This window comes from Photorhabdus thracensis (assembly GCF_001010285.1).
Classification (GTDB): domain Bacteria; phylum Pseudomonadota; class Gammaproteobacteria; order Enterobacterales; family Enterobacteriaceae; genus Photorhabdus; species Photorhabdus temperata.
In genome coordinates, this window is sequence record NZ_CP011104.1 from 3,917,394 (window position 1) to 3,975,064 (window position 57,671).

The 57,671-nt window shown below is 42.7% G+C and carries 50 protein-coding genes, 1 tRNA gene and 4 pseudogenes (2 of these 55 cut by a window edge); 36 read left to right on the forward strand and 19 right to left on the reverse strand.

Going from position 1 to position 57,671, the window contains the following annotated elements:
• Positions 1-276 carry the end of a phage tail protein gene (locus VY86_RS16905; protein WP_046975810.1) on the forward strand. Its footprint begins 474 nt before the window's first position, so the window shows 276 of its 750 coding nt (coding positions 475-750); its start codon lies off the left edge, out of view; its stop codon occupies positions 274-276.
• Between the two features lie 229 nt (positions 277-505).
• On the opposite strand, the gene VY86_RS16910 is transcribed toward VY86_RS16905, so the two are convergent.
• From VY86_RS16910 to VY86_RS16920, 3 genes are all read right to left on the reverse strand, one after another.
• Positions 506-582 (reverse strand) — tRNA-Pro (locus tag VY86_RS16910).
• Between the two features lie 75 nt (positions 583-657).
• A complete protein-coding gene (gene yejM / locus VY86_RS16915) occupies positions 658-2,397 on the reverse strand; it encodes an LPS biosynthesis-modulating metalloenzyme YejM (RefSeq protein WP_046975811.1) in 1,740 nt (579 codons plus the stop codon).
• 32 nt (positions 2,398-2,429) lie between these two features.
• Positions 2,430-2,657, reverse strand: a complete 228-nt coding sequence (locus tag VY86_RS16920; protein WP_046975812.1) for a YejL family protein — start codon at positions 2,655-2,657, stop codon at positions 2,430-2,432.
• A gap of 273 nt (positions 2,658-2,930) precedes the next feature.
• On the opposite strand from VY86_RS16920, the gene yejK reads away from it, so the two are divergent.
• A complete protein-coding gene (yejK, locus tag VY86_RS16925) occupies positions 2,931-3,935 on the forward strand; it encodes a nucleoid-associated protein YejK (protein ID WP_046975813.1) in 1,005 nt (334 codons plus the stop codon).
• A gap of 71 nt (positions 3,936-4,006) precedes the next feature.
• On the opposite strand, the gene rplY is transcribed toward yejK, so the two are convergent.
• Together rplY and radD are read right to left on the reverse strand one after the other, a co-directional pair.
• Positions 4,007-4,291, reverse strand: a complete 285-nt coding sequence (gene rplY, locus VY86_RS16930) for a 50S ribosomal protein L25 (protein WP_021324543.1) — start codon at positions 4,289-4,291, stop codon at positions 4,007-4,009.
• 147 nt (positions 4,292-4,438) lie between these two features.
• A complete protein-coding gene (gene radD / locus VY86_RS16935; protein WP_046975814.1) occupies positions 4,439-6,196 on the reverse strand; it encodes a DNA repair helicase RadD in 1,758 nt (585 codons plus the stop codon).
• Between the two features lie 276 nt (positions 6,197-6,472).
• Here radD and rsuA point away from each other — a divergent pair, with 276 nt between their 5' ends.
• The 3 genes from rsuA (at position 6,473) to VY86_RS16950 (ending at position 9,772) form a co-directional block, all read left to right on the forward strand.
• The gene (gene rsuA, locus VY86_RS16940; protein WP_046975815.1) at positions 6,473-7,180 is read left to right on the forward strand and encodes a 16S rRNA pseudouridine(516) synthase RsuA; all 708 of its coding nucleotides are present in this window, start codon (positions 6,473-6,475) and stop codon (positions 7,178-7,180) included.
• Between the two features lie 176 nt (positions 7,181-7,356).
• On the forward strand, positions 7,357-8,550 hold the full coding sequence (locus VY86_RS16945) for a Bcr/CflA family multidrug efflux MFS transporter (RefSeq protein ID WP_046975816.1): 1,194 nt from the start codon (positions 7,357-7,359) through the stop codon (positions 8,548-8,550).
• Between the two features lie 877 nt (positions 8,551-9,427).
• Positions 9,428-9,772 carry a YejG family protein gene (locus VY86_RS16950; protein ID WP_046975817.1) on the forward strand — a complete coding sequence of 115 codons (345 nt, stop codon included), beginning with the start codon at positions 9,428-9,430 and terminating at the stop codon, positions 9,770-9,772.
• 62 nt (positions 9,773-9,834) lie between these two features.
• Here VY86_RS16950 and mepS read toward each other — a convergent pair whose 3' ends face one another.
• Positions 9,835-10,428: a bifunctional murein DD-endopeptidase/murein LD-carboxypeptidase gene (gene mepS, locus VY86_RS16955; RefSeq protein ID WP_046975818.1), complete on the reverse strand. Its 594-nt coding sequence runs from the start codon at positions 10,426-10,428 to the stop codon at positions 9,835-9,837.
• Between the two features lie 357 nt (positions 10,429-10,785).
• A pseudogene (locus VY86_RS16960) lies at positions 10,786-11,316 on the reverse strand (phosphatase PAP2 family protein).
• 440 nt (positions 11,317-11,756) lie between these two features.
• Between VY86_RS16960 and VY86_RS16965 the strand changes: the two are divergent.
• Complete coding sequence (locus VY86_RS16965; RefSeq protein ID WP_228939745.1) at positions 11,757-12,074, forward strand: hypothetical protein; 318 nt, start codon at positions 11,757-11,759, stop codon at positions 12,072-12,074.
• Between the two features lie 231 nt (positions 12,075-12,305).
• Here VY86_RS16965 and yeiP read toward each other — a convergent pair whose 3' ends face one another.
• The 3 genes from yeiP to VY86_RS16980 form a co-directional block, all read right to left on the reverse strand.
• Positions 12,306-12,878 carry an elongation factor P-like protein YeiP gene (gene yeiP, locus VY86_RS16970; protein ID WP_046975819.1) on the reverse strand — a complete coding sequence of 191 codons (573 nt, stop codon included), beginning with the start codon at positions 12,876-12,878 and terminating at the stop codon, positions 12,306-12,308.
• Positions 12,879-13,011: 133 nt separating this feature from the next.
• Positions 13,012-14,271: a tryptophan permease gene (gene mtr / locus VY86_RS16975; RefSeq protein WP_046975820.1), complete on the reverse strand. Its 1,260-nt coding sequence runs from the start codon at positions 14,269-14,271 to the stop codon at positions 13,012-13,014.
• Between the two features lie 115 nt (positions 14,272-14,386).
• Complete coding sequence (locus VY86_RS16980; protein WP_046975821.1) at positions 14,387-14,806, reverse strand: nucleotide triphosphate diphosphatase NUDT15; 420 nt, start codon at positions 14,804-14,806, stop codon at positions 14,387-14,389.
• A gap of 201 nt (positions 14,807-15,007) precedes the next feature.
• Between VY86_RS16980 and fruK the strand changes: the two genes are divergently transcribed.
• On the forward strand, positions 15,008-15,946 hold the full coding sequence (gene fruK, locus VY86_RS16985) for a 1-phosphofructokinase (RefSeq protein WP_046975822.1): 939 nt from the start codon (positions 15,008-15,010) through the stop codon (positions 15,944-15,946).
• A 10-nt stretch (positions 15,947-15,956) separates the two neighbouring features.
• Here the strand turns inward: fruK and nfo are convergent, their stop codons facing one another.
• Together nfo and VY86_RS16995 are read right to left on the reverse strand one after the other, a co-directional pair.
• The gene (gene nfo, locus VY86_RS16990; protein WP_046975823.1) at positions 15,957-16,799 is read right to left on the reverse strand and encodes a deoxyribonuclease IV; all 843 of its coding nucleotides are present in this window, start codon (positions 16,797-16,799) and stop codon (positions 15,957-15,959) included.
• Positions 16,800-16,909: 110 nt separating this feature from the next.
• The gene (locus VY86_RS16995; RefSeq protein WP_046975824.1) at positions 16,910-17,992 is read right to left on the reverse strand and encodes a YeiH family protein; all 1,083 of its coding nucleotides are present in this window, start codon (positions 17,990-17,992) and stop codon (positions 16,910-16,912) included.
• A gap of 189 nt (positions 17,993-18,181) precedes the next feature.
• Between VY86_RS16995 and yieE the strand changes: the two genes are divergently transcribed.
• The 8 genes from yieE to dld all read left to right on the forward strand — a co-directional run bounded on the left by yieE (position 18,182) and on the right by dld (position 30,211).
• Complete coding sequence (gene yieE / locus VY86_RS17000) at positions 18,182-19,045, forward strand: DNA-binding transcriptional regulator YeiE (RefSeq protein WP_046975825.1); 864 nt, start codon at positions 18,182-18,184, stop codon at positions 19,043-19,045.
• Positions 19,046-19,199: 154 nt separating this feature from the next.
• Positions 19,200-20,681: an amino acid permease gene (locus tag VY86_RS17005; RefSeq protein WP_046975826.1), complete on the forward strand. Its 1,482-nt coding sequence runs from the start codon at positions 19,200-19,202 to the stop codon at positions 20,679-20,681.
• Between the two features lie 309 nt (positions 20,682-20,990).
• Positions 20,991-22,058 carry an ABC transporter substrate-binding protein gene (locus VY86_RS17010; RefSeq protein ID WP_267481456.1) on the forward strand — a complete coding sequence of 356 codons (1,068 nt, stop codon included), beginning with the start codon at positions 20,991-20,993 and terminating at the stop codon, positions 22,056-22,058.
• Positions 22,059-22,082: 24 nt separating this feature from the next.
• Positions 22,083-23,168, forward strand: a complete 1,086-nt coding sequence (locus VY86_RS17015; RefSeq protein WP_046975828.1) for a FecCD family ABC transporter permease — start codon at positions 22,083-22,085, stop codon at positions 23,166-23,168.
• Entirely contained in the window at positions 23,165-23,953 is a 789-nt protein-coding gene (locus VY86_RS17020) for an ABC transporter ATP-binding protein (RefSeq protein ID WP_046975829.1), read from the forward strand. The genes VY86_RS17015 and VY86_RS17020 overlap by 4 nt, the downstream gene beginning before the upstream one ends.
• A gap of 399 nt (positions 23,954-24,352) precedes the next feature.
• Positions 24,353-26,326, forward strand: coding sequence for a ligand-gated channel protein (locus VY86_RS17025; protein ID WP_046975830.1), 1,974 nt, complete (start codon positions 24,353-24,355; stop codon positions 26,324-26,326).
• Between the two features lie 592 nt (positions 26,327-26,918).
• Entirely contained in the window at positions 26,919-28,301 is a 1,383-nt protein-coding gene (locus VY86_RS17030; protein ID WP_046975831.1) for an APC family permease, read from the forward strand.
• A 194-nt stretch (positions 28,302-28,495) separates the two neighbouring features.
• Entirely contained in the window at positions 28,496-30,211 is a 1,716-nt protein-coding gene (gene dld, locus VY86_RS17035; RefSeq protein WP_046975832.1) for a D-lactate dehydrogenase, read from the forward strand.
• Between the two features lie 139 nt (positions 30,212-30,350).
• Here the strand turns inward: dld and sbcB are convergent, their stop codons facing one another.
• The gene (gene sbcB / locus VY86_RS17040) at positions 30,351-31,781 is read right to left on the reverse strand and encodes an exodeoxyribonuclease I (protein WP_046975833.1); all 1,431 of its coding nucleotides are present in this window, start codon (positions 31,779-31,781) and stop codon (positions 30,351-30,353) included.
• Between the two features lie 292 nt (positions 31,782-32,073).
• Between sbcB and tssD the strand changes: the two genes are divergently transcribed.
• Positions 32,074-32,445 (forward strand): type VI secretion system tube protein TssD, encoded by a 372-nt coding sequence (gene tssD / locus VY86_RS17045; RefSeq protein WP_082111255.1) that lies wholly within the window; start codon positions 32,074-32,076, stop codon positions 32,443-32,445.
• Positions 32,446-32,838: 393 nt separating this feature from the next.
• Here tssD and VY86_RS24235 read toward each other — a convergent pair.
• Both VY86_RS24235 and VY86_RS17070 read right to left on the reverse strand, forming a co-directional pair.
• Positions 32,839-33,644: pseudogene (locus tag VY86_RS24235) on the reverse strand (IS5 family transposase).
• 855 nt (positions 33,645-34,499) lie between these two features.
• Positions 34,500-34,730 carry a hypothetical protein gene (locus VY86_RS17070; protein WP_046975835.1) on the reverse strand — a complete coding sequence of 77 codons (231 nt, stop codon included), beginning with the start codon at positions 34,728-34,730 and terminating at the stop codon, positions 34,500-34,502.
• Positions 34,731-35,709: 979 nt separating this feature from the next.
• On the opposite strand from VY86_RS17070, the gene VY86_RS17075 reads away from it, so the two are divergent.
• Entirely contained in the window at positions 35,710-37,092 is a 1,383-nt protein-coding gene (locus tag VY86_RS17075; RefSeq protein ID WP_046975836.1) for an IS4 family transposase, read from the forward strand.
• Positions 37,093-37,117: 25 nt separating this feature from the next.
• On the opposite strand, the pseudogene tnpA reads toward VY86_RS17075, so the two are convergent.
• Positions 37,118-37,543, reverse strand: a pseudogene (gene tnpA, locus VY86_RS17080) (IS200/IS605 family transposase).
• A gap of 57 nt (positions 37,544-37,600) precedes the next feature.
• On the opposite strand from tnpA, the pseudogene VY86_RS17085 reads away from it, so the two are divergent.
• Together VY86_RS17085 and tmaR are read left to right on the forward strand one after the other, a co-directional pair.
• A pseudogene (locus tag VY86_RS17085) lies at positions 37,601-38,753 on the forward strand (RNA-guided endonuclease TnpB family protein).
• Positions 38,754-38,852: 99 nt separating this feature from the next.
• On the forward strand, positions 38,853-39,170 hold the full coding sequence (gene tmaR / locus VY86_RS17095) for a PTS system regulator TmaR (protein WP_046976943.1): 318 nt from the start codon (positions 38,853-38,855) through the stop codon (positions 39,168-39,170).
• A gap of 44 nt (positions 39,171-39,214) precedes the next feature.
• Here tmaR and VY86_RS17100 read toward each other — a convergent pair whose 3' ends face one another.
• Positions 39,215-39,847 carry an SDR family oxidoreductase gene (locus tag VY86_RS17100; RefSeq protein WP_046975837.1) on the reverse strand — a complete coding sequence of 211 codons (633 nt, stop codon included), beginning with the start codon at positions 39,845-39,847 and terminating at the stop codon, positions 39,215-39,217.
• A 166-nt stretch (positions 39,848-40,013) separates the two neighbouring features.
• Positions 40,014-43,058 carry a ribonuclease E gene (gene rne / locus VY86_RS17105; protein WP_046975838.1) on the reverse strand — a complete coding sequence of 1,015 codons (3,045 nt, stop codon included), beginning with the start codon at positions 43,056-43,058 and terminating at the stop codon, positions 40,014-40,016.
• Between the two features lie 558 nt (positions 43,059-43,616).
• On the opposite strand from rne, the gene rluC reads away from it, so the two are divergent.
• Complete coding sequence (rluC, locus tag VY86_RS17110; protein ID WP_046976944.1) at positions 43,617-44,576, forward strand: 23S rRNA pseudouridine(955/2504/2580) synthase RluC; 960 nt, start codon at positions 43,617-43,619, stop codon at positions 44,574-44,576.
• On the opposite strand, the gene VY86_RS17115 is transcribed toward rluC, so the two are convergent.
• Positions 44,573-45,163, reverse strand: a complete 591-nt coding sequence (locus VY86_RS17115; RefSeq protein WP_046975839.1) for a Maf family protein — start codon at positions 45,161-45,163, stop codon at positions 44,573-44,575. The two genes, rluC and VY86_RS17115, sit on opposite strands and share 4 nt — an antisense overlap.
• Positions 45,164-45,305: 142 nt before the next feature.
• Between VY86_RS17115 and yceD the strand changes: the two genes are divergently transcribed.
• The 16 genes from yceD to thiK all read left to right on the forward strand — a co-directional run.
• A complete protein-coding gene (yceD, locus tag VY86_RS17120) occupies positions 45,306-45,827 on the forward strand; it encodes a 23S rRNA accumulation protein YceD (protein WP_046975840.1) in 522 nt (173 codons plus the stop codon).
• A 12-nt stretch (positions 45,828-45,839) separates the two neighbouring features.
• Entirely contained in the window at positions 45,840-46,010 is a 171-nt protein-coding gene (rpmF, locus tag VY86_RS17125) for a 50S ribosomal protein L32 (protein WP_011147057.1), read from the forward strand.
• Between the two features lie 29 nt (positions 46,011-46,039).
• A complete protein-coding gene (gene plsX / locus VY86_RS17130) occupies positions 46,040-47,077 on the forward strand; it encodes a phosphate acyltransferase PlsX (RefSeq protein WP_071881043.1) in 1,038 nt (345 codons plus the stop codon).
• Positions 47,078-47,083: 6 nt separating this feature from the next.
• Entirely contained in the window at positions 47,084-48,037 is a 954-nt protein-coding gene (locus VY86_RS17135) for a beta-ketoacyl-ACP synthase III (RefSeq protein WP_046975842.1), read from the forward strand.
• An 18-nt stretch (positions 48,038-48,055) separates the two neighbouring features.
• On the forward strand, positions 48,056-48,988 hold the full coding sequence (fabD, locus tag VY86_RS17140; RefSeq protein ID WP_046975843.1) for an ACP S-malonyltransferase: 933 nt from the start codon (positions 48,056-48,058) through the stop codon (positions 48,986-48,988).
• A 9-nt stretch (positions 48,989-48,997) separates the two neighbouring features.
• Positions 48,998-49,732, forward strand: a complete 735-nt coding sequence (gene fabG / locus VY86_RS17145) for a 3-oxoacyl-ACP reductase FabG (RefSeq protein WP_046975844.1) — start codon at positions 48,998-49,000, stop codon at positions 49,730-49,732.
• Positions 49,733-49,886: 154 nt separating this feature from the next.
• Positions 49,887-50,123, forward strand: a complete 237-nt coding sequence (acpP, locus tag VY86_RS17150; RefSeq protein ID WP_011147052.1) for an acyl carrier protein — start codon at positions 49,887-49,889, stop codon at positions 50,121-50,123.
• Between the two features lie 73 nt (positions 50,124-50,196).
• Positions 50,197-51,438, forward strand: a complete 1,242-nt coding sequence (gene fabF / locus VY86_RS17155; RefSeq protein ID WP_046975845.1) for a beta-ketoacyl-ACP synthase II — start codon at positions 50,197-50,199, stop codon at positions 51,436-51,438.
• 183 nt (positions 51,439-51,621) lie between these two features.
• Positions 51,622-52,446, forward strand: a complete 825-nt coding sequence (gene pabC, locus VY86_RS17160; RefSeq protein ID WP_046975846.1) for an aminodeoxychorismate lyase — start codon at positions 51,622-51,624, stop codon at positions 52,444-52,446.
• Positions 52,447-52,473: 27 nt separating this feature from the next.
• Positions 52,474-53,499: an endolytic transglycosylase MltG gene (gene mltG / locus VY86_RS17165; protein ID WP_046975847.1), complete on the forward strand. Its 1,026-nt coding sequence runs from the start codon at positions 52,474-52,476 to the stop codon at positions 53,497-53,499.
• Positions 53,496-54,134 carry a dTMP kinase gene (gene tmk / locus VY86_RS17170; RefSeq protein WP_046975848.1) on the forward strand — a complete coding sequence of 213 codons (639 nt, stop codon included), beginning with the start codon at positions 53,496-53,498 and terminating at the stop codon, positions 54,132-54,134. Before mltG ends, tmk begins: the two co-directional genes overlap by 4 nt.
• Positions 54,134-55,123 (forward strand): DNA polymerase III subunit delta', encoded by a 990-nt coding sequence (gene holB, locus VY86_RS17175; protein WP_046975849.1) that lies wholly within the window; start codon positions 54,134-54,136, stop codon positions 55,121-55,123. The genes tmk and holB overlap by 1 nt, the downstream gene beginning before the upstream one ends.
• Before the next feature lie 24 nt (positions 55,124-55,147).
• On the forward strand, positions 55,148-55,933 hold the full coding sequence (locus tag VY86_RS17180) for a metal-dependent hydrolase (protein WP_046975850.1): 786 nt from the start codon (positions 55,148-55,150) through the stop codon (positions 55,931-55,933).
• 70 nt (positions 55,934-56,003) lie between these two features.
• Positions 56,004-56,354 (forward strand): purine nucleoside phosphoramidase, encoded by a 351-nt coding sequence (gene hinT / locus VY86_RS17185; RefSeq protein WP_021324609.1) that lies wholly within the window; start codon positions 56,004-56,006, stop codon positions 56,352-56,354.
• A gap of 196 nt (positions 56,355-56,550) precedes the next feature.
• Positions 56,551-57,117 carry a penicillin-binding protein activator LpoB gene (lpoB, locus tag VY86_RS17190; protein WP_046975851.1) on the forward strand — a complete coding sequence of 189 codons (567 nt, stop codon included), beginning with the start codon at positions 56,551-56,553 and terminating at the stop codon, positions 57,115-57,117.
• On the forward strand, positions 57,104-57,671 hold the 5' portion of the coding sequence (gene thiK / locus VY86_RS17195; RefSeq protein WP_046975852.1) for a thiamine kinase. It continues 296 nt past the right edge of the window; only the first 568 of its 864 coding nucleotides appear in the window; the start codon lies at positions 57,104-57,106; its stop codon lies off the right edge, out of view. The genes lpoB and thiK overlap by 14 nt, the downstream gene beginning before the upstream one ends.

Genomic DNA, 57,671 nt, shown 5'->3' on the forward strand with positions numbered 1-57,671 from the left:
GGCCGTAGAATTCTAACTCCTCAGGGCGATGCCATCAGAAATATCCAAGGTTCGTTTGCTGGCACGATAGCATCAAACTATCATTTGGCAATAAGAGGGGCTTTTTATGCTAGTCAAGTTCTTGGAATAGCGACAGATGGCAGTTTTAAATCGGTAAATAATGTTAACACGGATACTCCATACGGCTTTGGGTTCAACACGGCAAGGGTTGTTCCTGTAGCCTCAGAGAATCGCCCCCGCAATATAGCATTTAACTACATAGTGAGAGCAGCATAATGATCCCCATGTGTGTGGGCTCCTGATGTTGAGTGGCCGGGGTGCTGAAGTGATGGACAGTAATAATTAGATAATTTTATATTTTTAGGTAAGAAAGGCGGGTTTGTGAATGGCTATAAATGCCAGGTTTGAAGTCGGGGTTTTGCCCCAGTTTTTCCCTAATTTTTCCCCAGCCAACCCCCAGGCATAAAAAAACCAACCCTAACAGGTTGGTTTTTCTAGGGAAATTTGGTCGGCATGATAGGATTTGAACCTACGACCCCCGACACCCCATGACGGTGCGCTACCAAGCTGCGCTACATGCCGATAACTTTTATTATACTACTGATTTTATGAATTAAAGCAAGCGCTAAATTTAATGACCGATTGATTTTTAAGCATTTAATTAGCTATAAAATGTTTAACCTCTGTGAGTATCTGTAACAGTTGTGCCAGATTGGGTTTAGCATCTTTGACTTCGTTGCCTTCAAGGTCATATAAGGAATAATCACCGTTTTTATCCAGAAACAGGGTGTTCTCACTGGTTGTGATGATCAGAGAGCCATTATCACCGGTAATAATCCATGGGCTATTACGTTGCGCTGTGAACAGATCTTCGCCTTGAGAGTAATCATCAGGAGAGTTGCTGACATGTAACAAACGCTGCATTAATGTTGTCATGACATCCTGGTGACTTGTCAGCTTATCAATAGTCTGTGATGGTGTTCCTGGCCAATGAATAAGCAGGGGAACATGCATTTGATCACGATTAAATCTGTCATTATTTATCCATTTTGGTGGATGCGTAGCTGCGATTTCACTATGTGCGGCGGTAATAACAATGACCGTATTATTCAGCGCGTTTTTGTTTTTCAGCGTCTCTAATACAGCGCTTATTTGAACATCAAGAGCTGCCGTATTCCCTTCTGAATCAGTTTCATCCAGTCCACTCATTTTCAAGAGCGAGAACCACGGGGCGTTGTTAGTGGGTAAATTTAGCCATTGCTGCCACTGTGCTACCGTAAGTTGATTACTTTGGTTGACCGCTGTGGGCAATGAGTAGTCGGAAAGTAATGCCTGACGATAAAGTGGAGTATTAAATCCTGTAGAGGAGAATAAGCCGAATTGATATCCCTGATGAGTCAGTGCATTAATCAGTGCTGATGATTTACGTCCAGCGAGTATTCCATCCAGATAGCCAGAAGAAATACCATAAAATAGCCCGAATAGGGCGGTATCATTTTGAATGCCATTACTGAAATGTTGATTGAACTGAACGCTGGTTTCTCTGAAATGGGAGAGTACAGGCATATTCTCTGTAATGTCTTTATTATCCAGTCCATCAACCACCAGTATTAACAGGTTGTACCCGCTGCCTTTATCCTGATAAGTCAGATCATTAAGCGGATATTCCACTGTTAATGCAGCAGGATCCCCCTGTTGCATAAGACGGCGCTGATATTCTTGTTGATCCAGCAGGCCATGTTTTTCAAGAAACTTGCGGGCTGTCATTGGATAAGAAAGCGGCAGGTTAGAGCGCTGCACGGTTATCGGACGATAAAAATTAGCATCAGCCCAGATATACATCATATGGGAAGCCAAAAAGGCAGAAATAAGGACGGCAGCCAATGGCTTGCCGAACCGTTGCCGACTCAGGCTGCGTAGTTTCTGCCAACTCCAGGTGCCAAATAACATCTGTACTAGAAAAATGACTGGAATACAGATGAACATAAGTTGCCAGTCCCGCGCCAGTTCCCCTTGATCAGGATTGATAACTAAATCCCAGACTAAAGGTGTCAGGTGAAGGTGGAAACGGTGGTAGATGGTAATGTCGAATATTAACAGTGTCAGCCCGGCTGTGGCGAAAATGGCCGAAAGAAACCTTAGCAGGCGCTGTGACATGACAATAAATGTCAGTGGAAACAGAATGAGCAGGTAAGCGGCAAAAACAATAAAACTAAAGTGCCCAAGCCAACTGGTCAAAGCATAGACACGGCCGAGCAGCGAGCCCGGCCAGTCAGAAACAAACAGGTAACGGCTACCTAATCCAAGACTGAGCAGGATGTTAAACAAGGCAAACCAATGCCCCCAGCTAATCATCTGGGACACTTTTTCTCGATAACGCTGACGGCTAGTCACCATATTTTGTTTACGTTGTGGTCTTTAGTTAAAAATTAATGGGCTTTATCTTCGTTTATTGAAGATTTAAGCGCGTGTGCAAACGAGTCAGTAATATGTCTGCGCTGGGCAGGAGATACACTCGTATTGATTAAATTTGTTACCATATTGCCAAGTACCATCAGAGAAAGGTCTGTCGGCGTATGGTTTTTTTCCAGAACACTGACTAATTCTGTTAATAAACGTTCAACGTGTTCGTCACTATAACGAGATGACTGTGGCATAAATTTAGACTTCCTGAACTAACAAAGCACACTATCTTACCGTATAGGTGCGTGATTTTCTGCTCTTTTGTGGCAAATTAATTCATGGTTAAGATTTTATGTTGCAGTAATAGCGCGTCTTTAACAATTTTCTGATATCTGTCAGTAAATAATAGTTGATGGAACATGGCGAAACATTATTTTTCCCGGGGTTTTTTATTGCAGCAGTGGGTTATCAGTGTTTGAATACGCCGTTAGATGCGAATGAAATAAGCAGCGAAAGGAGTAGAAAGAATGAGTCTGCAAATAGACCAAATTGCCTTGCATCAATTAATCAAGCGTGATGAGCAGACACTGGATGTCGTGCTGCGTGATTCTCTGCTCGCCACCGACCGGGTGGTGGAAGATATGATGGCTGAATTACACCGTGTATATAGCGCAAAAAGCAAAGCTTATGGCCTGTTTAATGAAGAGAGTGAATTGGCTGAAGCGCTCAGACATCAGCGCAACGGTGATGAGGATTTTCTGGGGTTCAGTCGCGCCGCAACGGCACGTCTGAGGGATGAACTGGCAAAATATCCGTTTGCTGAAGGTGGGACTGTCCTGTTCTGTCAGTATCGTTATCTGGCGGTAGAGTATTTGTTGATTGCTGTACTTAATAGCTGTAACAGTATGTCTGTTAACGATAATCTGGATCTAAATACCACGCATTATCTGGATATCCCTCATGCTGATATTGTTGCTCGTATAGATTTGACTGAGTGGGAAACTAATCCTGAATCAAGCCGTTATTTAACGTTTCTGAAAGGGCGGGTAGGACGTAAGGTTTCAGATTTCTTTATGGATTTTCTTGCTGCCAGTGAAGGGATGAATGCTAAGGTTCAGAATAAGGGGCTGTTACAGGCCGTTGATGATTATTGCGAGTCAGGTCAGCTTGATAAAAATGAGCGCCAGGCATATCGCCAGCAAGTATACAGTTATTGTAATGAACAATTGCAGGCAGGAGAGGAAATTGAGATTAAGGCGTTGTCTCAGGAATTGCCAACATTGGGCGAGCAGAATTTCCAGCAATTTTCTCAGGAACAGGGATATGAATTGGAAGCGTGTTTTCCAGCGGATCGCAGTACATTGCGTCAGTTAACTAAATTTGCCGGAAGCGGTGGCGGATTGACAATTAATTTCGATGCAATGTTATTTGGCGAAAGAATTTTCTGGGACCCGGTAACGGACACTTTAACAATTAAGGGCACGCCACCAAATTTACGTGACCAATTACAGCGGCGCAGTGGTGGTCACTGATACCTGAAATAAATAACGCCGCAAATGCGGCGTTATTTACTCGGCGTCCCGAAAAGCTCGACTGTGGCTAATTAAGCACGCAGGAAGTCAATGTGCGCCAGTTTTGGTTTAAACGGATGGCGCTGTACAGCCTGCACTTTAACTTTAGTTTCTTTACCGTCGATAACCAGAGTCAGAACTTCGCTATAAAATTCTGCTTTGTGTTCCATATTGATAACGTGATCGTGATCCAGCTCAACAGAAACAGGCTCCTGGTTGCCACCATATACGATAGCTGGGAACTTGTTAGCTCTGCGCAGGCGGCGGCTCGCACCTTTGCCCTGCTCTTTACGTACTTCTGCATTAATAGTAAACATTATTTTTTCTCTTTAAAGAAGAAAATAAATCCTGCTACAGGCGACCCAGCAGCAGGTTCGAGATTTGGCTTAACGCGGGCGTTAAACGGGCGGCATTCTAGCGAAAAATGGTTGTGACAGCAAATGGAATACGTCAATTGGGGCCTATTAATACAATTCATCTGCTCGACGAAAGCGTCCTTGGTAATCAAAGATCTTTTCACGAATCTGCCAGAACTGACCTTTTTTACGGGCGACGACAAAATCTGGATGACGTAACAAAGGTTGCTGATGAACGATGTCTGAAGCCGTTTTCCAGTTAAAAGGTACCGCCGGGGCACGTTGATGCTGACGGAGAAACTGGTATTCAAAGAGCCGTCGTTGGGCCGGGGTTGTAAGCCGGAAGCGTTCAGAGGCATCGGTGCCATCTTCATCGTAATAGGTGATTTTCAACCATTCACCTTTACTGTCAGTTCCAGGGATGAGTTGCATACCACCGCAACGCAGTACCAGGGCATCTTTGAGTTTTAATGCCGCTTTCAGCATATCATCAGGATCGACCAGCACCTCCTGGCAACGGTGACAACGCCGTGCTGCAATGTCATTTTCTACACCGCAATGGGGACAGAGTTTAAAACGAAAGCGGAAATCGCATTGACGACGTTTGCCGTGTTGATCATTTTCCCAGCCCTGACAGCGGCGTCCAAAATGTTCGATAATTTCACCGTCGGAGGTACATTTGCCCCAAAATATATTGGCAAAGTGACAGATAGGGCAGAATACCTGAACCGGTTGGCTCTGCTTATCTGGCCGACTGTTGCCAACTTCCGGTGTGTAAAGGTCGTGAGGATTTCCTGCGTAGTCGAGAATAAGGCAATCTTTTTTACCCGGAAATAATCTTAAACCACGGCCAATAATCTGCTGATATAAGCTGACGGATTCGGTAGGGCGCAGGATGGCTATTAGGTCGACATGAGGCGCGTCAAATCCGGTAGTTAATACGGCAACGTTAACCATGTAGCGCAATTGTTGAGCTTTAAAGGCTTCGATAAACAAGTCACGATCGGTGATTGATGTATCGGCACTGACTAATGCGGCCTGGCCGGAAGGAAGTAATTGAAAGATCTCTTTGGCATGTTCGACTGTTGCAGCAAAAAGCATAACTCCTTTACGGTCAGCCGAATATTCAATGATCTGCCTGATAATATGAGGTGTGACGCGTTTTTGTCGTTTGATTTCACGGTTCAAATCCGTTTCATTGAAAATACCTTGCTGACTGGAGCGGACCTGGCTGAAATCATATTGCATAACTGGCATATCCAGTCGCTGCGGAGGGATCAGGAAACTGTGCTTAATCATATAACGCAATGGCAATTCATATATGCAATCACGGAAAAAACTATTTTCATCACCACGGATCATACCGTGATAGTGATATTGATATATCCAGCCGATAGCCATTCTATAGGGTGTTGCTGTTAAACCAAGAATACGGAGTTGTGGGTTATTTTGTCTAAGGTGATGAATAATTTGCTGGTACTGGCTGTTTTCATCATCACTGATACGATGGCACTCATCAATTATCAGCAAAGAGAATTGATTATTAAAATGCTCAAGATTACGGGCGATAGATTGCACGCTGCCAAAAACCACTTTTCCTGCACTTTGCTTCTGCTGCAATCCCGCGGAGAAAATATCTGCTTGTAAACCGTATGTGCAATATTTACTGTAATTCTGTGCAACTAATTCCTTTACATGCGCCAATACTAAGACTCTCCCTCGAGCCAATTTTGCCAGTTCAGCAATAACTAGGCTTTTACCTGCTCCGGTTGGTAACACAATGACTGCGGGCTCACGATGGTGCCGGAAATGATTGACTGTGGCGTCCACGGCTTCTTGCTGATAGGGACGTAAAGTGAAAGTCATATTTGTTCCACAACAGAAAAATATTTGCGGAAGAGTAACATTTTTCTTATCAATTTACTGCGGATAGAAGTAAGGTAAGATAATCATCTGATTGAGTGAAACTATAACCCGTTATAACAAATGGATAATTGTTGTTTATAGTAAACGTGGTTATGATTAGCTTTGAAAGCTTTTGAATTCATCTTACATCATCTTTTTTGGTGGTTTTGCGTTGTAGGACCAAGATAGTAGGGTCACGTTTATTTTTGAATTAATTTAATGCAGGTGTCTTCATCCATGCGATTGGATAAATTTCTGTCACAACAGCTTGGTATCAGCCGGAATGAAGTGGGGCGTGAGTTGCGCGCGGGACGTATCACTGTTGATGGTGAGACTGTAAAAACCGGAGCTTATAAATTAGCTCCAGAGCAACAGGTCATGTTTGATGGTTCATTACTGGAACAGCAGCAAGGGCTTCGTTATTTTATGCTAAATAAACCGCAGGGGTATGTCTGCTCCACGGATGATCCGGTAAATCCGACAGTTCTCTATTTTATTGATGAACCGGCGGCGCATAAATTACACTCGGCTGGCAGGCTGGATATGGATACCACGGGGCTGGTTTTGCTGACTGATGATGGTCAATGGTCCCATCGTATTACTGCCCCAAAACATCATTGTGAAAAAACCTATCTGGTCACTCTTGAATATCCTGTTGCAGAAGGGACAGCAGATAAATTTCTTGCGGGTGTCCAACTCAATGGTGAAAAAACACTGACAAAACCCGCTCAACTGGAAATTCTGGTGCCTCAATTAGCTCGTTTGACTATCAGTGAAGGGCGTTACCATCAAGTAAAACGCATGTTTGCAGCGGTAGGTAATCGGGTAACAGAGCTTCATCGTGAGCGAATCGGTGAAATTATCTTAGATCCTGAGTTGGAACCAGGGGAGTACCGACCGTTAACTGAGCAAGAAATTGCCAGTATCAATGTTCCTCAATCTTAGCGCCCATTCCGTTAGCGCTATTTTATTTGCTGTTCTTTGTAGACAAGAGCGAACTTGGGCAGTGCTCAGACAAAAGCGATAGCTTGAGGGTACACGAGTGTGGCCCGCAACAATCATGCCTGCTGGGGCAGGTTCTTAGTTTTAGTTAATCATTTTAAATTATTGGAGTAATACGCGTGCAACAACAACGATCATCCTATTTAGGGTTGATTTTGATCCTTGGACTGCTTTCTATGTTAATGCCTCTTGCCATTGACATGTATTTGCCCAGTTTGCCGACTGTTGCCGAAGATTTCGGTGTTGATAGTGGGCGGGTTCAGATGACATTGAGCAGTTATATTTTTGGTTTTGCTATCGGTCAGATGATATATGGCCCAATGGCTGACAGTTTGGGCCGTAAGCCGGTTATTCTGGGTGGTGTTATTGTGTTTGCTCTGGCTTCAGCCGCGTGTACGATAGCCAAGGATATTGACGATTTTATTTATATGCGGTTTTTGCATGGGTTTTCCGCCGCCGCGGCGAGTGTTGTTATTAATGCTTTGATGCGGGATATGTTCACGAAAGATGAATTTTCACGCAGTATGTCTTTTGTAATATTGGTAATGACCATTGCACCATTAATTGCTCCGATTCTTGGTGGCATGATGATGATTTGGTTCACATGGCATGCTATTTTCTGGAGTATTGCGATCACTGCTGTTATTGGGGTATTCCTTGTCGCTTTCTTTATAAAAGAGACTTTACCGAAAGAGAAAAGACAAAAGTTTCACCTTCGCACAACTATAAGTCAGTTTATTATGCTATTCCGTCAGCGCCGTGTGTTTTGTTACATGCTTGCCAGCGGATTTTCGTTTGCGGGAATGTTTTCTTTTCTCAGTGCTGGGCCGTTTGTTTATATTGAGTTGAATGGTGTGTCGCCGCAGAAATTTGGTTATTATTTTGCGCTTAATATCGTATTTCTGTTTGTGATGACAACAATAAATAGTCGTTATGTACAGCGCTTTGGTGCATTGAGAATGATGTATTTTGGTTTAAGTGTGCAGTTTATTATGGGGATCTGGCTGTTATTGTCTACCGTACTGGATTTTGGTTTTATTTCTCTGGTCATCGGTGTGGCAGCTTATGTCTGTGGTATTGCTATGATTACATCTAATGTAATGGCGGTGGTTTTAGATGGTTACCCGCATATGGCAGGGACAGTATCTTCACTGGCAGGTACCATTCGTTTTGGGATTAGTGCTTTGGTTGGGGTATTACTTGCCATGTTACCTGCGCGCAGTGCCTGGCCAATGGTTGGTTCTATGGTTTTATGTGTTATTTTGGCTGTGCTGTTTGTTATATATGCAAAAAGAGGTCGTGCGTGCCATTGAGGCATAATTTTATTACAGAATGATGTCTGTCTTCGTCAATATATTCCATCTTGACAGGATGATATTTAATATAATTTTTTAAATAACCATTCAGATTAGGGGGTTGTGCCACACTGTGTTATTCGAATATCTATCCAATGAAATGGTATTAACTGTGTGGTATAAAAGCATTTTCTGTATTACTAAAATTATCATTAGAAATACTAATGTTATCAGCGAGATTATTGGGTTGTCTCCCGAATATTAGGGATATTTTGGTGTTGAATGGTTTGATGATATCTATATTCTTCAGGGATGAAGTTATTGCTGTTTTATTCTTTTATGACTTTTTATATGTCGCATTATTGATTTTTATATTCGAATTAGGCTGAGAGATTGAGCTTTAAATGCAAGGAAATTCCGAATTGTTTTTCTGCGGAAATGATTGGTTATTGATGTATTGATAGTGATTATAAGTTTGTTGTTGTATTTTTGTTAAATAAAAAAATATTCAAGGGCGTTATCATTAGGTTGTTATTATTTTTTCCTTATAAAACATATTGTTATCTATTTGTTTTTGCAGTTCTTGTTTGATTTTTATGTTAAAGAGTTGAGTTGAAAAAATAAAATATGTAAACAATAATTAAACATACAGTTGGTTTTTTGCATGAAAACAAGTTGAGTTTTTTTTAAAAAAAGTATAAATATATGCAAAATGCGAGATTGATCTCATTTTTTCTAAGGTGAAGTTTGAAATTAATGTAATACTATAAACACAAATTTAACTTTTTGTTTACCTTTTTTTGGGGGTAGTTATTCGGTTTTGGCGAGTAGAACACCTGAAGATAGTCGCTAACTTTAACTTTTGTATCTATGTTCTTTCAGGTAGGAATAATTTGTGAATAATATTCAGCTTTCGGTGGTACATCGACTACCGCAAAGTTACAGGTGGTCACCCGGTTTTGCGGGTATTAAAGTTGAACCACTTCCAGTTGATGAAGTGAATGTAAAAAGTAGCCTGATGGGGTTGAAGTTACTCAGCCACGAAGATACGGCTGCATGGAATGTTATGCAAAAATTACAGCAATCACTTGCGGATATGCAAATTGAAAGTACTGTGATTGAGTGGGAAGGTCAGCCGTGCTTGTTTGTTGATAGTGAAGACGAGAGTGCGGTTATGTGTCGTTTGAAGACACTTGGTGCTGCGATTGCTGAAAAGATAACAGCTCTTTACCCATTCTGATATAAACGCGAAAAGCGCTTCCTCTGATGGAAGCGCTTTTTTGTACGCAAGGGAAAGGATTCTTAGCCGTTAGGAGGCATTACGGTATTGTTGATGACCCGGCGGCCACCATAATAACGTTTGCTCCAGTATGCGCTGTTTAACGTGGAAACAATCACACCATTGCTGGTGGAGGCATGAATGAATTGGTTATTGCCAACATAGATACCAACATGCCTTGTACGAGCACCCGTCTTAAACAAAACCAGATCGCCAGGACGTAATTTTGAGCGGTCGATTTTTTTGCCAATGTTTTGTTGTTCAAGTGTTGAACGTGGTAGTTCCATGCCAAACTGGTCACGGAAAGTACGTTGAACAAAGCCAGAACAATCAATACCACGCTTAGTGTTGCCGCCGAGTCGATAGGCAACTCCTTTCCAGCCATTGTATTGGCTAAGAATTTTGGATTTTATGTCCAGATTACGGACCAGTGCTTCGAATTCATCCTGAGACGCTTGAAGTAAGAAGCCATTCTTACCGTTTACTGCATGCGTATCAGTTTGTGTATTGCGAAACTTTGAAGAATCTGGCGAGCTGCACGCGGATAAAGTGATCGCTACGAACAGCGCGGGCATCAGCCGCGTAATGTATCTCAGTACCGGTTGAGACTTGACCATTATTTTTGTTTTCCCTTGCTATCCTTACCTTAAGTTGGTCGCTATTATTGAAAAATATCAAACGCTTCGAAGACTGGTGTTAGAAAAAGCAATAAGTAAACAACGCGCTTGGTGCAAAAACGCGCTGGACGCCACGTTTTAAAACGATATTTACAATAAATGTTATTCAGACCGAGATTACAGAAACAATCAGGAAAAGGCGAGTATTTAATGGCATAATTTACAAAAAATTAGATTTCTCAGTACGGGAGATTAGCAATGTTGCTAATTTATGTTATTTATGTGGATCTTATGAGCAAACAGGAGGGTTAAATCCTTCCCAATATTCTTCAGTAAAAAGGGCATGTGAGAAGGGTTTTATACCGGGTGACCAATTTGCGGTAGATTCTTATCTAACCAGTTAATCATTATGTCACTTAATGGTGTTAATAATAACCAACTTGTTCCAATTAGAACCACAGATAAAGAACCGACTACAATATCAGTAAACCAGTGTGCTCCCGCCATAATGCGGGGTAACGCAAATATGACCATAATCAGTAATGCAATGGAGAATGCTTTAACTGAGATATAGCGATGCATGAAGCAGCAGAAAGTGAGTAGCATTAATCCGTGATCGCTTGGAAAACTATCGCCGGATGAATCCTTAGTCATCAGATTAGTCATTTCGCTAATACGATTGATATTATTAAATGTTAATGTCGGGCTTGGACGAATGACAGGGAGCTGATGACCGATTTGGTTAAGTCATTTCTCATCAAAGAAGTAAAAGATTGCAGAGTCGATATTTAACTAAAAACCGTGGTGTTCTGGTAAATACCAGGAGAGAAATAAAACGATCTCTAACAGGTTAAGTATAAATATGGCAAATGGGTGATTGCATGTCATAGAATATCTATTTGTTAAAAAATAAAATTCAGTAATAATCAAGCTTATAATTATGTAGGTTAATATAACAAGTGTTAGGTAATAATGCCATGAATCCAGTTCCTATCATAAGTTAATCTGGTGGTTTTTTTATCTGTTTTATGCTTTTTCCTTCAGATGCTTATTTGATTTGGTAAATATTTATGCTCAATTTTGCCGTTCTTATTGAGTGGTGGTGGGGATATTTAAAGTCATAAATTTTTAATTTATTGATAAATACTTCTGATAATTTTCATGTTAAAAGATGTAAATATTTTAATCAGTTTTAAAAGTTAAAAACAGTGAAAAAACAACAAAAATAGCCGTTACCAATAGCATGGACTCGTAAATTTTTCCGATTTCCAGATTGATTTTACATTTGGAGATCTCAGCAAATAATGCTGTCTTATGGCGAGGGTTTTATGTCTATGTTCCGGGTAATGGTGGGCTGTTTTTTCCTGATGATTCCTGGTGTTGTGAGTAGTGAGTCAGAGACAAGATCAGGTACAGGGGTTATTCACTTTTCAGGTGCAATTGTTGAATCACCGTGTCGTTTTGATTGGTATGATCACTGGACTGATACCACTTGCTGGCGAAAAGGAGATAAAATTACCCAGCGACGAAAATTGGATTTCCAAAATGATGTTTATTTTTATTTACCGCACCAAATTGGTGAAACAGAAATTAAATGGGTGAAAGGAGAAAAGAAAATCGGAATTGTTACAATTTTTTATAATTGATATTAAGAGAAATCTTAAATATTATTTATTCAATACTTAATTGAAGAATATTTGGAATTTTATTTTTCATTTTTGAGCAATGTTAATGAAAGTGAATAGAGAATTTACGCTTGCATTTTATTTGGAAATTAAAATTGTGCCTAAATTATAAAGGAAAGCGAATAATTAATGAAATAATCGAAAATGAGTTGCTCTGTTTTATACAGAGCAACTTAGGATTAGCTAATGTTATTAATCACAACGCCCCATATAGCGACGTTCTGCAATATGGATACGGATTTTTTCGCCATTACTGATATATTCAGGTACTTGAACGATCAGCCCGGTACTCATTCTTGCAGGTTTTGTCCGCGCACTGGCTGAGGCACCTTTAATTCCGGGGGTAGTTTCTTCAATAACCATATCGACTGTTTGCGGCAGTTCAAGGGCAATAACCTGTCCCTCTATTGTCAGCACTTGCATACCCGGCAGGCCACCTTCAGGGATGAATAGCAACTCTTCTTCGATTTGTTCTTTTTGAAAATGATAAGGCGTGAAATCTTCGTCATCCATGAAGACATATTCATCGCCATCAATATAGGAAAAATTAACGCTGCGACGAGTTAGGCTAATCGTATCAATGATATCATCGCCTTTGAAACGTTCTTCCACTTTTTGCCCGGTGCGGATATCGGTAAAACGCATTTTATATAGTGTACTGGCTCCCCGGGCGCTTGGTGCTTGAATATCAATATCTTTGACCAGCAGTAACTTACCATTATAACTGACGGCAATACCGCGTTTAATTTCGTTGGCTTTAGCCATATGTAACCTTCCATAAAACTGGGAGAGAATAACCGGCGACAAAATTACTCGCAGTTAGGGAATTAGGCAAGTGGGGATCAGAAAACCCCGGCGTTTTTTTACGTTGGGGTTTGTAGAAAGAATATCGGGTATATCAGCGATACACGGGCAATAAATCAAAGGAGGCCAGGGTATGAGCTACCGCGTTCATCAAGCCAAACAGAATGATAAATCCGATAAGGAATTTCCCGCCTGGTGCCCGATAACTGGCATCAGGGAAGCGGCGACGGCTTGCCCGCGCCATAAGTGCTGGAACAATAACGGCCCAGATGGTTGCAGCTAATCCAGCAAAGCCGATGGCATACAGAAAACCATTGGGGACCAGTAAAGCTAGCACTGTTGGTGGAATAAATGTCACTAATGCTGATTTTAACCGGCCGGTGTTGTCATCTTTAAAACCGAAGAAATCGGCTATGTAATCAAATAGCCCTAAAGAGACACCAAGAAATGAACTTGCTAATGCCATATAAGAGAAGGCATTTAGAAGCTGGTGAACGGTTTTGCTGTTTGTTGTATTATCCATGTGTTTCAATAAATCACCGATATTCCCACCATCAGCAATAATCTGTTTGAATGCTTCGCGGGGAATATTTCCCTGAATGACATATTGCCACAGGATATAAATAGCTAATGCGATTAATGTACCTAATAACAGGCTGCGAATAACGGCTTTTCTATCTTTATGATAATATTTTACTAAACTTGGGATATTACCATGATATCCGAATGAAACGAGTAAATAGGGCAGAGCGGCTAAAGCGTAAGGCATATAACTTGTTGCTGTGTCGTTTGATATAGCATCCGTCTGATTAAACAGGATGACATATTTAACTTCAGTAAACATGCCGCCAACGGACATAAAAAAAGTAATCACCATACCGCCTATCAAAATTGTGCTCAGACGATCGACAGCTTGAGTCGATAACCAGACAATAAATGCAACGATAAAAGCGAAAATAAAGCCAGCATTTGCCTGTGATATCGAAATAATATTTTCAAAATTGTGGGCAATAATTGAGCCACCGGCTGAAATGTAGGCGTAGGTTAATATATAAAGCACGAATGTAATAGAGATACCATTGATGGCATTCCATCCTTTACCGAGTAAATCTTTAGTCATGGTATGGAAGCTTGCACCTAATGGGTAGTTCAGGTTGGTTTCTAGTATCATTAAGCCGGAAAAATACATACACATCCATGTGTAAACCAGCAGAATAATTGAGCCAGTAAACCAGACACCGGAAGTTGCCACGGGAGTAGAGAACATTCCTGCACCGACAGCAGTACCGGCAATTATCATTGCACCACCCAGTATAGGAGGGCGCTTTAAACTCTGGGGTGTCTCAATGGACATATTAACTCCTGCTGGTATATTGTTTCTTTGTACTAGCTTAAAGATACATTTTTGTCTATAGGGTGTAAATAGACGTCATAAAGGATTATTTGAAATTGAGCTAATATAAGTTAGTTCATTCGGTAAGATAAAAGCGATTCTCGCGCCACATTTTTATAGCATTCCGGCTGGCTTCAAAATGTGGTTCAGGGAGATTATCAGGATTGCACCACATAAGTTGTTCGCATTTTTCCAACTCCATTAATTTTGGCTCACCACCTGGATGTTTTGCCAGCAAACACACCGAAATAGTATGTTTTCCTTCTTGTTGATAAGTTTGGAGATTATTACAAATACCATAGACTTTTGGTGATTGTATCGTCAGACCTGTCTCTTCTTCAACTTCACGGATTGCACATTGTTCAAATGTTTCTCCGGCATCAACATGACCACCAAATATTGACCAGTATGGAGCATGCTCACTGCTGCGTTTTCCAAGTAATACCTGGCCATATTCATTCACAATAACAACGCCAACACCAACAATTACGGACATTTGATATATTCCTTCAGATAAATTTCAGCAAATTAATATCTCTTTTTGAGAAAAATTCAATACTAATCTTACCCGCAAATCAGTTTAAGACAACGATCAATAAAGTATGGAATTTAACTGAAACGATTCAATTTTAATGGTATAAATGGAACTGAAAATTCATAGTAATGATGATTATCTACTTAGGAGACATCGGGCACAATGAGCCGTAGAGTTGCCACTATCACCTTAAATCCAGCTTATGATTTGGTTGGATTGTGCCCGGAAATCGTCAAAGGGGCGATTAATCGTGTGCAAGCAGCCGGATTGCATGCTGCCGGGAAAGGCAATAATGTTGCTAAAGTTTTGCGTGATTTAGGCATTGATGTCACTGTCAGTGGTTTTCTGGGTAGAGAAAATCAGGAAGGATTTCAGCAATTCTTCAGTGAAAATGGCATGGAAAATCGTTTCCATTTAGTGCCGGGCAGAACACGGATTAATGTCAAATTAACAGAAGAAAGCGGTGAAGTGACGGATTTCAACTTCTCTGGTTTTTATGTTGGTGAAGCGGAATGGTCGGAATTTGTTAATGATTCGCTTTCATGGCTTGGACAGTTTGATATGGTTGTTGTCAGTGGTAGCTTACCCACAGGTGTTTCTGCTGAATCGTTTACCGATTGGATGGCCCACTTGCGCCAGCTTTGTCCTTGTATTATTTTCGACAGCAGCCGTGAAGCGTTGGTTGCGGGTTTGAAAGCGTCCCCCTGGTTAGTTAAACCGAATCGTTATGAGCTTGAGGTCTGGGCCGGGCGCCTGTTACCTGAGCTATCCGATGTGATCATGGCAGCACATCAACTCAGGGACCAGGGAATTGCTCATGTCGTTATATCTTTGGGTGAGCAGGGCGCATTATGGGTTAATGCATCTGGAGCATGGTTGGCAAAACCACCGCATTGTAAAGTTGTCAGCACTGTGGGGGCCGGTGATTCAATGGTCGGTGGTTTGGTTTATGGTTTGCTGATGCGGGAATCCAGTGAACACACGTTGCGATTGGCAACGGCTGTGTCGGCGCTTGCCGTTAGTCAGCCTAATGTGGGTATCAGCAATCGCCCTGAATTAGCCGCAATGATGGCTAAAATCGAACTGACACCCGTTAAATGAAAAAGGACCATTAATTTTGTTGTGATTTCAGCCAGGCAATTTCTTGGTGCCAAATATCTGGCTTAATTGTTTCAAGGATTAGCGGAATTCCATTAAAACGGGCATCTTGCATAATATAACTGAAAGGTGTTTTGCCAATATTTCCTTCCCCAAGGCTATGATGCCGGTCAACACGGCTGGCAAATTCACTTTTGGCATCATTTAAATGCATTCCGCACAGATACTGAAAGCCAACAATTTTTTCAAACTCTTGAAAAGTTTTCTGGCAAACGTCATCGGTACGCAAATCATAACCCGCGGCAAAGGCGTGACAGGTATCAATACAGACGCCAACTCTGCTTTTATCTTCAACTCCGTCAATAATTGCTGCCAGATGTTCAAATTTGAACCCCAGATTTGTGCCCTGACCTGCCGTATTTTCAATAACAGCAGTGACTCCCTGGGTTTTATTGAGAGCGATGTTGATAGATTCTGCAATTCGTGTCAGGCATTTATCCACATCTATCTTATTGAGATGACTGCCAGGATGGAAATTCAATAAATCGATACCCAGTTGTTCACAACGTTGCATTTCATCAACAAAAGCCAGCCTGGATTTCTCCAGTGCTTCGGTGTCTGGGTGACCAAGATTAATCAGATAACTGTCATGAGGGAGAATTTGCTGGCTACCGTATCCATAGCGCTCACAATTTTCTTTAAATTTATCGATAATATCAGTGGCTAAAGGTGGAGCGTTCCACTGGCGCTGGTTTTTGGTGAACAGGGCAAAAGCAGTGGCTTTTAATTCGTGTGCCCGGATAACTGCCTGATCGACGCCGCCGGCAGCGCTGACATGTGCTCCAATAAATTTCATCATTCTTCTCCTTCCTAATTTACACCATTTTGACATGGTTCAATCACTTATTGAACCTTAAGAACGGAAAGGATATAGGCTGTTAAAGTCCTTCAATGCATATGTTCCGATCAACCAAACCAATATTGAATGCTCAGATTTATCAAGAAGCCACCAACCATCAGCCATATAAACAAAATCAGAGCCAATAAAATGGGTTTAAATCCAGCCTGACGGATGGCACTCACATGAGTGGTTAAACCTAGCGCAACCATTGCCATGGCAAGCATAATAGTATCAATCTGAATCAGATAATTCACTGCTCTTACAGGTAACAGATCGAACGAGTTAAAACCGGCTATTGCAATAAAAATCACTGCAAACCAAGGAATGGTAATTGGCGTTCTCGCCTGGTTTTTTTCTCCGTTTTTTGCACCGGCCCGGCTGATGTAACTGGATAATAACAACAAGAATGGCGCTAGCATCATAACTCTAATCATCTTGCTGATAACCGCAGCGTTCTCTGCTTGATCATCAATAGCATGACCAACAGCAACAACCTGGGCAACTTCGTGAATGGTGGAGCCTGTAAAGATACCGAAAGCTTCTTGAGTCAATGGGATCCATTGATAATGCTCATTGAGCTGATAGAACCATGGATAAATGAAAATAGCGATAGTACCGAAGATGACAACGGTTGACACTGCAACAGCAACTTTGCTGGCGGGGGCATTCACAACCGGCTCTGTTGCCATAATGGCCGCTGCACCGCAGATACTGCTGCCGGCACCAATCAGCATTGAGGTTTGCTGATCTAATCCAAAGAGTGATTTACCCAGCCAGATTGCAATAAAGAAAGTTGAAGACAACATAATCGCGTCAATCAAAAGACCGGTAGTGCCTACATCGGCAATTTGCTGAAATGTCAGACGGAAGCCATAAAGAATAATCCCTGCCCGCAAAAGATAGTGTTTTGAGAAATGAATACCCTTATCGCAATGGGATTTGAGTAAAGGATAAATGGTATTACCGGCAATGATTCCTGCCAGGATCGCCAGTGTCAATGCACCCAGCCCCATATTAACAAACCACGGGATATTTCCGGCGTATATTGAAATTGCAGTCAGTATTGCTGTCAGTATGAGTCCAGGTATTAATTTCATGCCGGGAATTGACGGTTGTTGACTGAGTTTTTCGTCATGAATGTCAGACATAGATATTTCTCACTTTTCTTATGTGTTTTAAACATAAGCATATAGCAAATCAATTTATCATTAAAATTGATAATATTTTTATGTATAATCGAAAAAAGTGGTAATAAAAAGAGGGTTTTTGTTAAGTTGTTTATTACTGTATAAAATTAAAACAACCTATTTCGCTGACACCATATTTTGCGGGGCAATATGCATATCACACTGAGGCAATTGGAAGTTTTCACGGAAGTATTGAAAAGCGGCTCAACGACACAAGCCTCCCAGCAGTTAGCGCTATCTCAATCCGCAGTGAGTGCTTCATTAACGGATTTGGAAAGCCAGCTTGGCGTACAGCTTTTTGACCGAGTAGGAAAACGGTTGGTGACTAATGAGCATGGTCGTTTACTCTATCCCAAAGCTTTGGCATTGCTGGAGCAGGCGGGGGAAATTCAGCTGTTATTCAAACAGGAATTGGGTGCATTACGTATTGCGGCCAGCAGCACCATTGGTAATTATATGTTGCCGGAAATGTTGGCAAATTATCGTCAGGATTTTCCGGATACACCTCTGGAGTTAAATATCAGTAATACACAGGATGTTATCAATTCTATACTCGAATTCCGCGTTGACCTTGGTTTGATAGAAGGTTCCTGCCATAGTCCTGAATTGATAACTCAGCTCTGGATGGAGGATGAGCTGGTTATTTTTTCTTCTCCTAAGAACCCGCTAGCTCAACAGAATCTGAAACTGGATGATTTAGCCAAAGCATCATGGATATTAAGGGAAAGGGGTTCGGGGACAAGAGAGGTGTTGGATCATCTGTTGTTTGCCCGTTTACCTGGGTTCAAAATTTTGATGGAGTTGGGAAATTCCGAAGCGATAAAACATGCAGTCAAATTTGGCATGGGGATTAGTTGCTTATCTAGACGGGTCGTTGCAGAGCAATTGGAAAATCGTACTTTGCTGGAATTAAAAGTGCCGGAGTTGAAACTTTTCAGGATGTTATACCTGATTCATCATCGGCAAAAGCACATGTCCAATGCATTGCAAAAACTGCTCAGTTATTGCCGGTGAGTTTTACGTTCTGTTTAAAATTTAGAATTAGCTGTATTACTTATAATTTTCTCTGAATTATGAAGGTATCTTATAACAGCGCTTCCTCGCTATTTTGACCGTGAGGATTTGCTACAATCCGCCACCAGACTTATTTGCAGCTAACAGGAACAGAATGTCTCAACAACAACAAAGTGTTTTCCAGAAACCAGCAGCGCAACATTTGCGCCGTGAATTGAAAGCACGACATATGGCGATGATAGCCATTGGCGGATCAATAGGTACTGGGCTATTCGTGGCTTCAGGTGCGACGATTTCACAAGCGGGGCCTGGCGGAGCATTACTTTCCTATGCATTAATTGGTCTGATGGTTTATTTCCTGATGACCAGTCTGGGGGAATTGGCTGCTTATATGCCTGTCTCTGGTTCTTTCTCAACTTATGGCTCCAAGTATGTTGAAGAAGGATTTGGTTTCGCCCTTGGCTGGAACTACTGGTACAACTGGGCGGTGACTATCGCTGTGGATTTGGTTGCTGCTCAGTTGGTGATGAATTACTGGTTACCAGATATGCCGGGGTGGATCTGGAGCGCGCTATTCCTTGCACTGATTTTCCTGTTGAATTTTATTTCGGTGAAAGGTTTTGGTGAGGCTGAATATTGGTTCTCTTTGATTAAAGTCAGCACAGTTATTGTCTTTATTGCGGTCGGATTACTGATGATAAGCGGTATCATGAAAGGTGCGGAAGGTGCCGGATGGCATAACTGGACTGTGGGTGATGCGCCTTTTGCCGGTGGCTTCTCCGCTATGATTGGCGTGGCAATGATCGTTGGGTTTTCTTTTCAGGGTACTGAACTGATTGGCATTGCTGCGGGTGAATCCAAAGATCCAGAGAAAAATGTTCCCCGCGCGGTACGTAAAGTATTCTGGCGTATCCTGCTGTTCTATATTTTTGCGATCCTGATTATCAGTTTGATCATTCCTTATACTGACCCCAATTTACTGCGTAATGAGGTAGGTGATATCAGCGTCAGTCCGTTTACGTTGGTATTTGAAAATGCCGGTTTGTTATCAGCTGCGGCTGTAATGAATGCCGTTATTTTGACAGCAGTGTTATCTGCCGGTAACTCAGGGATGTATGCTTCTACCCGTATGTTGTTCACACTGGCAAAAGAGGGCAAAGCACCGAAGATTTTTGGAAAATTATCCAAAGGGGGTGTACCGCGTAATGCCTTGTATGCAACAACGGTTGTTGCTGCTTTGTGTTTCCTTAGCTCAATGTACGGTAATCAAACTGTCTATTTGTGGCTGTTGAACACCTCGGGCATGACAGGTTTTATTGCCTGGTTAGGGATCGCTATCAGTCATTATCGTTTCCGCCGTGGTTACATCGCTCAGGGGCTGGATTTAAGTAAACTGCCCTATCGTTCAGGGTTTTTCCCGGTTGGTCCAATCTTTGCGTTTATTCTGTGTCTGACCATCACATTAGGGCAGAACTATCAGGCATTTCTGCAAGACAAAATTGACTGGTATGGTGTAACCGCAACTTATATTGGTATTCCACTATTCCTGTTGATTTGGTTTGGTTATAAATTGGTGAAGAAAACCCACTTTATTAAATATAACGAGATGAAATTTCCTGATATCCCAAATAAGTGAATTCGATTCACGATTGATTTATTATTATCTTAACGTTTATTTGTTGGTGTAAATGAACAGTTATTAATAGAAATCAGAAGAAACTGCCCATTTTGTAACCGAATGGGTGGTTTTTTATTTTTCATAGGGTTAGCTGTGAAATTAGTTATTCAATTTACTAAAATCTGTATAAATAGGATTGATAAGTATTCTCGTTTGCTTTATTGTTAGCGCCATAATTATTAATACGAAAGGGCTAACAAAGTGAAATTTGTATCTCGATCTATTGCAAAGAGCATCAGTATCAGCTTACTGGCAGGTTCAGCAGTAATGGCAAGCTTCGCGTCATGGGCTGAAACGGTCACTGACGTAGCTGGTCGCACTGTTGAAGTTCCTGAGAATATAAACCGTATTTTGTTGGGCGAAGGCCGTTTATTTCATGCTGTCGCTTTACTTGAAGGAGATAAACCCCTGGCTCGTATCGCGGGTTGGCAGGGTGATTTCCGCAAATTGGACCCACAGTCCTATGCTGTCTATAAAGCTAAATTTCCTGAGATTGATAAGATCCCTTTGATTGGTAACACCAGTGCTGACAGCGTTAGCGCTGAAAAAGTGTTAACTCTCAATCCGGACATTGCTATTTTTGGCTTATCCGGTCATGGTCCTGGTAAGGACAGTGAATTGGTTGCTCAGCTTGAAAAGGCAGGTGTTCCGGTTGTCTTTGTTGACTTCCGCACTGAACCGTTAAAAAACACGCTGCCGAGCATTCGTATGTTGGGTAAAGTATTGCACCGTGAAAAACAAGCGGCAGAGTACGCTGATTTTTACGAAAAAAATGTCAAATTGGTGACTCAAATCACCAGTAAAATCCCAGAAGAGAAAAAGCCAACTGTATTTATCGATTTAAAAGCCGGTGCTTTTGAGGACTGCTGTGGGACGGCAGGTAATGGCAATTTGGGTAACTTTATCGATCTGGCTGGTGGTAAAAACATTGCTAAAGGTGTTCTGCCAGGCGCGCTTGGCAACATGAACCTCGAAAAAGTTATTGCCGCTGATCCTTATATTTACATTGCCAGTGGTGGAAAAGCGCCAGACAGCAATGAACCTGGTGTAAAACTGGGGGCGCAATCAATACCTGAGTTGGCAAAAGCCAGTCTGAAAACAATGACTGAACGTAAAGGTATTAGCTCGTTGACTGCGGTTAAAGAGGGCAGAGATTATGCTATTTGGCATAACTATTACAACTCTCCGTATAACGTGATAGTGGCTCAGGTATTTGCTAAGTGGTTCTATCCTGAACAGTTTGCAGATTTAGATCCACAGAAGACACTGAATGAATTACACAGTAAATTCTTGGCAATTGGGCCATCAGGTGTTTACTGGATCAGTGAGAAGTAATTAGTAAGATAGGTAACAGAAACAATGAGTGCCACTACCGAGCTTATGCCAACGGTGAAACAACAATCAGATGACAGCGGTGTAAAAGCCCATTACCAACGTATTTTACGCCGCCGTATCGTGATGATGATGTTCATCTTCTTGGTTATCGGTGCTTCCTTGGTATTAGATTTTACTATAGGGCCATCAGGTTTATCTTTGCAGTCTCTCTGGCAGACTTTAGTGTCGCCAGAGAGTATGGATGCGGGTACACGGGTCATTGTCTGGGATATCCGTTTACCCTACGCTTTGATGGCGGTGGTGATCGGCTTGTCTCTTGGGCTGGCTGGCGCTGAAATGCAGACAATTCTGAATAACCCATTGGCAAGCCCCTTCACTTTAGGGGTTTCTCAGGCGGCTGCGTTTGGTGCTGCGTTGGCCATCGTGTCAGGTGTTGGTATTCCGGGGGTTCCCGATCAATGGCTTATCTCTGCAAATGCCTTCATTTTTGCTTTGTTGGCAGCGTTGTTATTGGATGCCATTACCCGTTGGACAAGGGTTGCTACCGCTGGGGTGGTATTATTTGGTATTGCGTTGGTCTTTACTTTTAACGCACTGGTTTCCATGATGCAGTTTATTGCAACGGAAGATACTCTTCAGGGGTTGGTACTTTGGACAATGGGTAGCCTTGCCAGAGCAACCTGGATAAAACTGGGTGTTATGTTGCTGGTATTTGCAGTTATTTTTCCGATTTCAATGATGGATTCTTGGAAACTGACAGCGTTGCGCCTGGGTGAAGATCGTGCAATCAGTTTTGGTATTGATGTCCGCCGCCTACGCTTAGGTACATTATTACGCATCAGTGTTCTTTCCGCTTTAGCGGTTGCATTTGTTGGACCAATTGCCTTTATTGGTTTGGTCGCGCCGCATATTGCTCGCTTGGTGTTTGGTGAGGATCACCGCTTCTATTTGCCTGCCAGTGCGCTGATTGGAGCATTGGTGTTGTCTATGGCATCCATCGCTTCGAAGAACCTGATCCCAGGTGTCATTATTCCGGTTGGGATAGTGACCGCATTGGTTGGGGTTCCATTCTTCCTTAGCATAATTTTACGCCATAGGGGGAATGTATGAATCAGGGATTAACGATTAATAATTTTTGCGCGGGCTATCCGAAAAATCCAGTCATTGAAAATCTGAATGTTTCAACGTTATCCCGTGGAAAAATTACGGTATTACTGGGGCCAAATGGCAGCGGAAAATCAACACTTTTGCGTTCTCTGGCTGGATTAAATCGCGCAAGTGGGCAGCTTTGGCTCGATGGTCAGGATTTAATGAAAATGAATTTTGCCCAGCGTGCAGAAAATGTGGTTTATTTGCCACAAAGTTTGCCTGCTGGTGTTCATTTACATGTACTGGAATCCATTATTGTTGCGCAGCGGGCCTCCGGTGGACATCATTCTGAAACCAGCAAAGAAGAAGTGATGTCTTTATTACGTCAGCTGGGGATTGAACATCTGGCGTTATGTTATTTAGATCAATTATCCGGTGGTCAAAAACAGTTAGTTGGATTGGCACAATCATTAATTCGTAAACCAACATTGTTATTATTAGATGAACCACTAAGCGCGCTGGATTTAAATTATCAATATCACGTAATGGAGTTAGTTGCACAAGAAACATATCGTCGTAATATTATTACGGTGGTAGTGGTGCATGATATTAATATCGCGTTGCGTCATGGTAATCATGTATTAATGTTACAAAAAGGGCATTTAATTGCTGAAGGCATTCCTGAACAAGTTATTACGCCGGATAGCCTGGCGCAAGTTTATGGTGTCAGAGGCAGAATTGAATACTGTTCTCAGGGTGTTCCCCAGGTATTGATTGATGGGTTGGTTTCAAAGTTGACCAGTTAGAACTTATTATAACATATTGTTTAAAAACATATTGTTGATAAAGCGTGGGCATGGACAGCGCATAGAAAACGGAACGTAATTATATAATATGTGAGGGATGAGTTATTTCGCTCATAGTATAATGCGTTTAAAAACCGCTATTTTTGTCTGGGTAATGTTCAGGTCCACTCTTTATTTATTGCAAAGAAAGGTAAATATAAAATAATTTAATGATATAGGCTATTGGAATTAATAGGGAATATTTCTTTATATCTTATAGTGATAAAATGTAAGGGAGTATAATAAAAAAATAATAAAACCACACAGCGGTGAGTGTTTTTTTCCTCGTTGCTTGAGTACATGTTAATTATCCATTTTATAAATTAATAAAACATAATTATATTTCTTGGAGAATCGGGAATGGGTGTTTTTAACAAAAGAAAAATCGCGTTAGGGGTTATTGCTGCAATCTCATCTGTCCCTGTTTTTGCGGCCAGTGACAGTAATGACACCATTGTTGTGACTACAGCATCAGGCTTCCAACAGAAAATTGAAGATGCACCAGCGTCTATTTCTGTGGTGAGTCGTGAGCAATTAGAAACCAAGGCTTATCGTGATGTGACTGATGCACTGAAAGATGTGCCGGGAGTACTTATAACCGGAGGTGGTAGTAGCAGTGATATCAGTATTCGAGGTATGTCATCGAAGTATACTATGATTCTGGTTGATGGTAAGCGCATTGATACCCGTAATACCCGTCCAAACAGTGACGGTTCTGGTATTGAGCAGGGGTGGTTACCGCCATTGGCTGCTATTGAACGCATTGAAGTGATACGTGGTCCTATGTCCTCTCTGTATGGTTCTGATGCGATGGGGGGCGTGATTAACGTTATTACCCGTAAGGCGCAGAAAGAGTGGAAAACCAGTTTTCGCGCTGATACCATTTTGACTGAACGTAAAAATTCCGGTAATAGCCATCAGAGTAGCATTTATGCAGCAGGCCCGATAATTGACGGGCTCTTGGGATTAAAAGTGCATGGCCTGTATTCTCACCGCAACGAAGATAAATTTATTGGCGGCTTTAACAAGCAGGAAATGCGCAACGGCTCAGCAACTTTTTCTCTGACACCTGATGAACAGAATACTTTTGATTTTGTAGCGGGTCGCTATGAGCAGGATCGTGATTCAACTATCGGTAAGACGCGTGAATGCACGCCGAAATCTTGTGATGATAATGTAAGTCGCTATAAACGTAATAATTATTCTATCACTCATAATGGTAACTATGACTTTGGCACCATAAATACCTACATTCAGCGCGACGAGTCAAGTAACCCTGGCCGTGACATGAAATATAATGAGACGGTATTTAATAATCATTCAGTCTTCATGCTGGATAATCATACAGTAAGCATTGGTGGTCAGTATCGTTATGAAGATTTGCGAGATGACGGTAACCAATTGCCTTCGGCAAGCGATGTGAATAAATTAACTCGTTCGAGCTGGGCGTTGGTTGCTGAAGATGAGTGGCAAATGACGAATGATTTCGCTCTGACTGGCGGCATCCGTATGGATAACGACGAAAACTTTGGTGCACACTGGACGCCTCGTTTGTATGGTGTGTGGCATGTGGATGAACAATGGACGATTAAAGGTGGTGTTTCCACGGGTTATCGCTCACCCGATCTGCGTCATGTTGCTCCGAATTGGGGGCAAGCAACAGGTGGCCGTTTCTTGAAAGGCATGATTTTAGGCAATTCAGATCTTAAGCCAGAGAAAACGGTTAGTGAAGAAATTAGTGTTATCTGGAACAATCAGGATAACTTTAATATTGGTATAACTCTCTTTAATACAGATTTTAAAGATAAGATCACTGAAATTAGAGATTGTGATAAAGACAGCGCTAAACCATGTGCTCCAATTAATGGAATAAATTATGACTTTATTAGTAAACGTGAGAACGTTGATAAAGTAAATATGCATGGTGTGGAGGCGACAATGAACTGGGATATCATTGAAGACTGGTCGTTGACAGCAAACTACACTTATACTGATTCAGAACAAAAAAGCGGAGATTTTAAAGGTAAGCCACTGAACAAAACGCCTAAACATATGGCAAATGCGACTTTGAACTGGCAGACTTTACCGGAAATGCAAACCTGGACGCGCGTTAACTTCCGCGGCAAAACTTCGGATTACTTGTCACGTACCCGTATGGACAAGGGGACCTCTTCCTATACCTTTGTGGATATCGGAGTCAGTTATAATCTGACTAAAGAGCTACGTGTGTTAGGTGGGGTATACAACGTATTTGATAAACGCGTTACTGAAGAGAATCATGGCTCGGTACTGGATGGCCGCCGTTATAACATTGGTATCAACTACGATTTCTGATAATTAGTGCTAGCTGAATGTACTATGACCCCTCTTGCTTGTTTCTGGCAAGGGGGTTTTTGTTTTTTACTTATACCTGCAAAAACTGAATGGCAATCCGTTTTGTGTTGTGCTACAACTTAATACATGTCAAAAGAATGTATAAGACATAGTTAAATTCTATAGCGTGATCAATTTGTGTGGTAAAAAATATGGACTTTTAGTGCGGTGACTATTGCTATTTCAAGTCTTCAAGTGCAGAATTCGCCCACTGGAAAATAACTGATGCGTTTATATGTGTCGGTTATTTTTTTTGCTTAGACTTATTTTTTACTATACTAGAGGCCGGACTCTGAGCCGGATAGATAATTGGCCCGCGAGCAACCATAACGAGAATCGGTTGCCGTCATGAGGAACGCTAATATGGAGCAATTATTCTCTTTCGCACTTGTGCCAATTGGCGCATGTTGCTGTGTTGATGACTACGGAGCGTTGAGCTCTGCGTATAATCCAGCCTCTAATTCCACTGCCTATAGGCAGAAGCGAAGTCTTCCCAGTAACTGTCGATTAAGTAGTACCGTAACACGAATCGAAGTTATGGGAGGTTTCGCTCATGTCGCATAATACTGCAATTCCAATTGGCACCAACCAAACTGGTGCGAACAATCGTGTTCAACTCAGAAAAACACTGACCTTAGTTCAGGTGGTGATGATGGGGCTTGCTTATCTGCAACCTACGACCATCTTTGATACTTTCGGGATTGTTTCTGGTTTGACTGACGGTCATGTAGCAACATCTTATGCTATCGCTTTGATCGCAATTCTGTTTACTGCTCTGAGCTACGGGAAATTGGTAAAACGTTTCCCTTCTGCCGGGTCTGCATACACTTATGCACAAAAATCCATTAGCCCTCATGTTGGCTTTATGGTGGGTTGGTCATCGTTGCTGGACTATTTGTTCATGCCGATGATAAATATCTTGTTGGCGAAAATTTATCTCCAGGCCATTTTTCCTAGCGTAGATCCGTGGATCTTCGTTGTAGGTTTGACGTTACTAATGACCGTTTTTAACCTGCGTGGTATTAACGTTGTTGCTAATCTCAACACAGGTATTGTTATTGTTCAGGTTGCAGTGATGTTTGTATTCGTGGGCTTGTTGATCCACGGCGTATACAAGGGAGAAGGTGCAGGAACTTTATGGAGCGCAAGGCCATTTACTTCTGAGGATGCCCATTTAATCCCGATGATTACCGGGGCAACGATTTTGTGTTTTTCATTCCTTGGGTTTGATAGCATTAGCACGTTATCCGAAGAGACGCCGAATGCAGGCAAGGTGATCCCGAAAGCGATCTTCCTGACGGCATTAATTGGCGGCATCATCTTTATTATGGTTTCTTATTTCTTACAGCTCTATTTTCCTGATATCTCTCGGTTCAAGAACCCGGATGAAGCTCAGCCAGAAATTATGTTATATGTAGCGGGTACTTTATTTCAGTCCATCATTATGGTGTTCTCTTGTGTCACCGTTTTGGCTTCTGGTATGGCGGCTCACGCAGGTGTTTCCCGTTTGCTTTATGTTATGGGACGTGATGGTGTGTTTCCTGAGAAAGTATTCGGCTATGTGCATCCGAAATGGCGAACTCCGGCAATCAACGTATTGCTGGTCGGTCTTGTCGCGCTGTCTGCAATGACCTTTGATCTGGTTACTGCAACGGCTCTGATTAACTTTGGTGCGCTGATAGCATTCACCTTTGTAAACTTGTCGGTTATCTCTCAGTTCTATATTCGTGAACGTCGTAATCGTACACTGAAAGATACAGTCAACTTCCTGGTATTACCGGTGATTGGGGCTTGTACGGTTGGTGTGCTGTGGATGAATCTGGAACAAAGTTCTATGGAGTTAGGGCTGACTTGGGGAGCAATTGGTTTGATTTATATGGTATTCCTGACTCGTCGCTTTCGTCAGCCGATGCCTCAGTGTTCTGAAATGGTTTAATTCGGTTTGAAAAGAATAACGGCGCTGAATTTAGCGCCGTTGTTTTTTTATGTTTCCTATTGTTGTAATAATTCAGAATAAGAATCTTAGGAAAAAAAACAGCGAGGTAGTTTGCAGATAAGAAAAATTTCAACAGTAAATGGAGAAAAACAATCTATGCTCTGAGAGGCGATTAAATTATAGAGGAAGAGACTATGAATGATGTAAAGACCTCTCAAAATCAACAATTCATCACTGCCCTGACTAATATTGTCGGTAAATCTCATATCCTGACGGCTCCCCATAAAACCGAACGTTATCGTAAAGGCTTTCGCTCTGGCCAAGGTGACGCTTTAGCTGTGGTATTTCCCGGTTCGCTGGTGGAACAGTGGCGTGTGTTTAAAGCCTGCGTTGAAGCGGATAAAATCATCTTGATGCAAGCGGCCAACACTGGTTTGACCGAAGGCTCTACTCCAAATGGTAAGGATTACGACCGCGACATAGTGATCATTAGTACGTTGCGCATGAATAAAATACAGATCCTGAAACAGGGTAACCAAGTAGTCGCACTACCTGGCAGTACATTGTGGCAGCTTGAACGTGCTCTTAAACCACTGGGACGCGAGCCGCATTCCATTATCGGCTCTTCCTGTATTGGTGCTTCTGTGATTGGTGGTGTCTGTAATAACTCCGGCGGCTCTTTGGTTCATCGCGGGCCAGCTTATACTGAAATGGCGTTGTACGGACGGGTTAATGAACGTGGTAAACCAGAATTGATTAATCATCTGGGTATCTATTTGGGAGAAACACCGGAAGAGATCCTCTCTTGTCTGGAAGAACAGCGTTACAGTGAGCAAGATGTAGAGTATGGTCAGCGTAAAGCGTCTGATTATGAGTATGCGCAACGAGTACGTGATATAGATGCTGATACGCCATCGCGTTTTAATTCTGACGAACGTCGTCTGTTCGAAGCTTCAGGATGTGCAGGTAAATTAGCTGTGTTTGCGGTCCGGCTTGATACTTTCCCGGCAGAGCCTTTGTCTCAGGTATTTTATATTGGTACTAATCAAACTGACGTATTGACGGAATTGCGGCGCCATATATTAGCGAATTTTCGTCATTTACCGGTGGCGGGTGAATATATGCACCGGGATGTTTTCGATATTGCAGAAACTTACGGTAAAGATACGTTCATCATGATTGATAAGCTTGGTACTGATAAGATGCCAGCTTATTTTACTTTGAAAGGGAAAATGGACGCTATTTTCAATAGGATCCCATTTTTACCTGCCAATCTTATTGATCGAATTATGCAAGGGTTAAGCCGCTTACTTCCTCCCCACTTACCTAAGCGTTTGAAAGAATACCGTGCTCGATTTGAGCACCATTTGATATTAAAAATGTCTGGTGATGGGGTTGAGGAAGCCAGAAGTTGGCTGGAAAGTTATTTCAGCCGGGTAGAAGGGGATTTCTTTGCTTGTACACCGGATGAAGGCGCTAAAGCGTTCCTGCATCGTTTCTCCGCGGGTGGTTCTGCGATCCGTTATCAAGCAGTGCATAGTAACGAAGTGGAGAATATCCTTTCGCTTGATATTGCTTTACGCCGTAATGATCGTGAATGGTTTGAACAATTACCACCGGAGTTTGATGATGTATTAGTGCACAAGCTTTATTGTGGACATTTTATGTGTCATGTGTTCCATCAGGATTACATTGTGAAGAAAGGCGTGGATGTCCATGCACTGAAAGAAAGAATGATGGAGCTGCTTGATAAACGAGGCGCAGAATATCCCGCAGAACATAATGTGGGTCATTTGTATCAGGCTAAACCTCAACTTAAGGCTTTTTACCGGATTGCCGATCCTACTAACACGCTCAACCCAGGAATTGGAAAAACATCCAAACTGAAAAATTGGAGCGGGGAATCTTAATGTTATATTCTCAGCATTTACAACGCTATGCTGATGCTAAGAAAGTTTAAATTTGTCAGGATGGATGAACATTATCTTGTTAGAAAGAAAGGCGAGTATATATAACTCGCCATTCTGTGCTTGTCCGCTATTCACCTAATTATCCAGCCAGTTTCGCTGCATATTCCATTAGTGCTTTAAGTTGACGGCATTTTTCGTCGTTGCCTTGGTGTTCAATAAAGAGTTGTTCAATGATAAAGATATATTCACTGAGCTTGTCCTGAGTTAATACATCTTGGCGATGACGCAACCAGCTTTGTTGTTCATCGTAAGTCAGAGTTGCAGGGTAGTTTCTGGCTCGATAACGTAATAACAGCTTTTTAATCCGCGGATCCTGAAAAGTCAGATCCAACGCAGGCAAATTCTGAGGTAATGTTTCACGGATAATATTCATCGCTGTTTTATCTGCATCACTAAAGAAGCCATTATACAGTTGAGCGTCAACATCATCTGATTCAGGGAAAGGTTCGGCCTCAGCAAAGAGTTCTACAACTTTTTCTCTGATTTGTGGATTATTTCGCAGAATCGTCAGATTTCTCTCACAATGACTACGATCCAAACCAAGACGTTCAGCATCTTCTGTACGCAAAGTATTATCAGGGGCGATTATCGGACACTTATTAATATGAATCAGTTTGATGGGGGCTGGTGGTTGATCGGGCAGCAATTCATCATGGCGGGTATATAGGCGTTCACGCAAAGCATCGGCATCTAATTCCAGCAAGGGTGAAATATCTCCCGCCAAATCGCACATGATAACGGCATTCTGGTTTATTGGGTGCCATGCGAGAGGCGCAACCAGGCTGATATTACTACGGGCAGCGCCAAACATACCGGAAACATGAACCAAGGGTTTCATTTGAGGAATATCAATGAGATTGCTGACTTTCTGCTTATTTCTTAACTGAAAGAAATAATTGAACATTTTAGGTTGAGCTTCTTTAAGCAATTTTGCGATTGCAATCGTGGCGTAAACATCGGACATTGCATCGTGGGCATGTGAATGTTCAACGCCGTTTGCCTTCGTCAGATGCTCCAGTTTAAAGCTGGGCAGACCATCCTCATTCTCCGGCCAAATAATACCTTCAGGCCGCAGGGCATAACAGGCGCGTAATACATCAAGTAAATCCCAACGGGAATTGCTTTTTTGCCAGCTATAAGCGTAGGGATCATAAAAATTGCGGTAAAAAATATTCCGGCTAACTTCATCATCAAACCGGATATTGTTATAACCGAGAATACAGCTATTCGGCACACTGAACGCATTATGGATTTGGCGGGCAAATTCCGCTTCGTTGACGCCTTTTTCCAAGGCAATCTGAGGCGTAATTCCCGTGATCATGACCGCTTCTGGCTGAGGGAGATAATCATCAGCAGGTGAACAGTAAATAACTAATGGTTCTTCAATAATCTTGAAATCCATATCAGTGCGGACACCGGCAAACTGAGCGGGTCTGTCTAATGCTGGGTGTTTACCGAAAGTTTCGTAGTCGTGAATGTAGAAAGTGGGTTGTTCGCTGCTGTTTTTCACTGTTGTTCAATGTCCAAGGTTATTAATTATTTGTTTTTTCTGCTTTTTAGATAAGAAATTATATTTTGTCCAAATAATGTGGGTAGCCGTTACTTACTATCTTAGAGAATCCATGCAATTGCAATATCATATCCATATCTTCCTACTTTCTGCGCCACAATGGGATGTCAGTTATTAACATTTTTGGGGCTTGGAATAAATGGTTGTATGTTTTTAGACCATTTATCCTTGACAATATTGATCTGCCTACTGCAATATGCATTGAAGTATTGAAAAGATAAATGAGGTGAATATGTCAAATTTAATTTATTTAACAGTTAAAGGTCAAAACCAAGGGTTAATTTCTGCTGGTTGTGGCAGAAGAGACTCAATAGGTATCAAAGCGCAAAATGGGCACGAGGATAAGATCTTCATCTATAGCCTGCAACACCTTATGACTCGCAAACAAAATGTTTCACATCATCCGGTAATTATCACTAAACCTATTGATAAAGCTTCTCCTTTATTAGCAAAAAGCTTGGATGATAACGAAAGGTTAGGGGGAGCCTTGGTACTTTTTTTGGTACAAAATGGTTCACAAAACTTGGAGGATCTGCAACATTTACTGCGACCTTGGGGGTTGGGGCGTCAGTATCTAGGGCGATATATACTTCTAGGGGGTTAGCTCAAACAAATCCAGCCTTATATATGCAGTTAAGGCGAGAGGGTAACTTAGATTTACTCTATTTTTTGGTTGAGAGTAAAATGGCTCCATATGTTAGAGCATTGGAAGTGTATGACGAAAATCGAGGTTTATTTAATGAAGTCTTTGATGAATTCTCCACAGGACTAGATAAATGAAGATAGTCAGAATATTGATGAATACTGTAGTGCATATAGTGCAGGCGGTAATTGGAACTCTGTGTGTATTTTCAGTCATGGGCTTAGTACTACAGCCGTAGATACCAGAAAGTTGCATTTTCCTTGATGCTCACAACTCTGAGAAACCGCATGAATTAAGCTTTTCTATGAGTGTCTTTTCTGTTGAAAAAAGTAAGTACGGCTGTAGTATTAGAGCCTATCCCAATAGGGTTTTGTTCCAAACTATAATCCCGCACGCAAAATGTAACATAGCTTCATAGTTTTCGACCTTCTTTTCCCATCGGATCAGTATCCGGCGAAAGCGATTCATCCAGCTATGCGTCCTCTCGACAACCCATCTTTGAGCTTTAAAGTCCGTATTCTGGCAGGCATCTGATTCTTCCTTGCGAGACTGGATGTGCGGCTCGTAGTGCCGACTCTGTAGATAGCCTCTCAGCCATTCAGCATCATATCCCTTATCCAGACACAGCCTGACCTTTTTACCGGGCTTGCCTGTCTGAAGTGCATCAAGCGTATCTGCAACCAATTTGATATCGTGCGTGTTTGCCGCGGCAACAACGAGTGAAAGAGGAAGCCCGTTAGCCTCGGTCATGAGACTGCGTTTTACGCCTTGTTTCCCCCGGTCCGTGGGGTTACGACCTGTTTTTTTGTCCCCGCTAAAGGGGATTTGGTCATGCAGCCATCCAGTGATAACCACGACCAGTCGATGATCGCGAGATGCTTGCAGGCCAGTAAACCGTTTTGCCAGAAGCGTTCAAAAACGCCGGCGTCACGCCATTCCTGAAAACGACGGTGAGCCGAACTTGACGAGCATATTCCTGTTGCATTCAGGGCGTTCCATTGGCAGCCCGTTCTGAGCACAAAGAAGATGGCATCCATAGTGGCGCGGTTATCAACACGTTTACGATGTGTGCCCAGCGGATGCTGAGTTTTATGTTCGGGAATAAGTGGCGCCATTTTTCCCCAAAGTTCATCACTGAGCCGCCATTTGTTGTTTGCCATACTCTCTATACCTTCAGAAATTATCCGTTCTAGAATATTATACAATATGACAATTCCTTTTGGGATAGGCTCTTAGTCTATTTTACACTGATGTCAACGTTGGAGAATCGATATCAGTATGCGATAGTTGCAGGTACATGCTTGGCGTTTTCTGTTTTTTTTTACTACATCACAGAAAAAATAAAAGAAAAATGTAGATTATTTCATTAGGTTCTGATTTATATATAAAGTATATTTTGGCGTTTATCCTATATAAGAATTATATGATTTTTTATTAGGTTAAAATACGGCCTTATATATGAAGTTAAGGCAAGAAAGTAGCTTTTTTTGATTGGGAGTAAAATTAAGCCATATATCAGGGCATTGTAATAGGATGGAGAAAATTGAGACTTATTTAGTGAATTCTCTGTAGGATTAGACAAATGATCATGAAAATAATAAGTATATTGATGAAAATCGTGATGCATATAATTCAAGGGATAATTGGTGCAGTGAGTGTATTTTCAGTCATGGGCTTAGTTTATTTTACCTTGATGTCAACATCAGAAAATCGATATCAATATGCGATAGTTTCAGGTACATGCTTGGCGCTTTCTGCTTTTTTTTACTATATAACAGAAAAAATAAAAGAAAAATGTAGATTATTTCAGTAAGTTTTAATAAGGATATAAGCGATAGAAATATTGGGGGATATTATTACCTACTATCTTATATCAGGTCAGATCTTTTACCAACTAATTACAAATGGATTCATCAGTAAATAAAATATTAAACAGAATAAACTGATATGCAGTACCTTGGTAATTTCCAAGGCACTAAAATAGAAGGATGTAAGCTATTGTTATATCTGGTTTTTTAAGGGTAATTAATTTCTTGAAAATGCTCATTAATACGCTCAAGATATTGATCTTTTAAACCAGTCTCATATTGGATTCTTTCAAGCAAATTTTCTCTATTGACACTATAGAATGGCCTAATAGAAATCCCGTTATTGGGATGGGTTATTTTTATAATCGGAATTTTTGTTCTACGGGCGTAGCCATAAGAGATTTCGTAACCATCTAAATCAAAAGGGATTTTTTTCATCACCTAACCTAGTCTAATGTTCGTCATATTTTCGTCAATTTTAATACTGTTTCAGTAATAAGAAATTTTTTATTTTCTTATTAAGATGAGTATCACAAATATAGTCATTTCTGAGGTATATTTAAATAATAAACTAATAAACTAATAAACTAATAAACTAATAAACTAATAAACTAATAAACTAATAAACTAATAAACTAATAAACTAATAAACTAATAAACTAATAAACTAATAAACTAATAAACTAATAAACTAATAAACTAATAAACTAATAAACTAATAAACTAATAATAATTCCTGTTATTGTTGCATGTTTTTATTAAAGTTAATTTTCTGGAAATTACATTTATTGTGATGGTTTAGGTTATACAAGATATTTATTATCTAAGGTGTTAATAGTGTTACATGTAATTAATTTCTTTTGTTTTATTGTTTTTTTTGATAATTAATTCAGTGTTTCTATTTTCAGGTAAAATAAGATTGATTTTATAGTTTTCCATTTAATTTTCCTAAAATAGGATAAGAATGATTATCACATATAAGTCTTTTATCTGATAGAGATATAATTCCGTTTTTAGGCCATTGTAGCGATTATAATGCTTAACAAACATCGAGCTTCGGATCTAACTGTGGTAAGAAATTGAAGAGGGCAGGGAAGAAAAAACGTGTGTTTCTACCCGTGAAAGATTGACTATTTGTTATTCATCTATATTGATCTGTTGTTTTCGACTAATCAGCTTGCTAAATTTTTCAGCGGAGAATACGAAGCTAACCGGTTGCTGTAATCAATTAAAATCAATAAAGAACGGAAACTGACTTGTCTATTAATGGCTTTAGCAATTGCCCCGTAAACCGTCGCCCAATCGGGCGGCGATATAAGCTGTCTTTCCTACACAAATATTTTAACCTGCCCCCTCGTTATTGAACTTTTTCCTCATAGATTGATCTCAATAACAAACACGACTTGAGGTAATCTTTATGTTTTCAACCTGCGCTGAACAATGGGCAAATGACACGTTTCAACATGCGGAATTAGGTGATAAACGCCGTACCAACCGCCTGGTGAAAGTAGCCTGTTCGTTGGCTAACCATATAGGACAATCGCTCGTGCAATCTCTTGACTCTCCTGCCGATGTTGAAGCGGCCTACCGACTGACCCGAAATTCCGCCATTGCGCCTCAGGCCATCGCCGAAGCCGGATTTACCGCCACCGTCGCTCACGCTCAACGTTATCGTTGCCTGTTAGCGCTGGAAGACACGACAACCCTGTCATTTTCCCACGCGTCGGTCGCCGATGAACTCGGCTATACCACCTCGACGGAAAAATCCCGGGGCATGCAGGTACACTCGGTGTTGTTATTTGCGCCTGAAGAACAACAGGTCGTGGGGTTGATAGAGCAACAGCGCTGGTGTCGAGATGTCAGTGATTATGGCAAAAGCCGACAACGCGACACACGCCCTTATGAAGGGAAAGAGAGTTATAAGTGGGAACGGGCCTCACAAGCCGTCGACAGCCGGTTAGGGGAGCAGATGGCCAACGTGATTTCTGTCTGTGACCGTGAAGCCGATATCATTGAATATCTGCGTTATAAAACGAGCCAAAAACACCGTTTCGTCATCCGTTCGATGCAAAACCGGCGTATTGAGGAAAGTCAGGATAAACTTTATGACTTTATCAGCCAGTTACAGAGTGCTGGAGAACGATTAGTTCAGATCAGACAGAAAGGCGGGCGTCAGGCGCGTGTCGCGCATTGTGATATCCGTTATGCCGAAGTGACGTTGAAAATCCCCGAAGGAAAAAGCGGTGAAGCGGTGCGGATATTTTATGTCGGTTGCTACGAAAAAGGTCCGGAGGATGGGCTTTGCTGGCATCTTCTGACCGCCGAACCCGTCAACAGTCAGGAAGACGCCCATAAAATATTCAGTTATTACGAGCGCCGCTGGCTGATAGAAGAATTTCACAAAGCGTGGAAAACGGGCGGCACGCAGGTAGAAGCGCTGCGTATGCAAAGCAAAGATAATCTGGAGCGGATGATAGTGCTGCTGGCCTTTATTGCGGTACGGATACACCAGCTGCGTTTTAAGGGTCTGAACAAAGAAGAAGCAGAGAAAGAGAGCTGTGAGACAGTATTAAGCCCCCTGGCGTGGAAATTACTGTGGTCAAAACAAGAAAAATGCCGTGTGCCGAAAAAAGCCCCGAGCTTGCATTGGGCCTTCATCAATCTGGGAAAACTGGCCGGCTGGTACGATTCCAAACGCACGGGTCGAGTCGGATGGGAACGACTTTGGGAAGGTTGGTTTCGGCTGCAAACCCTGATAGACGGCTATTTGCTGGCTAAATCAGTTGATTTGGAGATCTGATCAAGAGACAGGATATAAGGGGGAGCTAACCAGGGGTTTCCTGCGATCTGACATAGGTTTTCAACGTTTCAATCGGTGCGCTACCTGCACTACATGCAAAATAAGAACGTGACCATAGTGCACTGGTTTTTGACTGACGAGATAAATGCGTATTTAAAATTCTGACATGGCGGCTGCTGACTGATTTTAAATTATTAACCAGTACACTGATTGCCAATTTGGGTGGATAAGCCACCAATACGTGAACGTGATCAGCTTCTCCGTCCATTTCCAGTATCTCAATCTCAAGCCGTTTGGCTGCGGATAAAAAAGCCTCTCGGATTTGTTGGATCATCGTTCCATCGAGGAGCTGACGACGATACGTTGTTGTAAAGATTAAATGGACAACTAACCTGCTGACACTGTGTCGCCGACGTAGATAATTTTTTCATTCATCATTGTGCGCACTCATTTGAAATGCGCTCTGAAAATCCCTAGAATGATAGAATGCTATCAATGAGCGGTTATCATGAAAAGAGCCATTAAAGTCTGCCTCTATCCCACTGTTGAACAGGCTGAATTTCTGAATGCCCAGTTCGGTGCAGTGCGCTGCGTCTTTAACAAAGCGCTCCATATCAGCCGCCACATGTACCAGCGCCACGGATTATCGTTAAATCCGAAACGCGACTTAAAGCCGTTACTGGCGGAAGCGAAAAAATCTCGCCGTTATCACTGGCTAAAAGACTATGATTCTCAAGCCTTACAGCAGTCGGTCATTAATCTGGACAGGGCGTTTCAAAATTTCTTCCAAAAACGGGCAAAATTCCCCCGCTTTAAAAGCAAGCATGGCAAACAATCCAGTTATCACCCTAATGGTAAGATACTCACAGACGCTATCCAGTTGCCAAAAATGACGCCGATTAAAGCCGTTATCCATCGGGAAATCATCGGCAAGGTATCAAGTATCACCATGACACGTAGTGCGACGGGTAAATACTCTGCCGCGATTCTTTGTGATGATGGTCAGGAAGTCCCAGCAAAACCCCGCCTGATAACGGGCATCATCGGTCTGGATATGGGCTTGTCGCACTTTGTCATTAAATCCACGGGTGAAAAAATCGCGAATCCCCGCTTTTTGAACCGCAACAGCCGCAATCTGCGGCGGAAACAAAAAGCCTTATCCCGAAAGAAAAAAGGAAGTGCTAACCGGGCGAAAGCGCGGTTACAGGTAGCCAAGTGCCATGAACACGTAGCCAACGCCAGAGCCGATTTTCAGCATAAGCTTTCCCGTACACTGATTGACGAAAACCAAGCGATCATTGTGGAGACGCTGAAAACGGCAAACATGATGAAAAATCATAGAATTGCCCGTGCCATCGGGGATGCAGGCTGGCATAGTTTCATCAGCAGGCTGGAATACAAAGCGGAACAAAAAGGCGTTTATGTGGTGAAACTCGATCAGTGGTACGCCAGTTCCAGAAGGTGTCATTGTTGTGGTGACAAGATGTCGGATGCATAAACGGTGCTGGCAATGCCCTGAATGCGCGGTAGAACATGACCGTGACATCAATGCGGCTATCAACATCCGGCAAAAAGGGATAGTTGAATTACAGGCGGCGGGACACGTCGTCTCTGCTCATGGAGGCCTGCGTAAATCCGTTGCACCAACGGTTGCGGCCTGAGAAGTGGGAAGCCTCGCCGTTTACGGCGAGGAGCAGTCACACTGTATTGTATGTTCAGATTGGATAATTTGTATGTTTGGGTTAGAGAAAGGTATGAAAATGGATAACGTAAATAAACCGTCATTCCACAATGTGTTGGAGTTTGTGCGTATGTTTCGTCGTAAGAATAAGTTACAGCGCGAGATCGTGGATAACGAAAAGAAAATACGTGACAACCAGAAGCGTGTTTTATTGCTTGATAACTTGAGTGAATACATCAAGCCGGGTATGTCAATTGAGGATATTCAAAGCATCATTATGAACATGCGTAGTGATTATGAAGACCGTATAGATGAACACATCATTAAAATTGCAGAGTTTTCCAAAGAGCGCCGTGAATTGTCTAAGAAACTGAAAACAATGGGTGAACCCAAGTAATATCGTCAGATAACCACGCATGAATGCGTGGTTATCCTTAGCGATTACGCAACAGGCCAATCAGGTTTAAGTTCTGGATCAACCAAGGCATAAATCTGCTGATATGAAGATTCTTCTTCTGCCATTATTGCCAGTTGATGCGCAACATCTTTGCGGCTGACGACACCATGAATGTCATTCTGATATCGTTGGCAATGGCCTGTTCCTGGTTTATCTGTTAATCCGCCTGGGCGAATAATTGTGTAATTCAGAAAGCTAGTCTGAAGGTAGCTTTCTGCCATTGATTTGCGTCGGACAGATTGACCAAATAGTGATTTAGCCCTAGGTGACAGGGTTTTCCAACCTTCTCCACAACCTATTGATGTAACCAGTAACATGCGTGTTATTTCGGTTTTCTCAAGAGTATCAATGATGGTCATATTACCGAAGAGATCTGAATCAACTCCACCAATAGTAGAAAACACAATTGCTTCTGAACCGGCATTTAATACTGCTTCTTCGACATTCATAGCATCACAGGCATCACCATGTATCACTTTGACACCCAAGGCGCTGAGCTCAGAAGCCTGCTGAGAATTGCGGATAAGTGCAGTTATGGGACGTTTTTGTTGCAGTGCGATAGTGACTAAATGGCGTCCAATCCCGCTACCTGCACCAAAAATAAGCCACGGTTTCATAAGTTGTACTCCAGATCAAATAATAATGAGTCAATAGGATGATGAATTGCTTAATTTTAAATCATCATACAGATGGAATGAAATTAATGACAAGTATTTTCGTGGGGGCAGTGGTAAAAAAATGGCCCCTAAAAAAGAGCCATTTTGCTAATATTAAATGATATTGTTATTCAAAAGACCGCGGTTTAACCATTGGGGAAGTGGCTGCGTTAGTGGCTGAATGACCTCCAGCGCCCCCTTTCCCTTCGAAATAAGAAGAAGGGCGTTGCCATTCGTTGATAACAATAGATTGTTCGATCATCTCTGGAGCGGATGCTTTGGTCATCGGCGCGTAAGCATGATGAATTTTGACTATAGCAACAGGTTGTGTAACTGTTTCATCTTTACTCTCTTCACCAGTAACCACTTCTGCAATTTCTTCAGAAACAACAACTTCTTCTATTTTTGGTTGCTGTTCAAATTCAGGCGTAACTGGTGTTACCGCGACAGATTCAATAACTGACAGCTCTTGTTGTACTGATTCAGTTTGTTGCAGAACAACATCATTTTCTTCTGCAATGGCTGCTTCAGGTTTAATTTCATCCGGATAAACTTCCGATACTTCTGCTACCTTCGGCGATTCAGTTATGGTTGGTTCAGATTCAGCTACAACGATTATCGCAGGTGCTGTTTCTGCTATTATTGGCAGTACCTCATTTTGTTGTTCGACAACAGAAATTTCCTCAGGAATTTCTGTGGAAACCGGAACTACCGGATAGCGAACCCAAACTTTGCCGGAAGCCATTTCCGGTGATACAACAGCCAGCGATAACGGTACCGGTGATTGAGGCAGATTTCTCTCATCGCGGTAACGGCGGCGGCGTTGACCACTGACACGCAGATGGCGAGGTGAGCGACGAGAGCGGCGTGGCATCACATTGTCTTGTTGCTCTTTATTTTCAGTCTGTTGTTGTGGCTGAACTGTTTCTATTTGCATGTCAGCCGGCACTGGTAATTGTTCTTCCGTAACAACCGGTGCGGGCAGTGAAGTGATCGCTGTTGTTTCTTTCACTTCATCTGTGATGCGAATTTTTTGCTCAAGCTGACGACGTTGGCGGCGTGGTATAACCGGCAGACGTTCTTCAACCTCACTTTCAACGACTTCTGGTTTCTGAGTTTCAAGTTGCTGCTGGCGTTTTTCTTCCTGACGACGGCGTTGACGTTCTGCACGTTGCTCACGACGTTGCTGTTGTTGGGTTTCGCGAGCAGCGATATCTATCGTCGCGTTGTTATCTTGAGCACCATTTTTCTGCTGTGTATGACGGTTTTTCCGTTGTTCGTCTCGGTCTCGGTTACTACGTTGCTCATCACGTGGATTATTATCATCACGATCTTTGCGTGGATTCTGGCGGCGCTGATTGCGTCGTTCAGAAGTGCGCCGGTTATCATGACCAGACGATTTATTGTCTTTTTTCTGTACTGGCTTTTCTTCTTCTGCGCTGAACATTTTTTTCAAAGCAGTAAAAATGCGACTTAAGAGGCCAGGTTGTTCCGTTTTAACCTGAGTAGGGTGGTTAGGCTTTTTCTCTTTTGCTTTATGTGATGGCTGTTGTGCCGGCGCATCGGTTGGTAAGGCAAAAGCAGAAATAGCGGGCTGCTCAGGTCGTTTACGTTCAGGTTGGACATCTTCTTGAGGATTGACCATTCCAGTTTCATGAAGCTGAGGAAGCAGATAACTCAGTGTAGAAACTTCTTCACCTTTACGCACGCGCAAAACAGAGAAGTGCGGTGTCTGCATTTGATCGTTAGGAACGATCACCACGCCAACATCCCCCTGACGGCGTTCAATTGCACTGACCGCCTGGCGTTTTTCGTTTAGCAAATATGAAGCGATTTGTACTGGAACAATGGCATGTACTTGATGCGTGTTCTCTTTCAGCGCTTCTTCTTCAATCAGACGTAAAATGGACAGTGACAGGGATTCATTATCACGGATAGTTCCTGTGCCACTGCAACGCGGACAAACATGATGGCTGGATTCACCCAGCGATGGACTCAGACGCTGACGGGACATTTCCAGCAGACCAAAGCGGGAGATACGGCCAATCTGAATACGGGCGCGATCCTGACGGACAGCATCACGTAAACGGTTTTCCACTTCACGTTGATGGCGTACGGGTGTCATATCGATAAAGTCGATAACAATCAGGCCACCAAGGTCACGCAGGCGTAACTGACGGGCAATTTCATCTGCGGCTTCAAGGTTGGTATTAAACGCTGTTTCTTCGATATCACCCCCGCGTGTTGCACGGGAAGAGTTGATATCAATCGCGGTTAATGCTTCTGTGGTATCAATAACGACAGCCCCACCTGATGGCAGGCGAACTTCACGTTGAAACGCAGATTCAATTTGGGATTCAATCTGATAATGGCTGAACAGAGGGACTTCGCCGCTGTACAGTTTAATTTTGCTGGTGAAATCCGGGCGGCCAAGCGCAGTGATATGCTGCTGTGCCAGATCGAGAATTTTGGGATTATCGATTAAAATCTCACCGATATCCGGGCGCAGATAGTCACGGAAAGCACGGACGATGACGTTGCTTTCCTGATGGATTAAGAATGGAGCGGAACGGTTTTCAGCGGCTTTTTTGATCGCTTCCCAGTGTTTGAGGCGGAAGGATAAGTCCCATTGCAGGGCTTCTGCGGATTTACCGACGCCAGCAGTGCGGACAATCAGTCCCATTCCTTCCGGTACTTCTAAAGAGGCCAGGGCTTCTTTCAGCTCTGTGCGGTCATCTCCTTCGATACGGCGGGAAATACCGCCGGCACGAGGGTTATTAGGCATGAGTACCAGATAACTGCCTGCCAGGCTGATAAACGTGGTTAATGCAGCCCCTTTATTGCCACGCTCTTCTTTATCGACTTGAACGATAACTTCCTGGCCTTCCCTGAGAACATCTTTGATATTAGGTCGACCGTGAGGGTGATAGTTGCTGGGGAAGTATTCGCGGGCTATTTCTTTAATAGGAAGGAAACCATGCCGTTCAGCACCATAGTCAACAAAAGCGGCTTCCAAACTAGGTTCAATTCGGGTGATTTTACCTTTGTAGATGTTTGCTTTTTTTTGCTCGTGTCCTGGACTCTCGATATCCAAATCATAAAGGCGTTGCCCGTCAACCAGAGCAACACGCAACTCTTCTTGCTGAGTTGCGTTGATTAGCATTCTTTTCATTGTAACTTACTCATTATTTTTACATTAGTTATAGAGCCACGGGCAAATATAGATGAGCTACTGATAACCGATGGTCTCGTGTCTTTTACAAATCCGCCAACCTCCCGGTTGTCGTTTGTATAGAGACGCATATTTTCGGCGAGCCTGAATTTTCACTTAAAAAACAGCACTCTTTTCTAGGAATAATCTGCAAATATGAATGAAGCGGATTTGATCCAATTCCAGTAAGCTGCTACCCGTAGCCCGCTAATTATTTGATTCCCCAGTACGTCTTACGCCATTGCTGCGTTTTTGTGCAATCAAACAAAGAACAAACGTTTAACTTCGCCATTCAGAATTAAAAAACTGATGGTGGCTACGCATTATTCCATTGCTGTTGGGGTGATAGCAAGGTGACTTTATGCCTTTAAGTGGTTTTTCTGATGAAATATGAAGAAATAGTTAATATTTAGTCTTTATCTTAAAGTAGGAAAGGCAACAGTCGGAAAGTATGCATGATTTTTACTCATATTTAAAAATGAGTGGCGCTCTGCTTGAGTGGTAATTAAAATCACGGTCATGAAAACGAATAATCAAATTGTACAATTTGTCACTATTGATGACGATGAGGCTGGGCAGCGTGTTGATAACTTTTTATTAGCGCGTCTGAAAGGCGTTCCTAAGAGCATGATTTACCGGATTGTGCGTAAAGGTGAAGTCCGGGTAAATAAAGGCAGGATAAAACCTGAGTATAAATTGTCTGCGGGAGATGTTGTCAGAATTCCGCCTGTCCGGGTTGCAGAACGGCAGGCAGTGCCGGTTTCAGCCAAACTGGATAAAGTGGCCGCACTGGACGGCTGTGTTTTGTATGAAGATGACCATATTCTGGTGATTAATAAACCTGCCGGTACAGCCGTGCATGGAGGCAGTGGCTTAAGTTTTGGCGTTATTGAAGGGTTACGGGTTTTGCGCCCGGAGGCAAAATTCCTTGAATTGGTGCATCGTTTGGATCGTGATACCTCGGGAATTTTGTTAATTGCTAAAAAACGCTCAGCTTTACGGGCCTTGCACGAGCAATTACGGCTTAAACAAATGCAGAAAGATTATCTGGCTTTAGTACGGGGGCAATGGCAATCACATTGCAAGGTTGTTCAGGCGCCACTACTGAAAAATATCCTGCAAAGTGGTGAACGGATTGTGAAAGTGAATGGCGAAGGTAAACCTTCTGAAACACGTTTTAAAATAGAAGAGCGTTTTACCAATGCAACGCTGGTGAAAGCCAGCCCAGTGACAGGCAGGACCCATCAAATCCGTGTGCATGCTCAATACGCTGGGCATCCGATCGCTTTTGATGATCGTTATGGCGATAAGGCTTTTGATTCTCAGCTATCAGATACCCGCCTTAATCGCCTGTTTTTGCATGCCAGTGCGTTGAAATTTACCCATCCCTCAACGGGGGAGACATTGCGTGTTGAAGCACCGATGGATGAACAATTGCGCTACTGTATAAATGTGTTGCGTAAAAGTAATTGTCATTAATATATTGCCGTCAGTGGGTTTACCCCCTGGCGGATTAATAATTCGGTCAATGTAATTAATGGTAAGCCGACCAAAGTATTTGGATCTTTTCCTTCAAGCCGTTTAAATAAAGTAATCCCTAATCCTTCGCTTTTAAAGCTTCCGGCACAATTAAGCGGTTCTTCCGCTGTTAAATAAGCCCGGATTTCATTATCAGTCAGATCCCTGAAATAAACATTGAATAATTCACAACGGGTATCAATTACCCCGGTTTTGCTGTTGAAGAGAGAAATGCCGGTATAAAAGGTGACGCAATGACCACTGGCTTGCCGTAATTGTTTAAATGCATTTTCAAAACTGTGTGGCTTGCCGGTAATTTCGCCATTAATAACACAAACCTGATCAGAACCAATAATCAAGTGCTGAGAATATTTTGTTTGTAATGCCTGTGCTTTGGCTTGAGCCAGGCGTATAACGAGCTGTTCTGCATTTTCATTAACCTGAGGTGTTTCATCAGTATCGGGAGCCGCACATATAAAGGGCAAACGGAGTTTCTCCAGTAGCATACGGCGGTAAGCTGATGTGGAAGCTAAAACGATTTGTGTCATATTTTTTCCAAAATACATGGCGAAATAATTGCAGGCATTTTAAACTAAGCCTGGCTTAATAAGCGAATATTTGGCGGAAAGGTGCAGATGTGTGGCCTTTTTCTTTGACTATATCTCATTACAAAGATAATATGCGCGCCTTATGCAAAAGGTAAAATTACCCCTGACCATTGATGCGCTTCGCGCAGCTCAGAAACGATTGGACTACACAGGTAGTTATTCACCTGAGCAAGTTTTGCGTATCGCGGAATCTGTGGTTAGCGTGGACAATGATGTAGACAGCGTTTTATCGTTTCAGATAGATAATCAACGCCTGGCAGTTGTGCGGGGGCATTCCGATGTGGATGTTACGCTTGAGTGCCAGCGTTGTGGCGGTAATTTCAGCCATCACGTTCACATAACATATTGTTTTAGCCCGGTCATCAATGAGCAGGCTGAAGCATTACCGGAAGAGTATGAGCCAATTGACGTTGACGAATTTGGCGAAATAGATTTGCTGGCGATGATTGAAGATGAAATAATTCTTTCTCTGCCGGTAGTTCCGGTACATGATTCTGAACACTGTGAAGTGTCCGACGCGGATATGGTGTTTGGTGAATTACCTCCAGAGGCTGAAAAACCAAACCCATTTGCCGTATTAGCCAGTTTAAAGAAAAGTACTTAAGGAGTAAGGTCAATGGCCGTACAACAGAATAAACCAACTCGTTCTAAACGTGGTATGCGTCGTTCCCATGATGCACTGACCGCACCATTATTGTCTGTAGATAAAACCTCTGGTGAAACTCACCTGCGTCACCATGTGACTGCCGATGGCTACTACCGTGGCCGCAAGGTCATCAACAAATAATCTCCGCCAGTCATTAGCAAGTTGATACCTTGACTAATCTGACTTTAGCGTTAGACGCCATGAGCGGGGACTTTGGTCCTCGCGTTACGGTGCCTGCTGCGTTGCAGGCGCTGGCGTCTAATCCTAAACTTAAGTTATTGTTGGTCGGGATCCCCGATACTATCTCTCCTTTGCTTGCAAATACCGATGCTAAGTTGCTCAGTCGGTTGCAGGTGGTTCCTGCCGAACAGGTTGTGGCTAACGGTGCAAAACCATCGCAGGCAATTCGTGCCAGTCGTGGTACATCAATGCGTGTTGCATTGGATTTAGTGAAATCCGGTGTGGCGCAAGCATGCGTTAGTGCAGGGAATACCGGGGTATTGATGGGGCTGTCCAAATTGATGCTAAGATCTATTGATGGCATTGACAGACCCGCTTTAATGCAAGTATTGCCCAATCTGAAGCAACAGAAAACGGTGGTACTGGATTTGGGCGCCAATGTTAATTGCGATAGTCGTATGCTGGTGCAATTCGCCATTATGGGTTCAGTAATGGCAGAGGAAGTGGTCGGTATAGCTAATCCCGCGGTAGCACTGCTTAACATTGGCACAGAAGAGAGTAAAGGGCTGGATAATATCCGCGAAGCCGCCACTGTTCTAAAGAACATTCCGGCAATAAACTACATTGGTTATCTGGAAGGTGATGAGTTGCTGACAGGCAAAAGCGATGTATTGGTGTGTGACGGCTTCGCAGGTAACGTGACGTTAAAAACGATGGAGGGAGCAATCAGGATTATCTTATCCTTGCTCAAATCATCGGATGGACAAAAGAAAAAATTTTCCTGGTTGTTGAAAATAGTCAAGAAGTGGTTGCAAAAACGGATGACAAAACGCTTCGGTCACCTGAACCCTGACCAGTATAATGGCGCATGTCTGTTAGGATTATATGGAATCGTAATCAAAAGCCATGGGGCGGCTAATGAGCATGCGTTTAAAGCCGCAATCGAACAGGCTGTTCAGGCCGTTGAAAGGCAGGTTCCTGATAGAATTGCTGCCCGCCTGGCAACAGCATTACCCAAGAGTGACTGAACATACATGTATACAAAAATTTTAGGTACAGGTAGTTATCTGCCTGCGCAAGTGCGCACTAACGCTGATTTAGAAAAAATGGTGGATACCTCTGACGAGTGGATTGTTACCCGTACAGGTGTCCGTGAACGCCGTATTGCTACTGATGATGAAACGGTTGCGATGATGGGGCTGTGGGCTGCGGAAAAAGCAATTGAAATGTCTGGCATTGATAAAGATCAGGTTGATTTAATCATTGTGGCCACAGCTTCATCCAGTCATGCTTTCCCAAGTTCTGCGTGCCAAATTCAGCACATGTTGGGTACCAAGAATTCAGCTGCTTTTGACATTTCTGCTGCTTGCTCTGGTTTCGCTTATGCACTGAGTATTGCTGACAAGTTTATTAAAACGGGTGCGGTAAAGCATGCGTTAGTCATTGGTTCTGATTCTATTACCAGAACGCTTAATCCAGAAGATCGCGGAACACTTATTTTGTTTGGTGATGGTGCGGGTGCGATGGTGGTAGGGGCTTCTGATGAGCCAGGAATTCTTTCAACTCATCTTCATGCAAATGGTAGCTATGGTGAATTGCTGGTGTTGCCTTATCAGGATCGCCAGCATCGGAAAGAACCGGCGTATGCCAGTATGATCGGTAATGAAGTCTTTAAAATTGCAGTCCGTGAATTGGCTAATTTGGTTGATGAAACATTAGAGGCTAACAATCTATCGCATAGTGAGCTGGATTGGCTGGTACCTCATCAGGCTAATTTGCGTATTATCGCTGCGACAGCTAAGAAATTGCATATGACTATGGATAAAGTGGTGGTAACGCTGGATCGTCACGGTAACACTTCCGCGGCATCGGTACCTACTGCATTTGATGAGGCAGTGCGTGATGGTCGGATTAAACGTGGTCAGCTAATCTTAATTGAGGCTTTTGGTGGTGGACTGACTTGGGGTTCAGCACTGATACGTTTTTAATTTGACAGGAAAATGAACATGTCTGAATTTGCAATGGTATTTCCTGGGCAGGGTTCTCAGTCCCTTGGTATGTTGGCCGATTTGGCTACGGTGTTCCCGGTTGTAGAGCAAACTTTTGCTGAAGCGTCTGATGTGCTGGGATATGATCTCTGGACTTTGGTTCAACAGGGGCCGGAAGAAGAATTAAGTAAAACGTGGCAAACCCAACCCGCATTATTGGCAGCCTCGGTTGCTATTTGGCGGGTCTGGCAGGAAAAAGGTGGAAAAGCACCATTATTAATGGCTGGACATAGCCTTGGTGAATATTCTGCACTGGTTTGCGCGGGTGTCATTGATTTCAAACAAGCGATTAATCTTGTTGAACTGCGTGGCAAATTGATGCAAGAAGCTGTACCTGAAGGCACTGGTGCAATGTATGCTATTATTGGTTTAGATAATGAATCCATTGACAGAGCCTGTAAAGAGGCTGCTCAGGGGCAAGTTGTTTCCCCTGTTAACTTTAACTCGCCTGGGCAGGTTGTTATTGCCGGTGAGAAAGAGGCTGTAGAACGTGCTGGTGCTGCATGCAAAGCTGCGGGTGCAAAACGCGCGCTGCCTTTGGCTGTCAGTGTGCCGTCGCATTGCGCACTGATGAAACCAGCCGCAGATAAGCTGGCAGTTGTTTTGGAAGGAATTGAATTCAATCATCCTCAGTTCCCGGTGGTAAATAATGTTGATGTGAAAATAGAACAATCTGCTGAAGCTATCCGTGATGCATTGGTACGACAACTGTATAATCCTGTCCGTTGGGCGGAAACAGTTGAATTTATTGCTGGACAGAGTATCGGACAGCTATTAGAAATAGGACCAGGTAAAGTTTTGACGGGTTTAACTAAACGAATTGTCAATACCTTAAGCGCAGCAGCGGTAAATGACACAACTTCATTAGTCACCACATTGGAAAATAATTGAGGACAATACATGAGATTAGATGGAAAAATTGCATTAATAACAGGTGCTAGCCGTGGGATCGGCCGCGCAACTGCTGAACTATTAGCAGAGCGTGGAGCCTATGTCATTGGTACAGCAACAAGTGAAAAAGGCGCTGAAGCTATCAGTGCTTACCTTGGTGAAAAAGGTAAAGGTTTTGTACTGAATGTCGCTGATCCTGAATCTATTGAACAGTTGATGTCTGCTATTCGTACCGAGTTTGGTGGAATCGACATTTTAGTGAATAATGCCGGTATCACTTGTGATAACTTGGTGATGCGCATCAAAGATGATGAGTGGCAGGATGTTATTGACACTAATCTTTCTTCCGTCTTCCGTATGTCAAAAGCGGCAATGCGCTTTATGATAAAAAAACGTTATGGCCGTATTATCTCTATTGGTTCTGTTGTTGGATCAATGGGTAACCCAGGGCAAGCGAGTTATGCTGCGGCAAAAGCAGGAATTATTGGTTTCAGTAAAACATTAGCTCGTGAAGTCGTTTCTCGGGGTATTACGGTTAACGTTGTTGCTCCAGGGCTTATTGAAACGGATATGCTCAAAAAGTTGCCAGATGAGCAGTTGGCAAACTTCTCGGATGATATACCCGTTAAAAGACTTGGAGATGTGAAAGAAGTTGCCAGTGCTGTGGCTTTTTTAGCTTCTGATGAAGCGGCCTACATCACAGGTGAAACAATACATGTCAATGGCGGCATGTACATGAACTAAAAAGTGAGCGAACCAGTTGCATTTTTTGTGTTAAATAACGCAAAATAGAGCAAGATTGTGGTTCGACCAGCCGGGATTTGGTTGCATCTTTTCCTGTATTTTATAAACTACGAAAACCATCGCGAAAGCGAATTTTGATAGGAAATTTAATAGCATGAGCACTATTGAAGAACGCGTTAAAAAAATCATCGTTGAACAACTTGGTGTTAAAGAGGAGGAAGTTGTCAATTCAGCTTCTTTTGTTGATGACTTGGGCGCTGATTCTCTTGACACAGTTGAACTCGTAATGGCTCTGGAAGAAGAGTTCGATATCGAAATTCCAGATGAAGAAGCAGAAAAGATCACTACAGTTCAGGCAGCTATTGATTACGTCCAGAACCAAAGCGAATAAGTGAACACACCTAGGCGGTCACTCGACCGCCTATGTTTCTGCCCTAAATTATTTCCCTCCCTGGAGGATAAGCGTGTCTAAGCGTCGAGTAGTTGTGACCGGACTAGGCATGTTATCTCCTGTCGGTAACACAGCTGAATCTTCTTGGAAAGCTGTTTGTGCCGGACAGAGTGGTATCAGCCTGATTGACCATTTTGACACCAGTCGCCATGCAACTAGATTTGCTGGTCTGGTTAAAGATTTTAATCATGAAGATTTTAATATTTCGCGCAAAGATGCACGAAAGATGGATGATTTCATTCAATATGGTATTGCAGCAGGTGTGCAAGCTATTGAAGATTCTGGAATCGAAGTAACAGAAGCCAATGCTAGTCGTTTTGGTGCTGCTATTGGTTCTGGTATTGGTGGTCTGGGTCTTATTGAAGAGAATCACGGTGCGTTAGTGGCTAGTGGTCCTCGTAAGATCAGCCCATTCTTTGTTCCTTCCACGATTGTAAATATGGTGGCAGGTCACCTGAGTATCATTTACGGCTTACGTGGCCCAAGTATCTCTATCGCCACAGCATGTACATCAGGTGTGCATAATATCGGTCATGCTGCTCGTATTATTGCTTATAATGATGCGGATATTATGCTGGCAGGTGGCGCAGAAAAAGCCAGTACGCCACTGGGAGTGGGTGGCTTTGGCGCTGCCCGTGCTTTGTCTACCCGTAACGATAATCCACAGGGTGCAAGCCGGCCGTGGGATAAAGACCGTGATGGTTTTGTTCTGGGGGATGGTGCAGGTATTCTGGTGCTGGAAGAGTATGAGCACGCGAAGAGACGCGGTGCGAAAATTTACGCGGAAATCGTTGGCTTTGGTATGAGTAGTGATGCCTACCATATGACGTCACCTCCAGAAGATGGTGCTGGCGCTGCGCTGGCGATGGAAAATGCCCTGAAAGATGCCAGTATTACCACTGAGCAGGTGGGATATATTAATGCTCACGGTACTTCAACACCAACCGGCGACTTAGCGGAATCCCATGCAGTTGAGTCAGTATTTGGTGAAGGCACAGATGTTTTAGTCAGTTCTACCAAATCAATGACCGGCCATTTGTTAGGTGCTGCTGGTGCAGTGGAATCTATTTTCACTATCTTGGCACTACGTGATCAAATTGTTCCACCAACTATCAACCTGGAAAACCAGGATGAGAACTGCCGTCTGGATTTCGTTCCTCGCGAATCCCGCAAGGTGCAGGGCATGGAATATGCGTTATGTAACTCTTTCGGTTTCGGTGGTACTAACGGCTCACTGATTTTCCGTAAGATATAAGCCTTATTTTTGTAAATACTTTAAGGCGACAGAATAAAGAGCTCCAATAGTTAATAATTATTGGAGCTCTTTTCATAGCAGGCTCTGCGGGTATTTTTGCACTCATGTCAGCTATATACTATGATACCGCTTCTTGATAAGTTGGTTGAAATACCTTTTTTGAGTAATTAAGAACAAAGTTATATGTATTGGATTAATGGGGAGCGGTGCGACTATTTGCCAGTGAATGATCGTTCAGTTCAGTTCGGGGATGGTTGTTTTACAACAGCAAAAATAGAGCAGGGACAGGCCGCTTTGCTGTCATTGCATATCCGAAGATTACAAAAAGGCGTTGAAAAGTTATATCTTCCACAACCCGATTGGCAACAGCTTGAAAACCATATAAAGCAGATTGCTTCCACTACTGGACAAGGCGTACTTAAAGTTATTCTTTCCCGTGGAGCAGGAGGGCGTGGTTACAGTGCACAGGGTTTTACACAACCAAATCAGATCCTGTCTCTCACTCCTTATCCCGAAAAATATCTGAAACAACGTCAGGAAGGCCTTTCTCTGGTGCTCAGTCCGATACCCATGGGAATAAATCCCTATCTTGCCGGAATTAAACACCTTAACCGATTGGAACAGGTATTGATTAAATCATTTATCGAAAAGTCAAATGCTGATGAAGCCTTGGTACTCGATACAGATGGTTTATTGGTTGAGTGCTGTACTGCAAACATTTTCTGGCGTAAAGGAAAAGATGTGTATACTCCTGATTTGCGGGGATGTGGAGTTGAAGGTGTGATGCGGGAAAAAATAATACAGTTATTATCAGAAAGTGACTATTACCTCTCCTGTGTAAATCGTTATCCTGAAACATTGGCTTATGCAGACGAGGTAATAGTTTGCAATTCTCTAATGCCGGTGATACCTGTCAGTGAAATTCAGGCTCATGAAAATCAGCCCGCATGGAAATATCAGTCAAGGGAGCTGTATGAATATTTGCTTCCTGAATGTCTGAAGTTGTAATTCGCTCTGTGTTTAAGTGATTAATTGATGAACCGGAAAAAGCACTTTTTTGCCCTATTGGCTTTGATTGTCATTGTGGCGGCAATATTACTCTATGCTGGTTATAAGAAAGTTGAAAGATTTGCAGATCAAACATTGGCAATCAAACAAGATCGGGTATTCACATTGCCGGCAGGTATTGGCCGTCATAGTCTGGAGGCATTATTGGTTCAGGATAACTTGATTAAAGATAGTCATATTTTCCCTTGGTTATTAAGGCTGGAGCCAAAACTTGCTGAATTTAAAGCGGGAACTTACCAGTTGACACGAGAAATGACATTGAGGGAAATGTTGCAATTATTCTCCAGTGGCAAGGAGGCGCAATTTACGGTCCGTTTTGTCGAAGGTAGCCGTTTATCTGACTGGTGGAAAATACTACAACAATCTGAGTATCTTAAACATGAACTGAATGATAAAAGTGCTCAGGAATTGGCTGAAATACTGGGTATCAAAGTGACTGATACTCTGGAAGGGAGGCTCTATCCGGATACTTATCACTATACGGCGGGGACGAGCGATGTCGCATTACTGAAACGGGCATACCGACAGATGCAAATGACGCTTGAAGAAGAATGGCAAAAGCGCGATAAAAACCTGCCTTATAAAAGTGCTTATGAAATGTTGATTATGGCGTCGATAATTGAGAAAGAGACCAGTGTTGAGGCTGAACGGACAAAAGTAGCTTCTGTATTTATTAACCGTTTACGGTTGAATATGCGGCTACAAACTGATCCGACAGTAATTTATGGCTTAGGAGAAAAATATACAGGCACTATTTTTCGCAAAGATTTAACCACACTGACGCCATACAATACTTACATGATTAATGGCTTGCCACCTACGCCAATTGCTATGCCCGGTCTTGCTTCGATAAAAGCAGCTGCGCACCCGGCAAAAACTGAATTTCTCTATTTTGTCGCGGATGGTAAAGGCGGTCATACTTTTACGACCAATCTGGCGGCGCATAACAGAGCGGTGAATATTTACCGTCAGGGATTAAGACAGAGCAGATGAACAGCAAATTTATTGTTATTGAAGGGTTAGAGGGTGCAGGAAAAACTTCAGCGATGAAAACAGTCGTTGAAAGATTGCAGCAGCACGGTATTCAGGACTTAGTTTTTACCCGTGAACCGGGTGGAACACCACTGGCAGAAAAATTACGTGAGTTAATTAAGCAAGGTATTGAAGGTGAATCTCTGACGGATAAAGCAGAGGTGCTGATGTTATATGCAGCCAGGGTGCAATTGGTCGAAAATGTGATTAAACCTGCTCTGGCCCGCGGTGCATGGGTTGTGGGTGATCGTCATGATCTCTCTTCTCAGGCGTATCAAGGAGGAGGACGTGGTATTGATAAAAACTTGATGACTTCGCTGCGTGATACCGTTCTTGGTGATTTTCATCCTGATCTGACTATTTATCTTGATCTTCCTCCTCAGATTGGTTTGCTGCGCGCCCGTGAGCGCGGGGAATTAGATAGAATTGAAAAAGAGTCGATGGATTTCTTTGATCGTACTCGCAGCTGTTACCTGGAGTTTGCGGCACAAGATAAGCGTATTGTGACTGTTGATGCTGCTCAACCAATAGAACAGGTACAAGCCGATATTTGCCAAGCCCTTGAGCAATGGCTGAAACAGCAGGAAAATGGCTAATGAATTGGTATCCGTGGCTTAATCAGGCATACCGTCAGTTGGTAGAATTCCATCAGCAAGGACGAGGCCACCATGCTTTATTACTTCATGCTAATGCCGGTACTGGGGCTGATGTGTTGATATATGGGTTAAGCCGTTGGTTGATGTGTCAGAATAAACAGGGGATGAAAAGCTGTGGGGAGTGTCATAGTTGTCATCTGATGATGGCAGAAACTCATCCTGATTGGCATATTATGTCACCGGAGAAGGGGAAAACCAGTGTTGGTGTAGAAGCGGTACGCCAGATTACGGAAAAGCTTTATAGTCGTTCTCAGCAAGGTGGTGTAAAAATTGTCTGTCTGCCTTTGGTCGAATGTCTGACAGATGCAGCTGCCAATGCATTATTGAAAACGTTGGAAGAGCCGCCGGAACATACCTATTTTCTTCTGGAATGTCGTCAGCCAGCCAACCTTTTGGCAACTTTGCGCAGTCGCTGTTTTTACTATTTTCTACCGGTGCCTGAAGCAGAAACCAGCTTTTATTGGTTGCAAAAACAGTTACCTGTCATTTCTTCGGTTGATGCAATGACGGCGTTGAAACTGTCTCAGGGTGCACCTGTGGCGGCAGAACAATTGCTGCAACCGGAGCAATGGCAGATTCGGAGGCAGTTCTGTCAGGCTGTTGAACAGGCTTTGGCTAAACGTGATGCTTTATCACTTTTATCCCAGTTAAATCACGAAGATGCGCCGCAGCACCTTCATTGGCTGATTAGTTTGTTACTTGATGCGGTAAAGTGGCAACAGCAGGCGCGGAGTTATTGCATCAATCAGGATCAACAAACGCTGATTTATCAATTAAGCTCCATGCATACTATGGCTGTTTTATTACAAGGCGTTGATGACTGGACGTATTGTCGTCATCAGCTACTCTCAGTCGTGGGCGTAAACCGGGAGTTGTTGCTGACAGAGCAATTGCTCAATTGGGAAAAACAGTTTCCCTCACAATTCTGAAATCTTTTTGTATACGAGTTTAATATGTTGTTAGTGGATTCGCATTGTCATCTTGATTGTCTTGATTATGAAAACCTGCATAAAAATGTAGATGATGTTGTTGCAAAGGCGGCGGTTCGGGAAGTTAAATTTATGTTGGCAGTAGCGACTACGCTACCCGGTTTCCGCCAAATGAAAACCCTGATCGGTGAACGGGAAAATATCGTCTTTTCCTGTGGTATTCATCCGCTTAATCTGGATGAAGGCTATGATTTTGATGAGCTGGCACGTTTAGCTGCTGGGAATGAAGTTGTCGCATTGGGTGAAACCGGGCTGGATTACTATTATCAGCAGGATAATGCTGAACTACAACGAACCTCGTTTCGTGAACATATTCGTATCGGACGTAAACTCAATAAGCCAGTTATTGTTCATACCCGCAGTGCCCGTGATGATACTTTGCGGGTATTGCGTGAAGAACAGGCACAAGAATGTGGTGGTGTTTTGCATTGTTTTACTGAGGATAAAGATACCGCCAGAGAATTATTGGATTTAGGCTTCTACATTTCGTTCTCCGGTATTGTGACTTTCCGTAATGCGGAGCAAATTCGTGAAGCAGCAAGATATGTACCGTTGGATCGTATTCTGATTGAAACCGATTCTCCTTATCTTGCACCGGTGCCGCATCGTGGCAAAGAAAACCAGCCTGCATACGTGCGTGATGTTGCGGAATATATGGCTGTGCTCAAAGGTGTGAGTATTGAGGATCTGGCTCAGGTTTCCACGCAGAATTTTTGCGACCTATTTCATGTTGATGTATGCGAAATTTGATTTATCAACTTGAATTTGTGATTTGTAAGCGCTCATATATCTCTTGTTATTTGAATAAAAGGAAAATGTGATGGCAGAAGAAACTATTTTCAGCAAAATTATTCGTCGTGAAATACCTTCTGATATTGTTTATCAGGACGATCTGGTGACTGCATTTCGCGATATTTCTCCACAGGCACCGATTCATATTTTGATTGTTCCCAATGTTTTGATCCCGACAGTGAACGATGTCAAGGCAGAGCATGAAGCCGCGTTGGGACGAATGATGACGGTTGCAGCAAAAATTGCTGAACAGGAAGGTATTGCCGAAGATGGATATCGTTTGATTATGAACTGTAACCGTCATGCGGGACAGGAAGTTTACCATATTCATATGCATCTGGTTGGCGGCCGCCATTTGGGGCCATTACTGTTGAAGTAAACGTGAAGTGCCAAAATTCGTTTATATAGTATATAGCCAGATATTCGGGGGTATTTTTCTCATAATAGTCCCGGATATCTTGATTTTTAATAAATGCTACTGATTTTATTACTGAGGTTGAACCGATAATAGATTGCTGGTGTCACAGCAGAAACTTATCTGTTTCTTTAAACTCTGTAATTGGAATAATAGGTTGATGAAAAGAATTGTTTTTGTAGCGCTATCGGTCATGTTTCTGGCTGGTTGTCCATCTTTGCCTCCGCAGCAGCCTGAGCCTCCCACTCCGGTTATACCCGTGACCCCAACGGAACCGACGCCACCACCTGAGAAAGTTCCTGAGCTACCTAAAATGCGCGAAATTGACTGGGAAAGGACTGTGCAACCATTGGTAGAGCAAATGGTTAAGGCAAATGGGCTGGAAAGCGGCAAGTTACTGTTAGTTGATACAGTAAAAAATAACACTAATGGTGTGTTGCAAACCATGCAAGTCACTGATGTTTTGCGTCAAGCCATCAATAACAAAAATGTTTTTGCATTAGTACCGCAAAATCAGGTACAGAGCGCTCGCCAATCTTTGGGCTTGTCTGAAGAAGATAGCCTGGGATTACGCAGCAAAGCGATTGGTCTGGCTCGTTACTTAAATGCGGATTATGTTCTCTATTCTATCGTTTCAGGTAACAGTGATAAGCGAGATATTGTTATGCAACTGATGATTGTACAGACAGGTGAGATTCTCTGGTCAGGGCACGGTGACGTTAAGTAATCAAGATTGTTTATTGCGGGTGTTATGCAGGCAATGGCCTTATACAACAGCAAGCAGCTGGAAGATAAGGCCGTTAAGCGGTCTGACAAATGAAAGCTATTACGCCACCGATGGCGAATATCATATTGTCGGCCGTAGACAGTGGCAGCAAGGGAAGCAGCTTGGCGTTAACCGTCAGCGTGAAAACGCCATCCTGCGTCATCTCAGCCAGACAAAAATTGCTCCGCAAGTTATTGCAATGGCTCCCCATTGGTTGTTACTAGAATGGCTGCCCGGTCATCTTATTGAGCAAAATGAATTTTCTCAGCCTGATTTTCTGCAAAAACTGGCGGCATTATTGACCACTTTGCATCATCAGCCGCTGTTCGGTTACCCGCTTCAACTACGGCATCAGTTAGAAAGCCACTGGTTGCAAATTGATAAAGCGCGTCTTACTCCTCGTTGGTTGCGGCTGCATAAACAATTTATATCGTCTTCGATGCCTTCAATACTAAAACTATCACCTGCTCATATGGATGTTCATTGCGGTAATTTGCTTAATACGCCTCAGGGGC

What these genes read in the sequence shown, in the direction of transcription:
- yejM (WP_046975811.1), bottom strand. Translation starts at nt 2,397, where the DNA reads ATGGTGACTAGCCGTCAGCGTTATCGAGAAAAAGTGTCCCAGATGATT.
- VY86_RS16920 (WP_046975812.1), bottom strand. Translation starts at nt 2,657, where the DNA reads ATGCCACAGTCATCTCGTTATAGTGACGAACACGTTGAACGTTTATTA.
- yejK (WP_046975813.1), top strand. Translation starts at nt 2,931, where the DNA reads ATGAGTCTGCAAATAGACCAAATTGCCTTGCATCAATTAATCAAGCGT.
- rplY (WP_021324543.1), bottom strand. Translation starts at nt 4,291, where the DNA reads ATGTTTACTATTAATGCAGAAGTACGTAAAGAGCAGGGCAAAGGTGCG.
- radD (WP_046975814.1), bottom strand. Translation starts at nt 6,196, where the DNA reads ATGACTTTCACTTTACGTCCCTATCAGCAAGAAGCCGTGGACGCCACA.
- rsuA (WP_046975815.1), top strand. Translation starts at nt 6,473, where the DNA reads ATGCGATTGGATAAATTTCTGTCACAACAGCTTGGTATCAGCCGGAAT.
- mepS (WP_046975818.1), bottom strand. Translation starts at nt 10,428, where the DNA reads ATGGTCAAGTCTCAACCGGTACTGAGATACATTACGCGGCTGATGCCC.
- VY86_RS16965 (WP_228939745.1), top strand. Translation starts at nt 11,757, where the DNA reads ATGTCTATGTTCCGGGTAATGGTGGGCTGTTTTTTCCTGATGATTCCT.
- yeiP (WP_046975819.1), bottom strand. Translation starts at nt 12,878, where the DNA reads ATGGCTAAAGCCAACGAAATTAAACGCGGTATTGCCGTCAGTTATAAT.
- mtr (WP_046975820.1), bottom strand. Translation starts at nt 14,271, where the DNA reads ATGTCCATTGAGACACCCCAGAGTTTAAAGCGCCCTCCTATACTGGGT.
- VY86_RS16980 (WP_046975821.1), bottom strand. Translation starts at nt 14,806, where the DNA reads ATGTCCGTAATTGTTGGTGTTGGCGTTGTTATTGTGAATGAATATGGC.
- fruK (WP_046975822.1), top strand. Translation starts at nt 15,008, where the DNA reads ATGAGCCGTAGAGTTGCCACTATCACCTTAAATCCAGCTTATGATTTG.
- nfo (WP_046975823.1), bottom strand. Translation starts at nt 16,799, where the DNA reads ATGAAATTTATTGGAGCACATGTCAGCGCTGCCGGCGGCGTCGATCAG.
- VY86_RS16995 (WP_046975824.1), bottom strand. Translation starts at nt 17,992, where the DNA reads ATGTCTGACATTCATGACGAAAAACTCAGTCAACAACCGTCAATTCCC.
- yieE (WP_046975825.1), top strand. Translation starts at nt 18,182, where the DNA reads ATGCATATCACACTGAGGCAATTGGAAGTTTTCACGGAAGTATTGAAA.
- VY86_RS17005 (WP_046975826.1), top strand. Translation starts at nt 19,200, where the DNA reads ATGTCTCAACAACAACAAAGTGTTTTCCAGAAACCAGCAGCGCAACAT.
- VY86_RS17010 (WP_267481456.1), top strand. Translation starts at nt 20,991, where the DNA reads ATGGCAAGCTTCGCGTCATGGGCTGAAACGGTCACTGACGTAGCTGGT.
- VY86_RS17015 (WP_046975828.1), top strand. Translation starts at nt 22,083, where the DNA reads ATGAGTGCCACTACCGAGCTTATGCCAACGGTGAAACAACAATCAGAT.
- VY86_RS17020 (WP_046975829.1), top strand. Translation starts at nt 23,165, where the DNA reads ATGAATCAGGGATTAACGATTAATAATTTTTGCGCGGGCTATCCGAAA.
- VY86_RS17025 (WP_046975830.1), top strand. Translation starts at nt 24,353, where the DNA reads ATGGGTGTTTTTAACAAAAGAAAAATCGCGTTAGGGGTTATTGCTGCA.
- VY86_RS17030 (WP_046975831.1), top strand. Translation starts at nt 26,919, where the DNA reads ATGTCGCATAATACTGCAATTCCAATTGGCACCAACCAAACTGGTGCG.
- dld (WP_046975832.1), top strand. Translation starts at nt 28,496, where the DNA reads ATGAATGATGTAAAGACCTCTCAAAATCAACAATTCATCACTGCCCTG.
- tssD (WP_082111255.1), top strand. Translation starts at nt 32,074, where the DNA reads ATGTCAAATTTAATTTATTTAACAGTTAAAGGTCAAAACCAAGGGTTA.
- VY86_RS17070 (WP_046975835.1), bottom strand. Translation starts at nt 34,730, where the DNA reads ATGAAAAAAATCCCTTTTGATTTAGATGGTTACGAAATCTCTTATGGC.
- VY86_RS17075 (WP_046975836.1), top strand. Translation starts at nt 35,710, where the DNA reads ATGTTTTCAACCTGCGCTGAACAATGGGCAAATGACACGTTTCAACAT.
- tmaR (WP_046976943.1), top strand. Translation starts at nt 38,853, where the DNA reads ATGGATAACGTAAATAAACCGTCATTCCACAATGTGTTGGAGTTTGTG.
- VY86_RS17100 (WP_046975837.1), bottom strand. Translation starts at nt 39,847, where the DNA reads ATGAAACCGTGGCTTATTTTTGGTGCAGGTAGCGGGATTGGACGCCAT.
- rne (WP_046975838.1), bottom strand. Translation starts at nt 43,058, where the DNA reads ATGAAAAGAATGCTAATCAACGCAACTCAGCAAGAAGAGTTGCGTGTT.
- rluC (WP_046976944.1), top strand. Translation starts at nt 43,617, where the DNA reads ATGAAAACGAATAATCAAATTGTACAATTTGTCACTATTGATGACGAT.
- VY86_RS17115 (WP_046975839.1), bottom strand. Translation starts at nt 45,163, where the DNA reads ATGACACAAATCGTTTTAGCTTCCACATCAGCTTACCGCCGTATGCTA.
- yceD (WP_046975840.1), top strand. Translation starts at nt 45,306, where the DNA reads ATGCAAAAGGTAAAATTACCCCTGACCATTGATGCGCTTCGCGCAGCT.
- rpmF (WP_011147057.1), top strand. Translation starts at nt 45,840, where the DNA reads ATGGCCGTACAACAGAATAAACCAACTCGTTCTAAACGTGGTATGCGT.
- VY86_RS17135 (WP_046975842.1), top strand. Translation starts at nt 47,084, where the DNA reads ATGTATACAAAAATTTTAGGTACAGGTAGTTATCTGCCTGCGCAAGTG.
- fabD (WP_046975843.1), top strand. Translation starts at nt 48,056, where the DNA reads ATGTCTGAATTTGCAATGGTATTTCCTGGGCAGGGTTCTCAGTCCCTT.
- fabG (WP_046975844.1), top strand. Translation starts at nt 48,998, where the DNA reads ATGAGATTAGATGGAAAAATTGCATTAATAACAGGTGCTAGCCGTGGG.
- acpP (WP_011147052.1), top strand. Translation starts at nt 49,887, where the DNA reads ATGAGCACTATTGAAGAACGCGTTAAAAAAATCATCGTTGAACAACTT.
- pabC (WP_046975846.1), top strand. Translation starts at nt 51,622, where the DNA reads ATGTATTGGATTAATGGGGAGCGGTGCGACTATTTGCCAGTGAATGAT.
- mltG (WP_046975847.1), top strand. Translation starts at nt 52,474, where the DNA reads ATGAACCGGAAAAAGCACTTTTTTGCCCTATTGGCTTTGATTGTCATT.
- tmk (WP_046975848.1), top strand. Translation starts at nt 53,496, where the DNA reads ATGAACAGCAAATTTATTGTTATTGAAGGGTTAGAGGGTGCAGGAAAA.
- holB (WP_046975849.1), top strand. Translation starts at nt 54,134, where the DNA reads ATGAATTGGTATCCGTGGCTTAATCAGGCATACCGTCAGTTGGTAGAA.
- VY86_RS17180 (WP_046975850.1), top strand. Translation starts at nt 55,148, where the DNA reads ATGTTGTTAGTGGATTCGCATTGTCATCTTGATTGTCTTGATTATGAA.
- hinT (WP_021324609.1), top strand. Translation starts at nt 56,004, where the DNA reads ATGGCAGAAGAAACTATTTTCAGCAAAATTATTCGTCGTGAAATACCT.
- lpoB (WP_046975851.1), top strand. Translation starts at nt 56,551, where the DNA reads ATGAAAAGAATTGTTTTTGTAGCGCTATCGGTCATGTTTCTGGCTGGT.